General features: G+C 52.5%; 37 protein-coding genes and 1 other RNA gene. 12 read left to right on the top strand and 26 right to left on the bottom strand.

The window, feature by feature from the left end:
* Positions 1-236: 236 nt before the first annotated feature.
* Positions 237-1,136, bottom strand: coding sequence for a LysR family transcriptional regulator (locus Q8W32_RS15800; protein WP_305415610.1), 900 nt, complete (start codon positions 1,134-1,136; stop codon positions 237-239).
* An 86-nt stretch (positions 1,137-1,222) separates the two neighbouring features.
* Here Q8W32_RS15800 and Q8W32_RS15795 point away from each other — a divergent pair, with 86 nt between their 5' ends.
* On the top strand, positions 1,223-2,119 hold the full coding sequence (locus Q8W32_RS15795) for a DMT family transporter (RefSeq protein WP_305415609.1): 897 nt from the start codon (positions 1,223-1,225) through the stop codon (positions 2,117-2,119).
* 449 nt (positions 2,120-2,568) lie between these two features.
* On the opposite strand, the gene Q8W32_RS15790 is transcribed toward Q8W32_RS15795, so the two are convergent.
* The 5 genes from Q8W32_RS15790 to norR form a co-directional block, all read right to left on the bottom strand.
* Entirely contained in the window at positions 2,569-3,489 is a 921-nt protein-coding gene (locus Q8W32_RS15790; RefSeq protein ID WP_305415608.1) for a DUF4435 domain-containing protein, read from the bottom strand.
* A complete protein-coding gene (locus Q8W32_RS15785) occupies positions 3,489-4,748 on the bottom strand; it encodes an AAA family ATPase (protein WP_305415607.1) in 1,260 nt (419 codons plus the stop codon). The genes Q8W32_RS15790 and Q8W32_RS15785 overlap by 1 nt, the downstream gene beginning before the upstream one ends.
* 111 nt (positions 4,749-4,859) lie before the next feature.
* Positions 4,860-5,933 (bottom strand): ComEC/Rec2 family competence protein, encoded by a 1,074-nt coding sequence (locus Q8W32_RS15780; protein ID WP_305415606.1) that lies wholly within the window; start codon positions 5,931-5,933, stop codon positions 4,860-4,862.
* 3 nt (positions 5,934-5,936) lie between these two features.
* Positions 5,937-6,431 (bottom strand): hypothetical protein, encoded by a 495-nt coding sequence (locus tag Q8W32_RS15775; protein WP_305415605.1) that lies wholly within the window; start codon positions 6,429-6,431, stop codon positions 5,937-5,939.
* Positions 6,432-6,936: 505 nt separating this feature from the next.
* Positions 6,937-8,490 (bottom strand): nitric oxide reductase transcriptional regulator NorR, encoded by a 1,554-nt coding sequence (gene norR, locus Q8W32_RS15770; protein WP_303432053.1) that lies wholly within the window; start codon positions 8,488-8,490, stop codon positions 6,937-6,939.
* 183 nt (positions 8,491-8,673) lie between these two features.
* Between norR and hmpA the strand changes: the two genes are divergently transcribed.
* Together hmpA and Q8W32_RS15760 are read left to right on the top strand one after the other, a co-directional pair.
* A complete protein-coding gene (hmpA, locus tag Q8W32_RS15765; protein WP_305415604.1) occupies positions 8,674-9,864 on the top strand; it encodes an NO-inducible flavohemoprotein in 1,191 nt (396 codons plus the stop codon).
* A 32-nt stretch (positions 9,865-9,896) separates the two neighbouring features.
* Positions 9,897-11,096 carry an NnrS family protein gene (locus Q8W32_RS15760; protein ID WP_305415603.1) on the top strand — a complete coding sequence of 400 codons (1,200 nt, stop codon included), beginning with the start codon at positions 9,897-9,899 and terminating at the stop codon, positions 11,094-11,096.
* A 46-nt stretch (positions 11,097-11,142) separates the two neighbouring features.
* On the opposite strand, the gene Q8W32_RS15755 is transcribed toward Q8W32_RS15760, so the two are convergent.
* Together Q8W32_RS15755 and Q8W32_RS15750 are read right to left on the bottom strand one after the other, a co-directional pair.
* The gene (locus tag Q8W32_RS15755; protein ID WP_368501368.1) at positions 11,143-11,973 is read right to left on the bottom strand and encodes a transglutaminase family protein; all 831 of its coding nucleotides are present in this window, start codon (positions 11,971-11,973) and stop codon (positions 11,143-11,145) included.
* Between the two features lie 108 nt (positions 11,974-12,081).
* Positions 12,082-13,506 (bottom strand): DEAD/DEAH box helicase, encoded by a 1,425-nt coding sequence (locus Q8W32_RS15750; RefSeq protein WP_305415602.1) that lies wholly within the window; start codon positions 13,504-13,506, stop codon positions 12,082-12,084.
* 290 nt (positions 13,507-13,796) lie between these two features.
* Here Q8W32_RS15750 and Q8W32_RS15745 point away from each other — a divergent pair, with 290 nt between their 5' ends.
* Entirely contained in the window at positions 13,797-15,392 is a 1,596-nt protein-coding gene (locus Q8W32_RS15745; protein WP_303432048.1) for an ABC-F family ATPase, read from the top strand.
* Between the two features lie 134 nt (positions 15,393-15,526).
* On the opposite strand, the gene Q8W32_RS15740 is transcribed toward Q8W32_RS15745, so the two are convergent.
* On the bottom strand, positions 15,527-17,716 hold the full coding sequence (locus Q8W32_RS15740) for a TonB-dependent siderophore receptor (protein ID WP_305415601.1): 2,190 nt from the start codon (positions 17,714-17,716) through the stop codon (positions 15,527-15,529).
* Positions 17,717-18,423: 707 nt separating this feature from the next.
* Here Q8W32_RS15740 and Q8W32_RS15735 point away from each other — a divergent pair.
* The 5 genes from Q8W32_RS15735 (at position 18,424) to yeiP (ending at position 22,892) form a co-directional block, all read left to right on the top strand.
* On the top strand, positions 18,424-18,864 hold the full coding sequence (locus tag Q8W32_RS15735) for a TerB family tellurite resistance protein (protein ID WP_303432046.1): 441 nt from the start codon (positions 18,424-18,426) through the stop codon (positions 18,862-18,864).
* Entirely contained in the window at positions 18,861-19,712 is an 852-nt protein-coding gene (locus Q8W32_RS15730; protein WP_305415600.1) for a DNA replication terminus site-binding protein, read from the top strand. The genes Q8W32_RS15735 and Q8W32_RS15730 overlap by 4 nt, the downstream gene beginning before the upstream one ends.
* Positions 19,713-19,860: 148 nt before the next feature.
* Positions 19,861-20,679 carry an exodeoxyribonuclease III gene (xthA, locus tag Q8W32_RS15725; protein ID WP_305415599.1) on the top strand — a complete coding sequence of 273 codons (819 nt, stop codon included), beginning with the start codon at positions 19,861-19,863 and terminating at the stop codon, positions 20,677-20,679.
* 167 nt (positions 20,680-20,846) lie between these two features.
* Positions 20,847-22,214, top strand: coding sequence for a TIGR03862 family flavoprotein (locus Q8W32_RS15720; RefSeq protein WP_305415598.1), 1,368 nt, complete (start codon positions 20,847-20,849; stop codon positions 22,212-22,214).
* 105 nt (positions 22,215-22,319) lie between these two features.
* Positions 22,320-22,892: an elongation factor P-like protein YeiP gene (gene yeiP / locus Q8W32_RS15715; protein ID WP_305415597.1), complete on the top strand. Its 573-nt coding sequence runs from the start codon at positions 22,320-22,322 to the stop codon at positions 22,890-22,892.
* 241 nt (positions 22,893-23,133) lie between these two features.
* On the opposite strand, the gene Q8W32_RS15710 is transcribed toward yeiP, so the two are convergent.
* The 9 genes from Q8W32_RS15710 to ybfE all read right to left on the bottom strand — a co-directional run bounded on the left by Q8W32_RS15710 (position 23,134) and on the right by ybfE (position 29,087).
* Complete coding sequence (locus Q8W32_RS15710) at positions 23,134-23,541, bottom strand: hypothetical protein (protein WP_305415596.1); 408 nt, start codon at positions 23,539-23,541, stop codon at positions 23,134-23,136.
* Positions 23,542-23,544: 3 nt separating this feature from the next.
* The gene (locus Q8W32_RS15705) at positions 23,545-23,985 is read right to left on the bottom strand and encodes a YcgN family cysteine cluster protein (protein ID WP_303432040.1); all 441 of its coding nucleotides are present in this window, start codon (positions 23,983-23,985) and stop codon (positions 23,545-23,547) included.
* On the bottom strand, positions 23,982-24,266 hold the full coding sequence (locus Q8W32_RS15700; protein ID WP_303432039.1) for a YcgL domain-containing protein: 285 nt from the start codon (positions 24,264-24,266) through the stop codon (positions 23,982-23,984). The genes Q8W32_RS15705 and Q8W32_RS15700 overlap by 4 nt, the downstream gene beginning before the upstream one ends.
* Before the next feature lie 34 nt (positions 24,267-24,300).
* Positions 24,301-25,449: a ribonuclease D gene (gene rnd, locus Q8W32_RS15695; protein WP_305415595.1), complete on the bottom strand. Its 1,149-nt coding sequence runs from the start codon at positions 25,447-25,449 to the stop codon at positions 24,301-24,303.
* Between the two features lie 45 nt (positions 25,450-25,494).
* Complete coding sequence (locus Q8W32_RS15690; RefSeq protein WP_303432037.1) at positions 25,495-26,043, bottom strand: toprim domain-containing protein; 549 nt, start codon at positions 26,041-26,043, stop codon at positions 25,495-25,497.
* Positions 26,043-26,369, bottom strand: a complete 327-nt coding sequence (locus tag Q8W32_RS15685; protein WP_305415594.1) for a YbaB/EbfC family nucleoid-associated protein — start codon at positions 26,367-26,369, stop codon at positions 26,043-26,045. Before Q8W32_RS15685 ends, Q8W32_RS15690 begins: the two co-directional genes overlap by 1 nt.
* A gap of 46 nt (positions 26,370-26,415) precedes the next feature.
* Entirely contained in the window at positions 26,416-28,503 is a 2,088-nt protein-coding gene (gene dnaX / locus Q8W32_RS15680; protein WP_305415593.1) for a DNA polymerase III subunit gamma/tau, read from the bottom strand.
* A gap of 78 nt (positions 28,504-28,581) precedes the next feature.
* An RNA gene (gene ffs, locus Q8W32_RS15675) (signal recognition particle sRNA small type) lies at positions 28,582-28,678 on the bottom strand.
* Between the two features lie 139 nt (positions 28,679-28,817).
* Positions 28,818-29,087, bottom strand: a complete 270-nt coding sequence (gene ybfE / locus Q8W32_RS15670; RefSeq protein WP_303432034.1) for a LexA regulated protein — start codon at positions 29,085-29,087, stop codon at positions 28,818-28,820.
* 164 nt (positions 29,088-29,251) lie between these two features.
* On the opposite strand from ybfE, the gene Q8W32_RS15665 reads away from it, so the two are divergent.
* Complete coding sequence (locus Q8W32_RS15665; protein ID WP_305415592.1) at positions 29,252-31,648, top strand: Lon protease family protein; 2,397 nt, start codon at positions 29,252-29,254, stop codon at positions 31,646-31,648.
* Positions 31,649-31,922: 274 nt separating this feature from the next.
* On the opposite strand, the gene Q8W32_RS15660 is transcribed toward Q8W32_RS15665, so the two are convergent.
* Both Q8W32_RS15660 and Q8W32_RS15655 read right to left on the bottom strand, forming a co-directional pair.
* Entirely contained in the window at positions 31,923-32,387 is a 465-nt protein-coding gene (locus tag Q8W32_RS15660) for a DMP19 family protein (protein ID WP_303432032.1), read from the bottom strand.
* 217 nt (positions 32,388-32,604) lie between these two features.
* The gene (locus tag Q8W32_RS15655; RefSeq protein ID WP_303432031.1) at positions 32,605-33,552 is read right to left on the bottom strand and encodes an alpha/beta fold hydrolase; all 948 of its coding nucleotides are present in this window, start codon (positions 33,550-33,552) and stop codon (positions 32,605-32,607) included.
* 266 nt (positions 33,553-33,818) lie between these two features.
* Here Q8W32_RS15655 and Q8W32_RS15650 point away from each other — a divergent pair, with 266 nt between their 5' ends.
* Complete coding sequence (locus tag Q8W32_RS15650; protein ID WP_303432030.1) at positions 33,819-33,998, top strand: hypothetical protein; 180 nt, start codon at positions 33,819-33,821, stop codon at positions 33,996-33,998.
* Positions 33,999-34,016: 18 nt separating this feature from the next.
* Here the strand turns inward: Q8W32_RS15650 and Q8W32_RS15645 are convergent, their stop codons facing one another.
* The 4 genes from Q8W32_RS15645 to Q8W32_RS15630 form a co-directional block, all read right to left on the bottom strand.
* Positions 34,017-34,634: a tRNA-(ms[2]io[6]A)-hydroxylase gene (locus tag Q8W32_RS15645; protein WP_305415591.1), complete on the bottom strand. Its 618-nt coding sequence runs from the start codon at positions 34,632-34,634 to the stop codon at positions 34,017-34,019.
* Positions 34,631-35,047: a thioesterase family protein gene (locus Q8W32_RS15640; RefSeq protein WP_303432028.1), complete on the bottom strand. Its 417-nt coding sequence runs from the start codon at positions 35,045-35,047 to the stop codon at positions 34,631-34,633. The genes Q8W32_RS15645 and Q8W32_RS15640 overlap by 4 nt, the downstream gene beginning before the upstream one ends.
* Before the next feature lie 251 nt (positions 35,048-35,298).
* Entirely contained in the window at positions 35,299-36,096 is a 798-nt protein-coding gene (locus Q8W32_RS15635; protein ID WP_305415590.1) for a 5'-3' exonuclease H3TH domain-containing protein, read from the bottom strand.
* Positions 36,097-36,151: 55 nt separating this feature from the next.
* Positions 36,152-38,050: an ABC transporter ATP-binding protein/permease gene (locus Q8W32_RS15630; protein ID WP_305415589.1), complete on the bottom strand. Its 1,899-nt coding sequence runs from the start codon at positions 38,048-38,050 to the stop codon at positions 36,152-36,154.
* Between the two features lie 243 nt (positions 38,051-38,293).
* On the opposite strand from Q8W32_RS15630, the gene Q8W32_RS15625 reads away from it, so the two are divergent.
* Positions 38,294-39,007: a TorF family putative porin gene (locus tag Q8W32_RS15625; protein ID WP_303432025.1), complete on the top strand. Its 714-nt coding sequence runs from the start codon at positions 38,294-38,296 to the stop codon at positions 39,005-39,007.
* A gap of 91 nt (positions 39,008-39,098) precedes the next feature.
* Here Q8W32_RS15625 and Q8W32_RS15620 read toward each other — a convergent pair whose 3' ends face one another.
* On the bottom strand, positions 39,099-39,575 hold the full coding sequence (locus Q8W32_RS15620; protein WP_305415588.1) for a nuclear transport factor 2 family protein: 477 nt from the start codon (positions 39,573-39,575) through the stop codon (positions 39,099-39,101).
* Positions 39,576-39,686: 111 nt separating this feature from the next.
* A complete protein-coding gene (locus Q8W32_RS15615) occupies positions 39,687-41,666 on the bottom strand; it encodes a transglycosylase SLT domain-containing protein (RefSeq protein ID WP_305415587.1) in 1,980 nt (659 codons plus the stop codon).
* Between the last annotated feature and the right edge of the window lie 279 nt (positions 41,667-41,945).

The raw sequence follows: 41,945 nt of genomic DNA, 5'->3' as shown, positions 1-41,945 counted from the left end.
ACCGAAGGTTTGCGTTTGGCTTGAATCTTTGAACAGCAGCTGATTCTTTATAAATAACAGCCGATTAGCCATTTTGGCGGCGTGTGAGTCGCCGTAATACGCAAAATCTGTGCTTTCTCGTCGATAATGTCCCAATGATGGCTGTCGGGATAATTACGATGGCTGTCTGGATAATTATTAATGGCTGTCTGGATAATTATTAGTCTGGATAATTAGGATAATTACTAAATCCGTACTTACTGCGACAGCGTTTCCTTCACCGCCATCACCTTATCGACCAGCCACTTCAGGCCCGGGTCCATGGCGAAACGCGGATGCCAGGCCAGCACCATTTTAATGGTCAGGCCATCATCCAGTGGATAGCTTCGGAGGCTGAACTGTTCAGCATACAGGCTGGCAATGGGTGCCGGCATTGTCGCCACCAGGTCGGTATGCACCAGCACCTGCGGCAGCGACTGGAAATCTGGCAGCTGCAGACGGATATCACGGCTGATGCCATGGCTGGCAAACCATTTATCAGTCAGCAGCTGGCTGTGGCCCCACTCCGACGGATAAACATACGCCAGCTGCGCCAGAAACTGCGGCGTCAGCGGCTGATCGACCTGCTGACGGCATAACAGGCTGAGCGGATATTCGATAAAAGGCCGCGTCTGCAGCCGTGGGGATAACTGGCTGGGTGCAACAAACCCGATCACCATATCCAGCTCGCCTTCTTCCAGTTCACGTTCATAATCAGAGCCGATCAGACCTCTAACCCCGAGACTGACTCTCGGCGCGCACTGCATCAGTTCAGCCATAAAATGCGGCAGCATCAGGGTGTCGAAATACGCACCGGCGGCCACAGTAAAACGCCGTTCGCTGCTGGCAGGATCGAAGCCCGCTTCGTCATTAACCGCCTGCTCCACGGTTTCCAGCGCCTGCCGGAAAGCCGGGGCTATGGCCAGCGCCCGCGGCGTCGGCTGCATACCATGGCGGCTGGCGACAAACAGCGGATCGTTCAGCTGTTCACGGCAACGCGCCAGCGCGTGCGACACCGTTGATTGCGACAGGTGCAGGCGGCGCGCAGTTTCCGACACAGAGCGGCACGCCATCAGGGTATCCAGCACACGCAGCAGATTGAGATCAAAACGCGACATATCGATTTAAGCCATAGGGTTATGCTGATAATTCATTTTAGCCATATCCATACGCAGCATACACTCCTGCTATTAAGGAGAAACTCATGTTGCGCAATTATCTGACTCTGGGGGCCATCGGCCTGATCTGGGGTTCACAGTTTGTTTTTCAGGAACGGGCACTGGACGACCTGCCACCCGCTATCGTCAGTACCGGCCGTGCACTGATAGGCGCGCTGTTTATTATTCTGCTGTGCCGCCTGCTGGGTCTGAAAGGCCGGCCGCTGCACTCCTGGAAGACCTATCATCTGGTCGGCTTCCTCGAAGCCACCCTGCCGTTTTTCGCCCTCGCCTGGGGACAGCAGTTTCTGACCACCGCCGAGACCTCCATTCTGATGGGGGCCGCGCCCTTCTTCGCCATTATGCTCAGCCCGCTGATTGTGGCTGGCGCCCGGATTCACGTCACCGGCCTGCTATCGGTACTGCTCGGCTTTGCCGGCCTGCTGGTGCTGTTCGCGCCGGATATTATGCGCGGGCTGGATATCGGTCTGGCTGGCGGGCTGGCAGTGCTGGTATCTGCCGCCAGTTTCGCCATCGCCGTGCTGATGCTGAAACGCCTGAGCCATGAACACCCGCTGCTGCTGGCACGTAATATTATCTCCGCCGCCTGCCTGCAGCTGCTGTTGCTGAGCGCCGTGGTACTGCCATTCAGCGACCAGCCAGTGCACTGGAGCGCGGCCGCGGCCGGTTCCGTGATTTATATCGGTGCCACCGCCTCCGGCCTGGCCTACTTCCTCTACGCCGCCCTCACCCGCGCTGCCGGCCCCGTGTTTGCCTCGCTGTCGAATTATCTGGTGCCGCTGGTCGGAGTGGTGATGGCCACCGCCTTTAACCATGAAAATATCACCTTCACCACCTGGGTGGCGCTGTTCACCATTATGGCTGCCATCGGTATCAACCAGATCGGCAACCGGCCGCAGACTGAAGCGGGTAAAGCTGAATAACACGCGCCATTCATCACCCTGCTGGCGGACGGCGCAGAAGGCTGCGGCATTCCGCCAGAAGATACCATCGGCAGGTATTCTTATGGATGCCCGGATACCGGACTTTCCGGTAGTTAAATTGACCTTTTATTGTGGCAAAGCGGTGGTCCACTGTGGCTCAGATTCCGGACATAACATATTCCATTCTGGGCTACCGGAGACCTCCGCGGGTTTACCAAAGCCGCACCATGACCGGCTGATTTTATTCCCCCTCCACCCTATCAGACACATTCGGACATACCGAAGATTTGCGTTTGGCTTGAATCTTTGAACAGCAGCTGATTCTTTATAAATAACGGCCAATTAGCCATTTTGGCGGCGTATGAGTCGCCGTAATACGCAGAAGAAGATCTGTGCTTTCTCGTCGGCTATGCCCCAATGATGGCTGTCTGGGTAATTTACTGTTATATTTATGCTATTCTTCGGGCTATAGTAGCAACCCTCTCTCTAATGTAAGATATCTCATTCGTATCATACTGCTGCTTAGCTATTTCTCTCATGGTTTTATGACTAAAACCTTCAGAAATACGATATAGACAACTATTTTCTACTTCACTAACACACATTTGGCATTTTTTAATAGGATCTACTCCGCATTGTTCCGGAAGATTCTTGATTACACGCTCTAACTCTTCGCAGAATATACTTAGTAACCATTTCCCTTTAGCTATCTTCTTTAACGAATCTAAGTCATCGGAAAGTGATAGGGTAGAAGCAAAGGAATACAATTCATTTTTCTTGTCTCTTAATCTTGATGCAAGCCCAATATCTTTTAATCGACCATATTTTTGGCAATAGCTAAAATCTGCAAAATAGTTTGAATCCAATGCTCCTTTTAATGCCTCCAAAGAAGCCAAAAAGAGTAACTCCATGCTACTTACACACTCGCTTAACAATTTATCTTTAAGACTGTCGGTAAAAAGCTCTGAAGTGCCTTTAGTGCATGTTTTTAAGAGTTGAACTACAACTTCAGAGTTGACAAAATGATTCTCTATCGAATACACATCAAGGATAAGAAGAAGGTTGTTTTCAGGAACTTCCCCTCTAAAATCTCTAACATCTTTATCGATTATCCCTAAAATATAATCAGAAGGTTCGTATCTTGAGACCGGAATATCTTTTAGGAAATTGACGGCATCAATGACCGAATTACACCCTTTGGAAAAACCTTCTATAGTCTCTATTGCAATCACTTCTGCTTGCTTTCCATTAGCGTTGACAATCCTGTCATACACTGCGATATCATCAACACCTTCAACCAATATAGACGGTCTTTTTGTCATTATCGATTGACTGTAGATTTCATCTAAATCAAATTGCATTCCTTGCATCAGACTCTCTCCACTACCAATTCAGTTAAATAGTTTTGATTCCCTTTTGCGAGAGCAGGACTGTGCGAGGCAACAATAATTTGAGTATTTGGCACGAGCTTACAGAATAAGCCAAGCAGTTCTCTCTGCCACGAAATGTTCAAGGAAATTTCAGGCTCATCAATTATAAGAAAGTTACGAGACTCACCTTCGAAAAGAACCAAAGAAAGAAAGGTCAAAACATGGCGTTCACCACTGGATAAATCATTTACGCTATGAGTTTCACCATTAATATCAATAAACACCTCCCTTCCATTTACAACTAATTTCTTATCTTCAATCAGATAATTATTAAAGGTATCAACTAAGAGATTGATTGAACTTAAAATTAGCTTTTCCATTTCAAGTTCTTCAATAATATTTAGAAATAGCTGGCTAAGTATTGGATGATTCTTAATCCTTTCAGTGCCATCGCCCTTAGCAATAGCGTTTAATATTTCTATCACAGTATTTTTGAACTGATTTTCCGAACCATCATCTAAAGCCTCCCTTATTCGAGCGTTATTTTCCCGTAGGCGGATTTCAAAATCAGGTGGGAGATCCTGCTTTGTCTGAGGCTTTTCATCTAAACTAATAGCAATTGATAGAGTGTCGAATAATGCGCTTTGGATTTTTCTACTCGCCATCATCCGAGCGACACGATATCTTTCTATCAGTAGCTCTTCAATGTTGTCGATCTTGATGTTTTGAAGATATAAGTGGCGCTTGTCAAAATGGATTGAATTACTTCTATTTCTATATCTTTTTTGAGATTGCCGCAAATAAAGAGATAGCTCTTCGCCTATTTGAGAGAGAGGAAAGTCTCGTGACAAAAATGCTCTGCGGCGTGGGTGGCGAAAGAAATCCATTATAAATACCGGATCAGCTTTTATTGCCTGACTAGTAATTCCGCGATCTACACCAAGCGACAATGATGAAGTGTTTGATAATGGAGATTCTAGAACCTCATCCCAAATATAATCACCATCATCATTTTTAAATACAGATAGTTTAGACTTTTCGCCATTAAAATTAATACTAACAGAAACCTTATTTACTGAATTCTGTATTAAAGCAGATTCTTCTTGTGCTAAAACCCCATGTAGTATTTTCAAAAAACTAGTCTTACCACAACCGTTAGGTCCGTATATAACTGAAACGTTTTCATCAGAGAGAATTGCTTTTGCGACTCTAGAGGATGACTTAAACCCATGTATTTCTATTGATTCAATTTTAATCAACTCGCTTCTCCTTACGCGACCTTAATAAATATAACGCCGCGCTCTGCGGCAAATTTGGCGCGAAGCGGAAAATTTGTCCGGCAGCAGCGCTTTGTTAGGCATGTATGTAAATCAATTCTCTTGATCTTCAGGATAAGGTAAAGGAGTTACAGCCACCCATCCTTCACGATCGGGAGCATTATAACCAGTTTGTTTGTGGCCACCTTCTGTTGATATTACTCTTGCCCCCCTATGAATGAAGGCCCGAACAACAGACTTGCGCGGGTGATCTTTATCTTCTTTTGCGGCGCTAACGATTGCCGTAAAACTCCCCGATTCAAGTTGCGCATCATGTTTGCTTCCAAGCCACCGATCTAATACTTCTGTTGATACATTGTGCCGTGATCCATGATGGGGAACCTGTATTCGATCTATTCCGGGAAGATCTAGTCCGACACTCGGAGCAAAATCTGCGGCCTCATCAAGTGCTGCTCTCCCCGCGTCACCTGTGAGTAGTATTTTCTTATCGCATAGGCAAGCATATTGAATCACGCTCATGTTGTTTTCAGGGCTTGTGTCGTCATCTGGAAAGCACTCATCGCCCCATGCCGCCCTAATGAAATTTATCGACTTTTTAATAAATTGGCCGGCCGCTTCGGCCAAAGTTTGCTCCCTTTCCTTTGCAGCTTCAGGAGTTTTTTCTGACTCAACAACTAGATCTAAGTATCTGGCTTTTGAGGGAGCTAATACATTAAACTCTCCTATCTTTGCACCTTGAAATGGCTCTGATATTTTTACCTTATGTTTAATTGCAAGTTCTTCTAAAGCTGCCAAGTTTGGATATATCTCTTTTAATCTCTTCGCCAGGTTATCTGAAGATGTAAAGCGGCTAAATCGACCAATTAGCTCGTCTGCATATGACCAGGGTCGCAGCATCCATAATTCACCAATTTCATACTCATCAAATAACTTTCTAAGTCCTCCGGCGTGGTCACCGTCGGGGTGAGTTACGATTACAGCGTCAATATATTTCGGTGACCTGTAATATTTATTAATATGCTCTACTAACAAATCTCCTGTTGCTTGAAATCCACCGTCAGTCACATGAATTCTGGTGACGTCCCCGATTGAATACCGCAAAGGTATTGCATCTCCACTTTTTTTGCATTCTACATTTAAAAAATCTATTTCGAAAAAGCCAGTCATAACTTAGTCCTTGTCTTTTGCGCTAGCTACGCGCTTAGTTATATAAGCTGTTTGCTTCCTGTATGAGAAGGCAAAAAGAGCTAGCAGCCCTACTATTGCTATCTCTGATGAAAGGCTGTTCAAGTATTGAAAGCGTTCAGACAAAGCTTCATATATCTTTAAAAATGAGAGAGATAGAAACAACGAAAGAAAAGTTCGATACATGTTGTTTGCTTCTGAAAGAACTTCTATAAGCTTATCCTTGTGGGATGCGCCTATATAATCTCTGTATTCCGAAAATTTAACAAATCCGGTCCACTTAAGAATTGGCTCAACAACAACAGAACCTATCCTGCTAATAACCAATCCAATGAAATAATATAAGAAAACGCCAATAACAACATCCGCTTGAACAAAGTTATATTTTGTAAATGAGTTGGCTATCGCTACAAAAACCACCCCAGGCAAGAGATAGTTGAAAATATTGTATGAAGAAAGCTTATCAATTAAATCTTTCATCTCTTTTACTCTTTCAATTCAGGACTCACACGGATGCCTAACAGTTTATTAGTGCGCATGCGCGGTTGCTGGGCAAGCAGGCTCCTGGGAAATCACCGTAACTACTTGAATAATAGGAAGTAAAATCCATTTCCAGATCAGTCCATTCTGTGAAAGCGAGCATGCGCATTAACTCCTTTGTGCCTTGCGCATTAATCTGTAAATCTGCGCAACAACTTTCCGTATATCAATGCCTTAACGATAACAACGTCCGGGAAAGCGCGCAATGCTTCTGAAAAAGCGCGCATTGATTTGGGCAAACTTTCAATAGGCCCTACAACAGACACCCACTGATCACTGTGAATTGGTTTGCCGAGGGGACTGGCTGTCGACTCGATGCGTCATCCAGTCGATGTAGCCGGGTAATCCGTTTATTATTTAACGGGAAGCTGACCTGGCACCGGTGAGTGATCGGCTGCGGTATAACAGAGTAGAACCCTATCGAAACAACGCCAACTCAGCAGCCCTATCCAACATGGATGCCAAGCCGTTTTACCAGCCGGAGCAAATTACTCCGGTCGACCTGAAGTACACGGGCAGCCGCCGACACGTTACCGCCCTGCTCTGTCAGTACCCGACCAATCAGCCGGGTTTGGTATTGTCGGGTCAGCTCAGTCAAGGAGCCGGATAATGCCTCTGCCCCATGATCAGGGTGATCTTCCTCTGGGCCTGGTGGTTGAACCTCGATATCTCCCAGCGCCAAGGCCCGGCTATCGATATACACCAGTGCTCGACCAGGTGCTTGTGCCCGGGATTGTTGTTGTGCCCGAAGCGCAGCACGCCCCAGAACGTGTTCCAACTCCCGGACATTGCCCGGCCACTGATAACGTAACAAGGTCTCGCGTGCATCCGCTGTCAACAGCAGCTTTTGAACATTCAGGCGGTGTTGCAGACGCTCCAGGAAGAACTCTGCCAACTCCAGCACATCCCGGTGACGCTCTCGCAGAGCGGGCACCCTAAGAGGAAAAACACTTAAGCGGTGATACAGGTCTTCCCGAAAACGGCCGGCAGCCACTTCGTGCTTCAGGTTGCGGTTGGTCGCAGCAACCATCCGCACATCGACCTTGTGTGTCTCATCACTGCCGACCCGCTGGATTTCACCTTCTTGCAGCACCCGGAGCAGCGTCGCTTGCAAGGTCATGGGCAATTCACCGATTTCATCAAGAAACAGTGTCCCGCCATCCGCCAATTCAAAGCGACCGGCCCGAGCCTGACTGGCCCCGGTGAATGCGCCGCGGGTGTGGCCGAACAGCTCGGCCTCCGCCAGGGTCTCTGGCAAGGCGGCACAATTCAGGTAAATCAGAGGTTTGTCCGCTCGCGCCGATTGCATATGCAAGCGGCGGGCAATCAACTCTTTGCCAACCCCGGTCTCGCCTTCAATCAATACCGTCATGGAAGTAGGTGCCACAACATCCACGTCACTGATCAGCCGCATGATCTCGGTACTGGTACCCACAACGCCGGTTGAAAGACGTTCCCGATTAAGTGCTTCGGTTACCTGTTGCCCACGGTTGATCTGCTGTCGCAGTGTTGCAATGCGTTCTGCTGCGGTAATCACCGCACGGGTCAGGGTAATTGCCAGCTCCTCGGCATGAGGAATCGTTTCATCAAACTGTCCCGGGCGAGAAGCATCCAGGGTAATGACGCCCCAGTTGCGCCCATCAACCTGAATCGACATTCCCATGCAGTCGTGCACGCGAGGATCAATGCCGGGCAAGCGCATCAGGCCGTCATATGGGTCTGGGAGCAGCGAATCCGCAGGAAACCGGATCAGCCGTTGGTGCTCAAGGATTTGTTTCAGTCTGGGGTGATGATCCGGATGAAAATGTCTTCCCCGGGTTTCTTCGCGCAGCCCCAAAAAGGCAATGGGCCGCAACACTTCGCCCGAGAGCCGCAAGAGTGCGATGGCATCACAGGGAATGGTGTGCCGGATAGCTTCCAATAAACGACGGTACCGAACATCAACTGGCAACTCACGGCTAAGGTCTTCGATGACTGAGATGTAATGTTTAAATGGCATGTTGTCAATATTACCTCGATGAGGTCATTTCAACCACACCCGCTTGATGTAAAAAAGACCCAATAGAAATTACTCATTACATATCAATAAGTTATAAATGGCACAGTTATTGGAAAGAACCGGAGGAACATTAACTTTTACAGACAGCGCCCACCTGCCGGTGCGCCAAGAGGACAACATCCGATGCTATCCCCCAGCCAAATCGACATCATCAAAGCAACCGCCCCGGTTGTCGGTGCTCATTCCCGAGAGATTACCGAATGCTTTTATCCTCTGATGTTCCGCCGTTACCCTGCGGTGGCAGATCTGTTTAACCAGACACACCAGCAAAAAGGCACCCAGCGTCAGGCACTCGCCAACGCCCTGGTAGCTTATGCCACCCATATCGACAAACTGGATGCCCTTGGTAGCGCTGTTGGACTGATCGCTCATAAACACTGCGCCTTGAATATTCGTCCGGAACATTACCCGATCGTTGGGGAGTGCCTGATGGAGGCTATTGGTGAAGTACTGGGCGACGCGGTAACACCGGATATTGCCGATGCCTGGGGAGCGGCTTATCAGCAACTGGCCGACTTGCTGATTCAGGTAGAAGAAGGGCTTTATTCCGACCATGCCCAGCGTCGGGGTGGCTGGCGCGGAGAGCGCCGTTTTGTGATTGAGCGTATCGAAAAAGAAAGCGCGGTTATTTCATCGTTTTACCTGATCCCGACAGAGGGTGAAGCGAATATCGATTTCACTCCTGGCCAGTACATAGCACTGATACTCGATATTGATGGCCAATCGCTGCGCCGCAACTACAGCCTCTCCGATGCCCCTGGTAAACGTGGCCTGCGGATTTCAGTAAAAAAAGAAGCCAATGGCACGGTATCCGGATACCTGCATAACAGAGCCAGACCGGGTGACGAAGTCATGCTGACAGCACCAGCCGGTAATTTTGTCTTACCGCCAAAATCCGAACAGCCACTGGTATTGATAACAGGAGGGGTCGGGATAACACCCGCAATCAGCATGCTCAACAGCTGCGTGTCGGACGGTCGCCCGATCGTGTTTGTTCACGCGGCAATCGACAGCCAACACCACGCCTTTAAAGAGCACGTCGAGGCATTGGCCAGCCAGTATGCCAACCTGAAAAGCTTCATTATTTACGAAAAACCGCTGCCAGGAGATACACCAGATGCCACCGGCTTCCTGAATCAGGATATGCTGGCACCTGTGCTGCCTGAAAGCCGAGACGCCCAGATCTACTTCCTTGGCCCTAAACCTTTTATGGTATGCATTAATCAACTCTGTGATGCGTTGGCGATACCTGAAGACCAACGTCATCATGAATTCTTTGGCCCGGCAGAGGAACTTGCCATAGCGGCAGTCTGACGCCTGACACGGATGCAGGAGCAACCATTACCATGACCAGACCAGCGCTAACCTCATCATCACAGCAGCCGGAATGGGCATGGTTTGCTCTGGCATTTCGTCCTTTTTTTGGACTGGGGGCCATTTTTGGCGTTATCTGTGTTGGCCTCTGGGTGGCCAGCCTCAGCGGGGCACAATTAATTGCTCCTGCTGGCGGTCTGTATTTCTGGCACATGCATGAAATGCTGTTTGGGTTTGTTGCCGCCATTGTGGTCGGCTTTTTGTTGACCGCAGTCAAAAGCTGGACCAATCAACCAGGGCTAAGCGGCCCACCACTGGGTTTGTTGGTTGGTGTCTGGTTCGTTGGCAGAGTGGCGATTCTGTTGCCAACCTTCTTGCCAGCCAACCTCATTGGTTTGATTGATTTTCTTTTTCTCCCCCTTGCCGCAGTGGTACTGGCCCGGCCAGTCATACGGGTGAACATGTGGCGCAACCTGATGTTTGCCCCCATTTTGCTGCTGATGAGCGGGCTGAACGCCATGATGCACGCCGACCCATCCGGTAGCGCTATCATCAACCAGCACGTGGCTGCCCATGGCATGATTCTGCTGGTTGTCCTGCTGATGTGTGTGATTGGTGGGAGAGTCTTCCCCATGTTCACGGCCAATGGCACGCAGACACCACGGGTGACACCCTTGCCGTGGCTAGAAAAAGCAACGATCCTGACAACGGCACTCTGTATTCCGGCTGGTATGGCGTTACTGCCAGCAACCGAAGCGATGACCGGCATTATTCTTATGGCAGCCGGAGCATTAAACATCTGGCGTGCCTCCCGCTGGCGTTTTATGGTCGCATTACAAACACCGATGCTGTGGTCGCTGCATCTCAGCTATTGGTTGATGTCCATTGGCCTGATTTTGATCGGCCTGCACCAGACCACCGGGATTCTCACCGCATCCATCAGCTACCATGTGATTACGCTTGGAGGCATCAGCCTGATGATACTGGCAATGGTGACACGGGTATCGCTTGGCCACACCGGCCGGAAGATTCAGGCTACGCCGGTCATAACCAGCGCTTTTCTGTTGATGGTTGCCGCCACTTTTGTACGTATTCTGCCTGCGCTATTACCCGGCCAGGCACTCTGGTTACTTATTCTTGCGGGGCTGCTCTGGATGGCGGCGTTCAGCCTGTTTGTTATTGTCTTTTTCCCTATATTGTCACGCGCACGCCCCGACGGCACACCGGGTTAACAGGCTTGCCCCGCTACCCAGCAGGCCGCAATCGGGTTCGCTCTTTTCAGGCCGTGGATACCGGCCCACCATTTCTATAGGTGAGTTCCCAGTCCACCGCAGAGGCTTCAACCTTGATCGACTGCATCGTCGCCAGACCAACGATATTGGCAAAGGACGCATCCGCCGCATCACGACCAATACCGATTCTCACCAGACCACTGACGGGTGCCATCCGGGTGGCATCAAACAGAAACCAGCGGTCTTCCAGGTACGCTTCAAAAAAACCATGAAAATCCGGTGGCTCCAGTCCAACCGCATAACCCGATACATAACGGGCCGGAATCCCCAGGGCGCGGCACAAGGCGATACTGACATGGGCAAAGTCCCGGCATACCCCCGCACGCTGGATCAGCACATCACAGGCACTGGAAGAACCATCGGTGCTGTCGGCCACGTAATCCAGATGGTCGTTAACCCAGTTACAAATCGCATCTACCCGCAAATACCCGGGCTGTAACTGGCCAAATTCTTTCCAGGCCAAACGCCCGAGCCGGTCTGATTCACAATATCGGCTGGGGCTCAGGAACGACAGTACCGAGGTAGGCAGCTTGTTGTGCTCCACTTCGTTCAGATAGCGGTTCTGTTCGATATCGGGAGACAACTCAACGGTGGCATTGTAGTTGATGGTTAATTCACATGGTTCAGCCTCAATGCGTATACCTCGGGAGCCAAAGTTATTCAGCTGAAACCATTCACTGTTCATGGTCGGAGAAATATAAAGATTTTCCTCCACGGTTTTTTGATGATCGGTAATCGCCGCCGCGATATTAAACACAAAGCTCGACGGTGAACTCACCGTGTAAACAAGTTCGGACGCAATTCTTACACAATGCATAATCAAATCCCCTGTAATGCTTGTAATGTTGGCTGGCTGGTCGTGCCTGATCCCAAAAGACCTTTACCTCTGGAGCTGACTCAACAGTCAACCACCAGCAATCCATCTCTAGCGTTTACCGCGCCCACGACGGCGATCTTGTCCACCACTTTTACTGCGGCCACTCCCCTCTGACACATCAAAAACCCGGCCTTGCGCTGTCTGGCCAGTGCCAGGAATTTTTTTCTGCTTGGGCTTTTTCGGTTTTTTCACAACCAGTCCGCCCAGCCGGGTTTCCGGCACGTTATGAGACGGCTCAAACCCCGGCAACAACCGCCGTTCGATCAACTGTCCGGTCAGGTGTTCAATGGCTGCCAGTGCCTGAACTTCGTCGGCGCTTACCAGCGAAATCGCCTGTCCCAGACTGCCCGCCCGCCCGGTACGACCAACACGATGCACATAGTCTTCGGCATTGATCGGCAGATCGACATTGATCACTCCGGGCAACTGCGGAATATCCAGCCCCCGGGCAGCAACATCCGTCGCCACCAAGACCCGCACCGCACCGTCACGAAAGCGCTGCAAGGCCGCTTGCCGACCGGCTTGGGTTTTATCGCCATGAATGGCATCCGCTGCAATCGAATGCTTGTTTAATGCCTGCGCCAGTTCATCGACCCCTTGCCGGGTTTTGGCAAAGACCAGTACCGACGACCAGTCCACCTGGCACTGTCCTTGGCATTGTCCCTGGTACAGTCCCTGCTCCTCTCCTTCACCACTCCCCTGCAACAACCCTAACAACAACTCGGTTTTGCGTTTTTTGTCGACCGGGATCAACCAGTGCTGCACCGTCGCCGCCGCCTGATTACTCGCCCCGGCGTCGATCGACAGAGGATCCCGGGCCACATGACCAATCATGGTACGGATACGGTCAGAAAACGTCGCCGAAAACAACAACGTCTGACGCTTGCGCGGCAAGGCGCACAACAAGTCGTCCAATTCATCAGCAAAGCCCAGATCAAGCATCCGGTCGGCTTCATCCAACACCAGCGCGGATAGCTGATCAAACACTACGGCATTCTGGCGGTACAAATCCAGCAACCGCCCCGGCGTAGCAATCAGGATATCCATCCCTTTGCGTAACGCCATCATTTGCGGGTTGATACTGACGCCGCCATACACTGCGTAAGAACGTAACGGCAACCCTTCACGGTAATGCAATACACTGGTTGCCACCTGTTCGGCCAGCTCACGGGTCGGCACCACAATCAACACCCGCACCCGATTGCTGCCTACCGTTACACCCTGTCGAGATGCCACCATCAACTGTTGCAGCAAGGGCAATACAAACGCCGCGGTTTTACCGCTGCCGGTTGAAGCCGCCACGGTCAAGTCCCGCCCCGCCAGTGCTGCCGGAATCGCCTGTTGCTGCACCGCCGTTGGCTGCGAATAGCCCCGTTGCTGTAATATGTCACACAGCGCGTTATCCAGCCCCAACGAAGCAAAATCCGCTACCAACGATCCGGCAGTCTGGCCCGGTCGGGAAGAATCCATCATCAAACACAACTCCCAGCACCCGGTGCCGTTAATCATCCAAAGAAAACGCACAGTATAAAGGCCGCACTATCCTGTCGTGCAGGTTTTTTAACGTCTGCTGGCGCTTGCTAAACCCATGCCTATCCGCGTGACGCCTGCATTATGACGGCTCTGTAAAACCCACAACGGAAGAACCTGCCCCGGTCAGGGGAATTTCGCCATTTCGTCATCACCAACAGGATCAAAAACGCCCTAAAAACCGGTATAGTACCGCCCTTTACCAAAACCCTCCTTTCTTTCAGGACATCAACGTGATTTCCACCGCCAACATCACCATGCAGTTCGGTGCAAAACCGCTGTTTGAAAATATTTCCGTCAAATTTGGTGACGGCAACCGCTACGGCCTGATCGGCGCTAACGGTTGCGGCAAGTCGACCTTTATGAAGATTCTCGACGGTTCACTGGAACCCAGTGCAGGTAACGTCTCCGTCACGCCCAACGAGCGTCTGGGCAAACTGAACCAGGATCAGTTCGCCTACGAAGAATTCACCGTGCTCGACACCGTGATGATGGGCAACAAGGAAATGTGGGCTATCAAGGACGAGCGTGACAGCATTTACGACAACCTTGAAGCCACTGAAGACGACTATATGCGCGCCGCCGAGCTGGAAGGCGAATTCGCGGAACTGGACGGCTACATGGCCGAAGCCCGAGCCGGTGAACTGCTGCTGGGTGCCGGTATCGATACCAGCCTGCACGCAGGCCCCATGAGCGAAGTAGCTCCCGGTCTCAAACTGCGAGTCTTGCTGGCACAGGCGCTGTTCTCCAACCCCGACATCCTGCTGCTCGACGAACCGACCAACAACCTCGACATCCACACCATTCGTTGGCTCGAAGGTATTCTGAACGACATGAAGTGCACGATGATCATCATCTCGCACGATCGTCACTTCCTGAATTCCGTTTGTACCCACATGGCCGATATCGACTACGGTCGCATCCAGATTTACCCAGGCACCTACGACGACTTCATGATCGCATCCACCGCTGCCCGTGAGCGTATGCAATCTGAAAACGCCAAGAAAAAAGCCCAGATCGCCGAACTGCAGCAGTTTGTATCGCGTTTTTCTGCCAACGCCTCCAAGGCCAAGCAAGCGACCTCTCGTGCCAAGCAGATCGACAAGATCAAGCTCGACGACATCAAGCCATCCAGTCGTCAAAGCCCGTTTATCCGTTTCACCCAGGAAAAGAAACTGCACCGTCTGGCGCTGGAAATCGAGAACCTCGGCCATGCCTATGACGGCGAACAGCCACTGTTCAGCAAGACCGACTTCATGATTGAAGCGGGTGAAAAAATCGCGGTGATTGGTGCCAACGGCGTCGGTAAAACCACCTTCCTCAAGTGCCTGGTCAACGACATCACCCCAACACAAGGTGAAGTACGCTGGTCAGAAAATGCCAACGTCGGTTACTACGCCCAGGATCACGAATACGAGTTTGAAGGCAACGAAAACCTGTTCGACTGGATGGAACACTGGAAGTCCGCCGAACACGACGACCAGGCCGTTCGCGGCACTCTGGGCCGCTTGCTGTTTAACCAGGATGACATCAAAAAGTCTGTCAAAGTCTGTTCCGGTGGTGAAAAAGGCCGCCTGCTGCTTGGCAAGCTGATGCTGCATAACCACAACGTGCTGGTAATGGACGAACCCACCAACCACATGGATATGGAATCCATCGAAGCGCTGAACATGGCACTGGAAATGTTTGAAGGCACCCTGATCTTCGTTTCCCACGACCGTGAGTTTGTTTCATCGCTGGCGACCCGGATTCTGGAAGTCCGTGACAACAAGATTGTCGACTTCCACGGCAACTACGATGAATACCTCAAGTCCCAGGGTATGCAATAGCTGCCACTGAACAGCTGTCAGGTAAATACCTGACAGCTGTTGTCTTTGTTGGCACTCCGTCGTTCTGAACTGGATTCAGAATCCCGCCCGTCATCCCGGGCTTGCCCCGGAATCCATAACACCGCCAGGTCAGTTCAAAAATCGTAGGATGCTTTCAGGTAAATACGACGGCGCTCTCCAATAATCGCTCCAGACACCGTATTAAACCCGGCAATGGCATACTCCTCATCCAGCAAGTTTTTAATATTCGCCTGGAATTTCCAATCCTGCCACCGTGTTTGCCAGGACATATCGTATATCGTGTGAGGCTTGATCGTATTGTCGTCCCGGTCTGTTTGCTGACTGACATAGTCCATACCAAAGGCAATCGAAGAACCGATATCGGGGAATTCATAACGAGTCCAGCCACCCAGCTGGTGAGAAGGTGTATTGGAAAGGTTCCGGGCGTCGGCGTCGGTATCCGTCACTTCCAAATCCGTATAGGTATAACTGACATTAGCAACCCAGCGGGAAGTTAGATCCGCAAGCAAGTCTGCTTCAAAACCCTGACTGCGAATTTCACCAATAGCAATGCTGTAATCATCGTCATCCGGGTCTTCTGTCAGTACATTGTTTTTCACAATATGAAAAAGCGCCACATTCAGATTCGATCGATTATCAAGCAAATACGTACGAGCCCCCACTTCTACCTGCTGGTTTTCTTCCGGGTCAAACAAACTGCCATCGGCAGAAGTCAGTTGATCCGCCGCAGCCTGAGGTGTCAAACCGGTAGAAAATGACGCGTACGGTTTGAATTGCTTGCTTAATTCGTAAGTAGCACCAATCCGGGTTGAATAGCCAACATCGTCGTAAGAGGCATCATCACTGCCATCGTCATTGTCTGTGACATCTTCTTTTATATGGTCCAAGCGAGCACCGGCGACCAAATTCAGCTTGTTTGTGACACGCCATTGGTCTTGCACATAAACCCCAACCTGTTTCAGATCCGTCGTTCTATCTCGATTCAGACTCATTTCATAAGCGCTGATATCATCGTCATAGTCAGGATTGGTAAAACTTAATGTCGATGGTGTCGCATCAGTGTCATCACTATTACCGGAGTAATAAAACAGCTCCTCTTCACGAGCAAAATGGTAGTCTGTACCAGTCACCAACGTATGGTCGCCCAGATAGGCAACAAGATAATACGCCAGATCAACGCCGTTATAATCTCGAACCTGATCCTGATAGCGGCGGGTCACGCCATCGTATGCCCCGTCACTATCGCTATCCACCAGAGCTCTTGCCTGATGGAATTTCATGGTTTCGTTTGTTTCGTAATAACGTAAGGTCAGATTGCTGTCTAACCAGTCATTAATTGAGTATTGCAGATGGGCTTGAAAAATATCTGATTTGAATTCCTGATTGTCAGAAGGCTCATTACTGTTCCAGGAAGTATCTGTCAAGAAGTTGCCATCTTCATCAATAGGCACCCCCCGCACACGCTCGCCCAATTGGTAAAAATGAGTATATTGCAGTGTTAATGTAGCATCTTCATTAATATCCCAGGCATAACCGAGATCAACGATGTCGTTATCTTCTTCCACATTATTACGATAAGAATCTTCACTACTCGAATACACCCCTATTCGGTAACGCTGGGACGCATCTTCATTAAGTCCGCCAGACGATTCGAGACTGCCACTTAAAAAGCCTTTATTACCTGTAGCGAATTCGATGGTGTTTTGTTGGTCATAGGTCGGCTTCTTGGTCACATAATTAATGACGCCACCGGCCTCGCCCGCACCATAAAGAGCACCAGAAGGTCCCTTGAGTACCTGGACTTCCTCAATATTGAACAGCTGAGGAATCGTAAAAGTCCTGAATGGATCACCTTTGACACCATCATAAAGCACCTGGCTTTCTTGCTCAAAGCCACGCATTTTGATAATGCCGTAATTAAAATAGGATACGCCGGACATTGAGCGAAAAAGGTCCGTTACTTCATTGGCAGCCTGGTCATCAATTAATTCCTGGGTAAGTACCTGAATAGACTGCGGCGTTTCATCAATCGGTGTATGGGTTCGAGTCCCCAAAACCGCTTCATCCTCCTTGTAGAGAGACAGTGCACGACCCTCTACCTGAATGGGCGATAGTTCTATGATGGATTGATCCTCAATCTTTTGATCCCATTCCTTGGGGCCTTCTGCGTGAGAAATACCGTCTGATGCCGTTTCTGCAAAAACCGTCGGAGAGAAAACAAGCGCTCCACAAGCCTTCATCATGATTAAGGATTTTTTTAAATGCACAATGATCAGTCCAATGTAACCTAAATTGATGCGCATGGTAAAACACCTGATAATCATTTTCAATTACAAAAGCAAGGCAATTACTACTCCAAACGACATACCTCACTAAATATTTTGTATACAAGCCATCTGCAAGAAAATAACTGACAAAAACCAACGGTCGCTGATTTTTAATGACACTAATTCACAATCAGCTGTTCATAAAAACACCAACCCTTTCTTTAAAAATATAATATTTTTTTGACAATATTTAAATCAAGAGCAACACCATTATATTTCGTTTGGAATTCATGGTATAAAATCAATATTCAATTCCAACCGACCCCCTTTTAATCAAAACAGGGCCATAAATACAATCCTGTCCATATAAAATAATTGTTCAATAATCATGATTATTTCAAACATTAACAAGAAGACAATCATTAATACCATTGCCATGACCATTTCCAATAACATCACTCATTGCCCACTGAGGTCGATCATCAGAATAACCAGCAGAAATAAAGAGAAAATCATGAATACATGCACAACCTGACGCCTGATTCCCTCTCTATCATCCGCTTGTCCTCCCGGTCGCTTTGACACACCGCCGTGAGCTTGCTAAAAACAGCCATCATTAACCGGAATAACTCACGATACTCGTGACGAGGGAACCTGAACCGGGTGATCCGCCTCCAAGAGGCAGAGCATGGTTCCACGACCTGCCGATACAGAGCACCCCGCATACCCCCAAGAAGGCTCAGATGCTAAACAAACTGCTCCAGCTATTCACTGAACATGCCCCGTCAGGCACCGACAAACACACACTGGATCTCTCCGCCGCCGCCTTACTGGTGGAAGTCATGAAAGCGGATCACCGCATCGATGCCAGCGAGCGCAACGAGCTGGGCCGGGTACTCAAAGAACTGTTCCAGCTCAGCGATGAGCATATCCGCGCGCTACAGCAACAGGCCGAGCAGGCCAGCGCCCAGGCTTCCGACCTGTTTCAATTTACCGATGTGGTCCACAAACATTTTTCGGTAGAGCAGAAATTTGATTTGCTGACCGGCCTCTGGCGTATTGCCTACGCCAGCAATGGTCTCGACAAGTATGAAGAACACATCATTCGGCGTATTGCCGAACTGCTGTATATCCCCCATGGTGAGTTTATTCGCGCCAAACTGCTGGCCAGACCAACACTGTGATTACTGAACTCGTCTCCCGTTTTGAAGATCTCCAACAGGTGTTAGCTCAGCTGTCGGAACATCTAACCCAAACACAACCGGCACATTGGTTGCCCCTGCAAGACAGCGAAATCGCCCTGGGCCTGAAACCCTTGTCGCTGGCCACCGACTTGCTGACCGACCTCTGGTATCGCGATCAGCAAGATGGCCGTGAAACCCGCTCCCGCCATGGTTTGATCCTTGCCGATACGCGCTGTCGGACATTGATTACCGACATCAATCAGGCCAAGGATGATTTCCGCGCTGCAGTGCAGCTGGAAAAGCAGGATCTGCCACGCTGGAAAGAAAGCTATCGTCTGTTAGGTGAGCACCCCTCATCCTTGCGTAACAAGCTGGCAATTGCCGGTATGACACGCGTTCATCTGAAGCAGTGCTTTCGCCATATTCCACTGCTGGCACAGGCGCCACGCAAGGTTGGCTTCAGCTGGTACGTCAACGGTCGCAGTATCAAAAAGCTCACCCTGAGTCAGGCCGAAGCCCTGCTGCTTGAGCTGGGAGAACACAAACCGCATATCCAGATTCAGCTGCAGCGACTGGGGCAATTACCTCCCGCCACACGGTTGGCCCAAATCCAGACCCTGGCCCCCGTGGTTCGAGCCAATCTGGTGTATAACAACGGCGATGAGGTCATACGCAAGGCCATGAGTGTTTCCTTGCCGCTGTTTATCCCCGATACCCAGCCTATCCTGCCCGAACACAACCGCATCAGCTCCGAGCCACCTCCCGGCCGTACCCGCCAGGCACGGGGTGATCAGCGCATCAGTGACGAACCGTTTTTACCCAGTATTCGGGCTTACCTTTATCATTAACCGGTACACCTATCTGCACGTGTATCTGCACTCAGGCGTTAACCGTTCCCCCGCCAGATTACCGTTACAACGCAGATAGATGCCCAACAACCTGCTAGACTGCCGGCCTCTGCACCGGCACCGTTTTTGACAGCTTATGGATACTCCAATGACCACTATCGTCAGCTTTAACATCAATGGCATTCGCGCCCGTCAACATCAACTTGAGGCTATTCGGGAACAACTGGACCCGGATATTCTGGGCTTACAGGAAATCAAGGTACACGACGATATGTTTCCTCTGGCAGATATCGAAAGCCTGGGGTATCACGTTGAGCATTTTGGCCAGAAAAGCCACTACGGTGTCGCCCTGCTCAGCAAGCAAGCTCCCGTCTTTGTGCAAAAAGGCTGGCCATCGGACGACGAAGACGCTCAAAAACGACTGATTCACGCCCGCTATAACATCGGAGGCAGCACCATTGACGTACTGAATGGCTACTTCCCCCAAGGTGAAAGCCGTGCCCATGAAACCAAGTTTCCGGCCAAAGAAAAATTCTACGCCGACCTGATGCAGTATCTGAACGACAATTTCACCCCCGCCGACCGGGTGGTGGTGATGGGTGATATGAATATTTCACCGGAAGATACCGACATCGGTATTGGTGAACCCAATCGTAAACGCTGGTTAAAAACCGGTAAATGTTCCTTTTTGCCAGAAGAGCGCGAATGGTATCAAACCTTGTTGAACTGGGGACTGACCGACAGCTATCGTCATTTTCACCCCACCAGCAACGAGCAATTCAGCTGGTTTGATTACCGCTCCAAAGGGTTTGCCGATACCCCCAAACGCGGCTTGAGAATCGACCATATTCTGGTTACTGAGCCATTGCTGGCCAGCTGTGATGAGGTCGGTATCAGCTACGCTATTCGGGGTATGGAAAAACCTTCCGACCACGCACCAATCTGGCTCAAGTTAACATCCAGCTGATCACTCACTATTTGCGCTCTTGAGCTCTTTCGCGCTACACCAAGCCACCCTGCGCCGTCGCCCGAATAACGGCACGGGATGGCTGAACCCCTTGATCATCGCCGCCACTATCCCCGCGTTTTGTATCCACTATTCCCTGTTCCCTGCCTGCTACCGGAGCCTTATTTGTGACCACCCCGACCACTGCTGATATTCCTTTGCCACAGACCGCAGCCATTATTGGTGCCGGGCCGGCCGGATTGATGGCAGCAGAACAAATCGCCAGTCGTGGCTACCAGGTCGAAGTCTTTGATGCCATGCCCAGTGTGGCGCGCAAGTTTTTGCTCGCCGGCATCGGTGGCATGAATATTACCCACGCGGAAGACTACCACCACTTTGTCAATCGTTATGGCAGCGCCAGCCGCTGGCTCCAGCCCATCCTGGACGACCTCACGCCAACACAACTGCGCGAATGGATCCATGGCCTTGGCATCGATACCTTTGTTGGCACCTCGGGGCGGGTTTTCCCGTGTGATATGAAAGCAGCGCCCTTGTTACGTGCCTGGCTCCATCGCCTCAAAGCCCAGGGAGTGGTATTTCATCCACGCCACCGCTGGACTGGCTGGGAGAACAGCCAGGCACAACTCCCTGTGGGCGCATCACAAGCATGGTGTTTCGACACCCCGGACGGCACGATACAACGGTCGTTCGATGCGGTGGTGCTGGCTCTCGGCGGAGGCAGTTGGGCCAGACTCGGCTCCGATGGCCGCTGGGCACCCTGGTTACAACAGCAACAGGTCGATATCGCGCCCTTGCAACCCAGCAACTGCGGTTTTGATGTGGCCTGGAGCGATTTTCTCAAAGAAAGATTTGCCGGTACGCCAATCAAGCATATCCAGCTATCGCTGACCGATACCCAAGGCAAGCACTGGTCACGCACCGGTGAGTTTGTGGTCAGTGAATACGGCATTGAAGGCAGCCTGATTTATGCTCTCAGCGCCCCTCTGCGAGAGCGTTTGAAGCAGGCCAGCGCCAACCCCGATACAGCAGGTACAACAGGTACAACAGGCCAGTCACTGCTGACACTGGACTGGCTGCCTCATTCATCACTAGCAGACATCGAACAGAAATTACGCCAGGGTAAAAAAGGCCTGTCCTTTGCCAACCTGCTGCGCAAAAAACTCAATCTGCCTGCCATCACCAGCACGCTATTACGAGAATGCTGCCCGCAACTGGATAACCGCGACATCCCTGCCGTTGCCAGGGCACTCAAAGCCATGCCATTAACGCCCCAGCAACCACGCCCCATCAACGAAGCCATTAGCAGCGCCGGAGGGGTGCAGGCCAGTGCCGTCAATCCTCAACTGATGCTGAACGCCATGCCAGGCGTCTTTGTTGCCGGGGAAATGCTCGACTGGGAAGCTCCCACCGGAGGCTATCTGCTCACCGCCTGTTTTGCTACCGGCAAGCGCGCCGGATGCGGTTTGGCAGACTGGCTGGCAACCTCTGCCAGCCCAAACAACCCGCCCCGGCATTTGCTTCCAGAACAGCCATAAACGTTTGCAGCCTCGTTTTTCCGCGGCTAACAGCGTATAGTCGCGCCTCTCAGATTGGGCCCCTGCGCCCCAGCATGCGGACATCATCAAGAGGATTCAGCAGTCATGCCAAAAGCGAGTGAGATCAAGAAAAACGCCGCCGTCGAATACAACGGCCGAGTGTATTTTATCAAGGATATTGAGCGCTCTGTGCCACAGGGACGCGCCGGCGGTAGCCTGTATCGTATGCGAATGTACGATGTGGTGAGTGGTCAGAAGATAGATGAAACCTTCAAGGATTCAGACATGCTGTCGTTTGCCGACCTGACCCGTCGTCCAGCCATGTTTTCCTACGTCGATGGTGACGCCTGGGTCTTTATGGATAACGAGGATTACACCCCTTATTATCTGGACAAGACGGCCATTGAAGATGAGATCCTTTTCGTTAACGACCAGACCCAGGATGTACAGGTGATGGTGGTTGATGGCCAGCCGGTAGGACTGATTCTGCCAGCCATTGTTGAGTTGGAAATCGAAGACACCGAACCATCCATCAAAGGGAATTCGGCCACCGCCCGTACCAAGCCTGCGCGCCTGACAACCGGCCTGACGGTGCAGGTACCGGAGCATATTTCCACGGGCGATGTCATTCGTATCAACGTCGAAGAACGCCGCTTCCTGGGCCGTGCTGGTAAATAATACAGCAGGACCAGGTTAGCCGGTCAGCACTGCTGTCGCCACCGCTCATGGTGTAATGATCATGAGGTAACGACAGCCGTCACATACCTTTCTGCATTCCGTTCCGTTGCCGTTGACGGCCAACAAATGCCAGCCTGACAAACACTCAACCAGCCTTCAACCAGCCTTCAACCAGCCTTCAACCAGCCTTCAACCAGCCTTCAACCAGCCTTCAACCAGCCTTCAACCAGTCTTCAACCAACTAAACTACCGGCTCTCGGCGGGCATTTTTCGAAGTAGCCGATGTAGCCCCGGATTTTACTCCGGGCTTGGCCGCTGGATGCCGCAAACGGATAATCCAGCGCACCAGCACATACAGAATGCCGACCAATAACCCGACCAGCCACCAGATCAGGGCATTGTCAGTAATCTCGGTTTCATTGCTGAAGGCCGAAAACCCAGCCACCATAAACGCCGGCGCAAAATAGTCAGAGTCCGGGCTGATTTTGGCGGGCGACAACACCAGCACCGGCCCCAGTACCACCAACAGGTCGCGCAGGACACTGGCGGATGACATCCAGTAGAACATCATCCGCCAGCACCAACAGCCCAACAAGGCAAAACCAAGGTACAGCGCCCAACCGGTCATCGGGTCATAAAGGTTATCCATGCGTCATGCTTTCCAGATTATGTGGTCTTCCCAATCCTCTTCTGGCACCTGATCATCAGATACCCCCTTCCCTGCCAGAGAAATCCCTGCCGTATGCACTGAAGCTGGATCACCACTGATCAGCGGATGCCAGTCAAACAGTGGTTTACCTTCCGCTAACAGGCGATAGGCGCAGGTTTCCGGCAGCCAGAAAAACTGACTTGCCTGTTCTGGCGTCAGCCAGACACAGGTGGGTACTTTTTCTTGCCGTTGCTGATAAACACTGCAACGGCAATCGCTGGTGTCCATATAGCGACAATGGATATCGGTATAATAAACATCACCGCTATCTTCATCTTCCAGTTTGTGCAGGCAACAGCGCGCGCAACCATCACAGAGTGATTCCCACTCTGGCTTGCTCATTTCATCCAGGCGCTTGTGCTGCCAGAAAGCCGTCTGACTCATTCGTTATCCAATTTGCAAAACAGGTCAAGCTTGGCGCTTTCTTTCGGCGGTGGCATTTGCAGAAAAAACCCCTGGCTGTCAATTTGTTCCAGGATACGTTCACCGGAGAAGCGCGCCAGTTTTTTGTCTGGCGTGATGATCATGGTCATCGCCAGTTCTGGCTTGCCGAACTGTTCCAGCAAAGCCTCTGGTACTTTTTTTAATCCATCCTTGCGTGAGACGTATAGATAGGTCTCATCTTTTTTACGGCTTTTAAAGACATCGCAAAGTACTTTACTCATGTTCTCTTCCTGCAGTAGGTCGAGCCAGGTTGGCTCAGTGGCGGTTGTCCGCCCGGGTCATCATATCCAGCAAGGTGTCACCAATCTCGGCTTTACGCCAGCCCTGCAGTACATCAGGTAATACGTACTGGCCATTGCCCCAGCCCGAACGGATCAAGGCATCCAGCGCTTTTTTCCGGGTCAGTATTTCCGGTGGTATCTCCAGTTCGGCGGCGCGTTTGGCAACCACCTCTCTGGTGTTTTTCAGCCACTGCCCGGCTTCCGGAGTCAGTGGTCGGTCCAGCGCCACCGGCCAGAGCGCGGCATCATCTTCCAGCGCCTGACTGACAATGGCCAGCAGTGTTTGGCTGTCGTTGCGGATCATTTCAGGGCGCAAACCGGCACGCGCCAGCTGGTCGCGATTGTTTGGCTTGAAACGGGCAATATTCCAAAGGCTGTTATCATCAACCACCTTGTTACGGGGTACGTCACGCTCCCGCGCCTGCAACTCACGCCAGCCAACCAGTTCCTGCAAGATATGCTGCTCTTGCGGGCGCAGTTTCCAGGCCAGCTTGACCCGTCGATAATAGTCTTTCGGGATATCTTGCTGGCTCTGGTCATCAATGATGCGCTGACAGTCTTCTTCCAGCCAGCCCATACGACCCAGCCTGGTCAACTTTTCCACCAGCAGCGGATAGATTTGCCGCAAAAAGTAGACATCGGCAACGGCATAGCGAATCTGGTCCGGGCTGAGCGGACGCGCCAACCAGTTTGAACGGGTTTCTTCTTTATCGATATCAATATCCAGCAAGGCCGAAATCAAGCGCTGAAACCCCATCGAACCACCCAATCCAGCCATTGAAGCAGCCAGTTGACTGTCAGCCAGCGGACTGGGCAAGACTCCGGTCAGCTGGCGACACACTTCGAGGTCTTCGGCACAGGCATGAAAAACCTTGGTCACGGTGTCAGCCTGAAATACCTCGGCCAGTGGCTGCCATTCGGTCACACTGAGCGGATCAATCAGATAGCACTGCTGGCTGTCGGCTACCTGCAACAACCCGGCTTTAGGGTAAAATGTCGAGGTGCGGATAAATTCGGTATCGAGTGCCAGGAAGCCTTCATTCATCCAATCCTGACAGGCTTGTGCCAGTTGCAGGTTGGTAGTGAGCCAGACAGGTTCAGGCACTTGAGGGCTAGTCAACACATCTCTCCTTGGTTCAGCGCTGGCGCAGGGCGGCAAGGCTGAACACTAATCGGTGGCAGTGCTGTCGGAATCCGTCTCCGACCACTGCAAAAAGGGCACACCGGCCCGCTGGGCCAGTGTTTGCACGTAGAATCCGGTGGTACGTCCTTCGACTGACTCATCCAGACAGATGATCAGTCGTGACGGTTGTTGCTGCGGGTCACACAAACGCTGATACAGTGATCCCAACCCCAGTTGCTCCGGGCCAATACCCTCAACCGGTGACAGCAGGCCATGCAACACAAACCCTTGTGCCGCGGTATCGATGTCGGCCAACTGTTCGGGTTGAGCCAGCACCCATAAATCAGTACCGGCTTCGACCACCCCATCACATTGGCGGCATACGCTATTCACACTATAACAGCGGCACACCGGACAGAGTGCCACTTGTTGTTGTACCGTCGCCAGCGCCGCTTCAAGATCGGCAGCCAGCGCTGGCTGCAATACCAGCTTGCGTGCCATACGCGCGGCCGCCTTCGGCCCGATACCCGGCAATTGATCGAGACACTGCGCCAGCGCCAGCAGAGGTGCCGGGGTCGCACCGCGAGTGGCCATCAGAACGGCATTTTCATACCAGGTGGCAACCCCATACCAGCCGTCATTTTCGACATCTGCTCCTGGCTGTTGGTCTCGATTTTACGGACTGCGTCGTTCACTGCGGCAGCCAGCAAATCTTCCAGCATGTCTTTGTCTTCTGTCATCAGAGAGTCGTCGATTATGACGCGCTTGACGTCGTGACGGCCGTTCATGATCACGCTGACCAGGCCAGCGCCGGATTCACCGGTCACTTCGGCTTCTGCCAGCTTGGCCTGCATTTTTTGCATGTCTTCCTGCATTTTCTGGGCTTGTTTCATCAAGTTGCCCATGCCACCTTTCATCATATCGGTCTCCTTAAATAACGGGCCATTCCTGCCCGTCAGGGTTGTATTAGTCATCCAGTGGTCGGATGGTGCCGTCGACCACTGTGGCATTAAAGGTTGTCAGTATATGGCGGACCTGTTCATCCGTCTCGATGGACTGCAAGGCAATAAAGCCTGCTTCTGCAGCCAGCCGTTGGCGCCGTTGCTCTGGCGTCTCTCCTGCCGGGCTGCGCAAGACCATTTCGATACGGGCATCGGGAACCAGCGTTTGCAGCGCCTGTTCGATCCGTTGTTGTTGACCCGGATTAAACAGTGCCCCCTGCTGCGGATCAACATCAAAGCAATAATGGCCGTCGCGGATTTCGACCAGTGCACTGTTACGGGCAATCGACAAGGGTAACCCGGCCAGAGGCAAGTGCTCCAGCCACATCCACCAGCTAGCGGGGGTCAGCGGCGGTAAATCGGCCGGATTGGCGATCTCGCGCGGCACGGTTTTGGTCACAGCGGCTTTGGTAGCGGTTGGTGCCGCAGGAGCAGGTTCAAACGTCATACTGTGATCAGCAGGCGCATCCATCAAACGACTGAGATTACCTCCGGCAGCCGACGTGTGCGGCTTGGCAGCGGATATTGCTTCCGTCGGTGCAGGCTGGGCTGGTGCGGGTTTTACCGGCTCTGGCACCAGGGTTGCGGAAGGCGGTACGGCAGGCGGTGCGGCGGGCGGCAACGGTTCCGTGGCTTCCTCTTCTGACCAGGGAGGGGATTCCTGCTCAGGCTCAGCCGGACTGACGACGGGCGGAGCCACGGTTACGGGCACCGGCTCAGCGCCTGGTTCAGCCAGAGGCTCATCGGCCGCAAACGGCGTAGCTTGCGTATCGTCAACCACAGACGCCGCGTGTGTCGGCTCTGATTGTACTGGTTTTGGTTCTGACTGCCCGAGGTCAGACGGCTCCGTCAGTGGCTTTTTTTTTTGCGCCTCAATCAGGGCTGGTTGTGCAGGGCTGACCAGCGCCGAAGGACTGGACAGCGCCGAACCCAGATCCAGATTGGCCAATGCCTCCGGTAACTGCTCCGGCAGCGGACGAAACGCCAGCATGCGCAGCAACAGCATCTCAAATCCCTGACGCGGGTCTGGAGCCAGAGCCAGATCCTTGCGGCCACTGAGCGCAACCTGATAATAAAGCTGTAAATCTTCGCCGTTCATGGCCAGTGCCAGCGCCAGAATGGCATCGCGATCCCCTTGGGAATTTTCGATGGCATCCGGAACCACCTGAGCCAGTGCCGCTCTGTGCCAGATGGTCAGCAAGCCTTGCACGACCTCATCATAATCCGGGCCGTGCTCCGCCATTTCTGCCACTTCGGCCAATACGTCACGAGCGTTGGCCTTGGCCATGACTTCCGCCATTTTGAACAGCCGGCCACGATCCATGGTGCCCAGCATGCTGGTCACCTGGGTTTCCAGTACCGTGCCTTCACCAAAGGCAATGGCCTGATCGGTCAGACTGAGAGCATCACGCATGCTGCCCTGGGCGGCTCGCCCCAATTGCCAGAGTGCCGGTGGTTCATAACGGATGTTTTCTGCCTGCAACACGGTTTCGAGATAACCAACGATGCTTTCTGGCGTCATGTTTTTCAGGCTGAACTGCAAGCAACGGGACAGCACGGTGACGGGCAGTTTTTGGGGATCGGTGGTGGCAAGCAGGAATTTGACGTGAGCCGGAGGTTCTTCCAGCGTTTTTAACAGTGCGTTAAAACTGTGGGTCGACAGCATGTGCACTTCGTCGATCAGGTAGACCTTGAAGCGTCCACGGGTCGGTGCATATTGCACGTTATCGAGCAGTTCGCGGGTGTCCTCAACCTTGGTACGGGAGGCCGCATCCACTTCGATCAGATCAACAAAGCGACCTTCTGCAATTTCACGACAAGAGGAACACACGCCACAAGGTCGGGCGCTGATGCCCTCTTCACAGTTAAGGCATTTGGCCAGAATACGGGCGATGGTGGTTTTGCCCACACCCCGGGTACCGGTAAACAGATAGGCGTGGTGTAGTCGCTGCTCATTCAAGGCGTTGATCAGCGCTTTGAGTACGTGCTCCTGGCCGACCATTTCGTCAAAAAATCGCGGTCGCCACTTACGTGCAAGTACCTGATAACTCATGAAAAGCGGACTCTGCTAAAACAAGGAAGTCGCATGATAACGATTGGCGGGCAGGATGTCAGTGTTATTGGAGATGACTCCTGCCAGCCACACCCCGGCACACGAGTCGACTACTACCGTTGCTCCCTTCCGGGCCTGGCGGGGTTCGTAGCTTATCGTTGCGAGGGGACCAACAGGAGCCACCATAACGACCTGACTTTCGACAGGAGGACAAATCGTACAGATAACTTTTCGATATTTCAAGGAGTTAAAGCAAATTCATGCTAACCCGGATAACAGCCGGCGGTGTTCGAACATCTGACACACTCTGTTATTCAGAGATGCAACCACTGTTTTAATGCCAGATTGATAATATCCGCCCGGCTTAGGCCCAAATCATCGCAGGCCAAATCCAGACAATCAATCACATCCGCATCCACCTTCACTTCCAACCGCTGCAACCCACGTTCTTTATCACGCTGACGCTGAAAGCGCTTGTTAAAGCGACTCTGTGCCGTGCGATCATACGGGTTACTTTTCGGCCGCCCACGACGGGGAGTCGAAAACATATCAATCGTTGTGCGATCTTCGGGTTGAATGGACATAACAGATCCGACAGAAAAACGGCGGCATTATGCCGTCTTGGCCGCGAATTGCAACGTCATAGCGAACGATTACCCCTTTCCCGTCTATCATTGTAATGACAGACCTTGCCAAGGGCGACGCATCTCAATACTGTTGACTGCTTTCTTTGCTGAACACGTTACCGATGTCCGATACCCAAATTACCCGCTTATCCCCCGACCAACTGACCCAGGCAGTGAACACTGATCTGCTGGATTTTATCTCCACGGAAGAGCTTGACGCTTTCCATGGCGTCCTGGGCCAGGAACGCGCCGTCAACGCCATTCAGTTTGGCGTCGCCATGCAACGCCCCGGCTACAATATTTTTGTGATGGGAGATACCGGCACCGGCCGCTCATCCTATGTCCGGGACTACCTCAAAAGCGAAGCCAAACGCCAGATCACCCCTTCCGTCTGGTGTTACGTCAATAATTTCAGCAACCCCAGAGAACCCGGGGTTATTGAGCTGCAACCTGCAGAAGCCAATCAACTGCGCGATGATGTACGCCAACTGATTGACCAGTTGCTGGCGACCTTTCCGGCGGTGTTGGAACACCCGTCCTACCAGCAGAAAAAAGCTGCCATCGACTACCAGTTCAATCGCAAATACGACAAGGCCATTGAGCTGGTCGAAAAAGACGCCCACAAACAAGGGGTCGCTGTGTATCGCGATGCCAATGCCATCAGCTTTACTCCTATTCGTGATGGCAAGGCGCTGGATGAATCCGAGTTCGCCCAGCTGAACGAAGAAGAACGCGAACAGTTTCACGAAACCATCGCCACCCTTGAACAAATGCTTGGCGACCAGCTGTCCGAGCTGCCGCAATGGAAACGCGAAACCAGCGATCTGCTGCGCGCCCTGAACCAGCAAACCATCAGCGACGCCATCAAGCCTTTGCTGGTGCCGATCCGTGAACGCTTTGGCCATCACGACCGGGTTTCGGCTCACCTGAACGAACTGGAAGAGCACCTGCCACGGCTGGTACTGGAAGAACTGGTCGATGAGCGTCTGCTGGAGCTGCGCGAGGAATACGTCAAACGTAACCGGCTGGAAGAATCCCTGCTGCCCAATGTGGTGACGCACCACTCCGCCGATAGCGGCGCACCGGTGGTATACGAACCCCATCCCAGCTACGGCAACCTGTTCGGCCGGATTGAATACACCAGCGACCAGGGCGCCCTGGTTACCAACTATCAACGGATTTGCCAGGGTGCCCTGCACAAGGCCAATGGCGGTTATCTGATTCTGGATGCCGACAAGGTTCTGACCGAACCACTGGTATGGGATGCCCTGAAACGGGCGATACAATCCAAACAGCTGAAAATGGAATCGCCATATTCAGACATGGGGCTGTTCAACACCACCAGCCTGCTGCCCGCCACCATTCCACTATCGATCAAGCTGGTGCTGATTGGCTCACGTCAGGTGTACTACCTGCTGCAGCAATACGATGAAGACTTTAATCGCCTGTTTCGCGCCGTGGTCGATTTTGACAACGACCTGCCGCTCAACGACGACACCCTGTACGCCTACTCTCGCCTGTTAAAAAGCCGGGTCGAGGAACAAGGCTATGCCCATATGAGCCGCGATGCTGTCACCCGCATGGTGCGCTTCAGCGCCCGTCTGGCGGAACAGCAAGACTCCCTCAGCGCCCATATTGGCGAACAGTTCGACTTACTGGCCGAAGCAGACTTTATTCGCAAACTGGCACAAGACCCGGAAATCACCCCGATTCATATCGACCGTGCCTTACAAGCCAAGCAACAGCGCACCGGCCGGGTCTACGACAAACTGTTTGAACAGATGCTAGATGGAACCGTACTACTGGAAACCAGTGGTCGCGCTGTCGGCAAAATCAATGGCCTGACCGTAATGTCTTTGGGAGATACCAGCTTTGGTTCCCCCGCCCGTATCACTGCCACGGTTTACCCTGGTTCCAAGGGCGTGGTGGATATCGAGCGGGAAGTCAGTCTCGGCCAGGCGATTCACTCCAAAGGGGTGATGATCCTCAGCGGCTTCCTCGGCAATCGTTATGCCCAGAAATTCCCACTGGCGATCTCTGCCCACCTTGCCATGGAGCAATCCTATGGCTATATCGATGGCGATAGCGCCTCTCTGGCTGAACTGGTGTGCCTGATTTCAGCGCTGATCAATAGCCCGATTGAACACAGCTTTGCCATGACCGGCTCGATCAACCAGCATGGCGAAGTGCAGGCCATTGGTGGCGTGAATGAAAAAATCGAAGGTTTCTTCCGCTTGTGCTGCGCACGAGGACTCACCGGCGAGCAAGGGGTGATTATTCCGGCCTCCAACCGCCGCAACCTGATTCTGAATGATGACGTGGTACAGGCCGCTGCCGCTGGCAAATTCCATATCCACTGTGTCACCCATGTTGATCAGGCGGTGGAAATCCTGCTCTGCCGGGAAGCTGGTCAAGCCAACGACGATGGCGAATTTCCGGCTGGCACAGTGAATGGCGACATCATTGAACGGCTGAAAGCCATCTCCAGCATGGCCGACCAGACTAGCAGCAAAAAATAACCTCTCCTCTGGGTGCAGGGTGCAGGCAGGACACTTGTCAACGTGTTCCCTGTGCCCTGTGCCCTGTGCCCAGGCACTAAACAGCATCAAGCCCCAGGAACTACCGGGCATGAGACGCAGAAAAACAAAAACCCGCCGGGATACAGGCAAAAAGAAGGGAGCGAAAGAAACAAGAAAAACGAAAGAAGAAAAACAGACAGGATCAAAAAATCCGTAGCGTCAACCACACCACAAGAAAACTCAAAGCCGGAGCCTTGCCCCGGCCTGAGCGATACTAGCGAAAACTTTTTACATTGCGAGCAACAAAACTCAGGGTCAGGCCAACCAGGCTGTCACTGACCTCATAAAAGCGCTCATCCAGCTCTTCCAACTCATTCCGGTAATCGTCTTCCAGCTGACTGACCAGAGCACTGCGAGCGTCTTCATCTGCAGGCACCGCCCGATCGGGGAAAAGATCCAGCAACTCGTCGAATATCGCGTGGATGTCGCGGGATTTGACCCGCTCCAATGCAGCTAAAGTGTCTTCCGCCTGAGCGCCAACCTCATGGTGAAAAAACTGCACAAAACCGCCGTTTTCCATTTCTCTGAGCAGACTGTCGATACAAAAAACGGTTTTTTCTGCATCACTCAGGGACTCATAGCCCAAATCTGCTTCTTTATCGTAGATCACATCCGTGATCTGAAGAAATGAATCAGTCTCATCAGCAACGTCCAGCGCCGCCTGAATCTCCATGTTCATACGTCTAAACTCAGCACTCTCACAATTGAATTTCAGTCTGGCCAAGATAGCCCAAGCAATAGTATTTGCAAAGCCTTTACTGACTGTTTTTCCACCATATCCATTTGCTTTGCCAAACTGGGCGATTCTATCCGATCGATCAGTTTTTATTCAGCGATATGAACGCCTGATACAACACCATCAGCCTGTGCAGCAGACCTCCGCCACAAAGCAAAAATCAGAGCGTATCAATAGTGGAACACAACGCCACCATACGTCGCGCAGTTGGCTCGGGATGCTCCATCGGAAAACAATGATTACCCGCCACTGTCTCGACACTCATCAATGGATTAAGCCTGGCAGCCCGGCGCGCACCCGGTGCAATAAAGCTGAACCCCGTAGTGGCCACCAGCAAATGCACCGGCACCGTCATATTACGCACGGCACGCCATAAACCCAGGGGAGCAGAAGCAAAAATCAGCGCTTCCCACTGCGGCGCACACGCCAACTCCACGGCCCCGGTTCCTGCTCCTGCTGGCCGCAAACCGGTTGTTAAAAACCCGTTAAACGCCAGAGCGTGCCAGTCTTTGTACAACGATTTGCTACCCAGATACTCAGCCGCCGCCGCCGGCGATTCCCAACGGGCACGACGCGCTGCTGCGCGCCGCACCAAAGGATTGTGCCGCCACAAATGAGTCACTTGCAGCAGTTTCTGGGAACCAATCAAAGCGGGAGGAAAAAGTACAGGGTCCAGCAGAATCAGGCGTTGAAACAGATCCGGGCACTGTTCCGCCATCATCAACGTCAATATGCCACCCATGGAATGACCAACCCCCACAACTTCCGGCCGTGGCAGATGCCCGGAGTCGGGCAACAGCGTCCATTCCGTGGCAACCACCTGCTGGACAAAGTGGGTCAGATCCGCCGCCAGCAACCGCCAGTCCGGGAAACCCCGGTGAGCAGTCGGGGCCGATCCACCATGCCCTGGTATATCACTCAGCAGCAACGACCAATCCTCTGGCAGTGCATTCCCCAACGCCAACAACGACAAGCCACTGAAGCCATTTCCATGTAACAGGTGTAAGACAGGTTGGCCGACACTGCCCTGTCGCCAATAGCCACAAATCGAGCCGACCGTGACCTTTTTCCAACCTGTGACACCACACACTGTCATATTTTTCGGCATACTAATTATCATCCTGTTGAGACGAACCATGTCGCTCTGACACCACTGTCAAAAACACACGGGTCAGAATCTACTGCTACAAACTGGGCATTGATCAAACCAGCGCTGGACAAAACGCAGTAGACTGTTTGGCGAAGGATCAACGGGTAACAAGAGTTAGCGGGGCACAGTCTGCACACTATTTTCTCTACCACGATGCAGTACGGCCGGAGCACGCTATACATCAGATAGTTATTTCTGAAACGACCACATCAAAGGGAATCACAATGACCGCACCAGCTGTAACACGCGCACTTGAAGCTAACCGACGATTCACCGACCTGAAAGATGCTCAGGCCCGGTTATCCCAGGCTCAACGGGATTTTGACGCCAAGGTAATCAGTGAGGAGCAGTACCTCACGGTTACGGATGTCTGTCAGAAAATCATTCGCGCCTGTCGCGACTGAGCCACACCGACAGCACCATCAAGCAGCAGCCGGAATACCACTATGGAAGCGAAATTCGCTATCCGGCTGTTCTATCAATTCACCTTCCAGAGCGCGAAAAAATGCCACGCGCTCATCAATTGGCTCTTTGGCATATTGCTGTGCCAGGCCAAGATAATCCTGATAATGCCGCCCTTCAGAACGCAATAACGAGCGATAGAATTTTTCCAGCTGACTGTCGAGTAACGGCGCCAGCTTGGCAAACCGTTCACAGGATCGGGCCTCGATAAACGCCCCGATAATCAGCACATCGATCAGTTCGTGTTCGCCACCCTTGCGTACCGCCTCACGTAAACCGGCGGCATAACGCGACGACGATACATGGCGATAAGCAATACCACGCTCTCGCATAATGGCTATCACCTGTTCGAAGTGCAGTAATTCCTCACGCGCCAACTGGCTCATTTTTTTGAGCAAATCTTCCCGGTCCACATGCTTGTAGAGCAGGTTCATGGCCGTGGTGGCGGCTTTCTTTTCGCAGTTGGCATGGTCAATCAGCAGCGTATCCTGCTGCTTCAGGGCTTCCTCCACCCAGGCATCTGGCGTTGCACACGCCAGGAAGGTGTTAATCTCAGACAATACGTCGTCGAGTGTCATAGTCCATCCTCGATCATCTTTTCCAGAACGGCGCGCACCTTACCGGAAATGGCGATCGCTCGCTGGGTTTTTGCATCCATCAGACAGAAGGTGATCGTCGCGTCAGCCACCAGCTCTGTTGGCTCGCCGTTTTCCAGCAACATCACCTGCTGTTGCATCTGGGCGCTCTTGTTACCAATGCTGCCCATGCGCGTCACAATACGAATGACCTCGCCATCAAAGGCCGGACGACGGTAGGAAATATTGATATTGGCCACCACAAACGCCAGCTGGTCATCATCAATAACATCAAGAAAACGGTGACGATCAAAATAATCCCAGCGCCCTTCCTCCAGAAACTCCAGATAGCGGCTGTTATTCACATGGTGATAAATATCCAGATGGTAACCACGAACCTTGATATCCACTGACATACATATTTCCTCGATCGTCTCATCCAGTTTGGGCAACCAGACACCAAGCCTCGTTCATTGACAACTTGATACCCAGCGCCTTCAAGACATCGATTCTATGTAAACTGGCGCACACATTCAAACGATCGTTTGATTATTCGAGATAATTCCCTCGCGCCATCCTGTGTTCAGGTTTATTTTTCAAGATGTGTTCAATATGCGAACCAGAAAACCGTAACGGCCAACAGATGAAAACCCAATCAGGGCAACAGCTAGAACGCCTCGGCATCCTGTACCTGAAAACGCAGATCATGCAGATTGATACCCAGTGGCATATCGTCACTCAACCGTGCCAGCTCCCGCGTCAACAAAGCTTGCTGCCAATGCGTCTGCAAGCTGTCGACGATACGAGGCGTCACCCCGGCCAGCTCAGACAACTGCCCCAAAGCAATCAATATCCGGTCCAGACGCTGACAATGATCCAGTAATTGTGCCGCCGTTTTGGGGCCAATACCGGGGACGCCAGGCAGATGATTGGTGGTATCTCCGGTCAAGGCCCAAAAGTCCACCAGCTGGCCCGGCCGCAAGCCATAACGGGCATAAACCGCCGCTTCGTCCAGTAACTGCCGGTCAAAATGATTGGCGACCCGGATACGGCTGTTCACCAACTGGCAGAAGCCTTTGTCCGTTGACAGAATCACACTGGAGACACCCGCCAGTGCCGCTTTGCTGGCCAATGCTGCACAGACATCATCGGCCTCCCAGCCATCCTGGCGAAAGCAGTAGACCCCCGCCAGTTCCAGCTGATGACGCAGCATTTCCAGTCCAGCGTGCAGGGCCTCCGGCATTGGTGGCCGACCTTTTTTATAGTCTGGCCACAGCTGATGACGCCAGGTCTCACCATGATCTTCGAATACCATGGCAACATGGCTGCACTCCAGCCGGGCGGCATTACTGTTGATAATGGTAATGGCGCGACTGGCAGTCGCTTCCAGGGCGGCAGAGCTGTTTTCAACCGCGGCATAGACCCGGCGAATCAGATTCATGGCGTCGATAATCAGTAACTGCATGGATAGCTCTCCTTGCGTGCCATTGTCCATCCTGTTTGCTCAGGAGCGATTGTCATTATTTATCAGTACGCTTGTGCTTGGTGATCCCCACAGCCCGGGTATCGGCTTCAAGGTCGGTATGACTGTCGAAATGACTGTCGGGATTCAATGGCTGATGTTGCTGGGCCTGCCAGAGTGCGGCATACCGCCCGGACTGAGACAGCAGCTGAGTATGGCTACCCCGTTCAACCACGCGCCCGCCTTCCATCACCGCAATCTCATCGGCATCGACCACGGTCGACAATCGGTGGGCAATAATCAACGTGGTATGACCTTTCGAGACTTGCCGGATGGCATCCATAATGCCGCGCTCGGTATGGGAATCGAGCGACGAGGTGGCTTCATCAAACAGCATGATCGCCGGGCGTTTGAGCAACATACGGGCAATGGCGATACGCTGCTTTTCGCCACCGGACAGCTTTAGGCCGCGCTCCCCCACCACGATATGCCAGCCATCGTTATGCCGTTGCACCAGACTGTCGAGATGCGCCATGGTCAGTACCTGTTGCAGCTCCTCATCGGTGGCGTCCGGGCGCGCATAAAGCAGATTGTTTTTCAGGGTATCGTTAAACAGCACGGTATCTTGCGGCACCATGCCAAGCGTGGCCCGCAACACCGACTGCGGTAACTGATCAATCGGCTGGCCATCAATAAGAATCACCCCTGCGGAAGGGTCGTAAAAACGAAACAACAAGCGGGTCAGGGTCGACTTGCCAGCACCACTACCGCCAACAATGGCCAGGGTTTTACCCGCCGGAATGGTCAGATCCAGCTGATCCAGCACCTGGTGATCGTCCCGATAACCAAAACTCACCTGCCGGAAAGTCACTTCGCCACCCTTGAGATCCAGGACGGCAGTGCCGTTATCTTTCACCGCCGACTCTTCATCCAGCAGCTCGAACATACGTTCGATATTGGCCATGGATGCTTTTAGTTCACGATAGACAAAGCCAAGAAAATTCAACGGTAAAAACAACTGGAACATAAAAGCATTGATCAGGGTGAAATCACCAATCGTCATGGTGCCTTGCACCACATACCAGGCCGCAAACATCAGCATCGACATCATCGCGGTACTGATAATCAGCGCCTGCCCGGCATTCAGGCCAAACAAGGTGTAACGGTTTTTCTGCCGCGCCTGCTCCCACTCGGCCAGCGACTCGTCGTAGTGCTGTGCTTCCCGCGACTCGGCATTAAAGTATTTGACTGTTTCATAGTTCAGCAGGCTGTCGAGGGCACGGGCATGAGTGGTGGAATCCATACGGTTGGCCTCGCGTACATACTGCGTCCGCCACTCCGTCATGCGGAAGGAATAACCGACATAAACCACCACAGCCACCGCGGTAATCAGGGCAAATACCGGCGGATAATTAAACAGCAACAACCCGGTTACCATCAGCAATTCCAGCAGGGTCGGCAGAATATTGAAGACAATAAACCGTAACAAAAAGCTGATGCCCTGCAAGCCCCGTTCAATATCGCGTTGCAAGGCTCCGGTTTGACGATCCAGATGAAACGCCAGGCTCAACTGGTGCAAATGCCGGAACACCCGCAGCGCCATCCGCCGCATGGCCCGTTCACTGACCCGGCCAAACACCAGATCTCGCAACTCGCCGAACAACACACTCATCAGCCGCGCCAGACCGTAAGCCAGCAATAATCCCAGCGGAAACCACAGCCACCATTGCTCCTGCGGCACGCCACCAGACGGCAACTGATTCAGGGTATCGACCTGATGCTTGAGCAAAAACGGCATACCCACACTGGCCAGCTTGGCTCCCACCAGACACAGCAAGGCCACAACCACACGCCAACGAAACTCAAACAGATACGGCAACAGCGTTGTCAGCCAGTCCCAGCCCTTGCGGGAAGGGGGAACCGGGTCATAACCACGCGCCGATGAAAAGGATTTCATCCAGAAGGTGCTCTATAATTACGGTCGGAACGGCCACTGCCGAACCAACAGACAAAAGAATTGATCAGGCGGGAATTTACCACATCGTCGCCCACTTGCCGGAATTGCTTGCCGTATAGCCAGGTTCAAGCGAACGTCATCCGAAAACCGCAGTCAGAACACAACACCAGGGCGACAGACTGCGATTGATTCGCGTATGATAGCCGCCTTTGATTAGACCCAACCCAGAGAAAATACGCCACCATGCTGTCTGTACGCCGTATTGCCCCCCTGCTTGCTTGCACCGCTGCTGCTGCCATGACATCGACCAGCCACGCCGAACTCAGTGCCAATCTGGGACTGGTAACGGAATACCTGCGCGATGGAATCAGTGAAACCCGTGGTGAATACGCAGCCCAGCTGGGAGCAACCTATATACACAACTCCGGCCTGTATGGCGGAATCTGGGCCAGTGAACTGAAGCGTAATGACGATCACACGCACTCGGAATGGGACCTGTTTGCCGGTTATTCCCGCCCCATTAGCCACCACTGGGGCATCGACCTCGGCGTGATGCGCAACACCTTTCATGGCGATTGGGAAAGCAGCGAACAAAGCTACGGCGAAGGTTTTCTGCGCGCAACCTATAAGCAGGCATGGGTTCTGGGTGTACGCCAGACCAATAATTTTATGGGCAGCGAATTTGCCCGCCGGGTACTGGAAGCCTCATACACCCTCCACACCAGCAACTTCGATTTTGAATTTTACACTGCCCGCCATCGTTATCTCGGCTTTGATGACGACTATAACTTCGGCAGTGATTACCGCGATGACTACTGGCATTTCCGGGTCGGTGTCGAGCGTACTTACAAGCAATACGATTACCGCCTGACTCTGGAACGTACCAACCTGACCAGCGACTATGACGCCGGCACGACCTTCCAGTTTGGCATTCACCGCTATTTTGATCTCTGGTAAGCGCTGCTCCATCACTGCGATCACTACCGCAGTCGCTGATGATTCAAACAGCCAGCAAGCATCAGCGCCCTGACTGTTTGAACCACCGGCTTCAGGCCCCTTCGGGCATGCTGTGCCACCAGATCCTCGCCTCACGACAGGCATCAGACGAGAACGATGCTTCCAGCACGCCATCCAATACCATTCTGGGCAGCGGGTCTCCGGGCTTTCTGTCGGGCAAGCCGGTCCCTGTTGAACTGGCCCAGATTTGAAAAAGCTCTTCCGATGCTACTTGATAAGTAACGTGCCAATGCGCCATGCCCGTACCTTCCTGGCTGGCCAGAATCTCGAACGTGAGCTGAACATCCTCCTGTAATTGCACCCGCGTCCAGTACTCTGCCAGTTGCGCCCTGCCCACCTGCACCTGAAACGGCGTATTGTGGTATTTGCCGTCTTCGTGAAACAGCATGACAAACTTGTCCGGGCTGCGGGATTCCCAGGCTTCTTTGTAGCCCGCCATAAAACGCTGGATATTCATATTCCACTCCGCCAGATCGATGGATTCATAAAAGACTGGCAGTGTATTCACAGGCCGCAACCTGAAGCCAGTCAGTCGGTCAGACTGCCATCAACTTGGCTTCAATCAGCCCATACTTCCAACCACACAGGCCCTTGAAGACCAGCGATCCAACCCCAAGCCTTAATTCGGCGTATCGATATCAACGGCCTCGGCTTGCGGCTGATACGCCAACATCACCTGTTCATCCGGAGAAAACATCGCCACTTCCTGCCCTGCCCTCTGGGCATAAATCACCCGAAAGGCCAACACATTCTGCACATACTGGCGGGTTTCGGCATACGGAATGGTTTCTATCCAGACATCCAGAGGCAAGTGGCCACGCTCTTCCAGCCAGCGTTCAACTCGGTGTGGCCCGGCATTATAAGCGGCGCTGGCGTAAGCCCGATTACCATCAAAGCGCTGGAACATTTCTGCCAGATAAGCCGTGCCCAGCGCGATATTGGTTTCTGGCTGGAACAGCTGCTCTGCAGCCGCCAGTGGCACGCCATGTTTTTTGGCGGTCGTCCTGGCCGTAGCGGGCATCAGCTGCATCAGGCCACGAGCTCCTACCGGAGACTGCGCCGCTGGCTTGAAGGCACTTTCCTGACGGGCAATGGCTGTCGCCCAGGTCACATCGATCTCGTTTTTTCTGGCCTGAATCTCAAACAGGTCGGTGAACAACACCGGGAAACGGGCTTCCAGATAATTCCACTGGCGCTGGCGAATCGCATCCATAATGGCCCGGTGATGCCAGCCCCAGTCCAGGGAGAGCGCGACCATGTGTTGTCGTTTGACCGGTGCCAGACTGGCACGGGCAGCAAGCCACTCCCGTTCGGCATCCTTGTTCCGTTTCAACGCCAGCCACTCTTTGGCCCGCTGAATCGCCGGGACATTCTGTATCTCTGCGAGTACATCCGTATTGACGCTAAACGGCTGATTATTCAGATTAAAAGGCAGTTGTTGATGGGTCGCGGCCAGAAAACCATAAAACGAGCGCGATTGTGCCAGCTGGTTCCAGGTTTGCTCGACGGTTTGCATCTCTGCTGCCGCGCTATCGCCCGGTTGATTCTGCACCGCATTGGCATACCAGTATTGCCAGCGATCCGAGGCTTGCAGGTCAGCAGGCAAGGTATCAATTAACGTCAGTACACCGGTCCAGTCGATAATCTCTGCACCCAGAGCCCGACGCAGCCGGTATTCCGTCAACTCCGGATACTGATAGTCATAATCAAGACCAGCCAGCAACGCCGTCGCGGTATCGGTTTGGGAATAGGTCAACCATTTGCCGATATACACATCCAGCGGTGCAATCAGGGAGGAAGCTTCTGGCAATGTTGCCCGGTATTTCAGCCACTGCTGTGCCGCAGTCTCGGCCGACCGACGAGCCAGCGGCTGGAAATACTGTTCCAGCAAACGGCGCTGGGCCGGTTCCGGAAAGACCGACAAGTCCGCCGTCAGCGCCTGGTTCGGATGACTTGACAGGGTTTCATAGCGGCTCGCCAGAGCATTGGCATCGGCATCCATAAAACGGTGCAGATAGCGCGCCAGTCGCATATTGCCCGCCTGCGCGGCCAGCCAGTAACGTTTCGCGGCCATGCCTGCGGTTGGATTACCGTATTGACTCCACTGCGCAAACAGAGGATCACAGGCTGCCGGTTGGGATTTGGCAACCATCCACAACGAATCCGTCAGGGCCAACCCTTGCTCTTGCTGATCGGTTTGCAGATACGCCATGGCCAGATCACATTGATAGGCCGCTCCTTTTCTTGGCAAACGCTGATAGGCCGTAAGCCATTCTTGCCACCGCTCCTCCTTGGCCAGTTGCTTCAGCCAGGTATTTTGCAGATAAATACGGCGGGGAAACTGTGGGTAGCTGTCCAGAAAACGATTCACCTCAGCCTGGGTCAGGTGCTCCGGGAAACGCTGATAAACCTGATATTGCAAATACGGGTACAGTGCATAACCCTGTAATGGCTCAATCAGATCGGCCACTGCCTCATAGGGCACGGTGTCCAGTTGCTGTTCCACTTCAACGAATTGCGCACGCGCAGCAGCTTCCGCTTCCGGTGTTGGAATAGTGTCGGTGCCTTGCTCGGCGACCGCGCCAATGCTGTACAACATGATCAGCAAGCTTACAGAAAGGTGTCGTAGGGTCATTGAGCTTACTAATGTTAGTGAGTGGTATGGAAATCCTCATCCAATGATAGGTCAGGGTCAACCGTTTGTGAGACCCGCGGACATATTTATGCAAAAAAAAGAGAATGGCTCGAATCAGCCAGCCATGTGACGGCCTTATTTATCATTCTTGTATATTTTATGCACAAGGGGACATCCATTTAATCCTGCACGGCTCTGCGCGAGTGTTGCCGTTGTTCAGGGCAAGGCGACGAATGCAGCGAA

Origin of the sequence: Oceanobacter sp. 3_MG-2023 (assembly GCF_030688925.1) — a bacterium.
Taxonomy (GTDB): Bacteria; Pseudomonadota; Gammaproteobacteria; order Pseudomonadales; family Oceanobacteraceae; genus Oceanobacter.
The sequence above is the reverse complement of the archived record's forward strand: the minus strand, read 5'-3'. Positions and strand labels throughout refer to the sequence as shown.

What these genes read in the sequence shown, in the direction of transcription:
- Q8W32_RS15800 (WP_305415610.1), bottom strand. Translation starts at nt 1,136, where the DNA reads ATGTCGCGTTTTGATCTCAATCTGCTGCGTGTGCTGGATACCCTGATG.
- Q8W32_RS15795 (WP_305415609.1), top strand. Translation starts at nt 1,223, where the DNA reads ATGTTGCGCAATTATCTGACTCTGGGGGCCATCGGCCTGATCTGGGGT.
- Q8W32_RS15790 (WP_305415608.1), bottom strand. Translation starts at nt 3,489, where the DNA reads ATGCAAGGAATGCAATTTGATTTAGATGAAATCTACAGTCAATCGATA.
- Q8W32_RS15780 (WP_305415606.1), bottom strand. Translation starts at nt 5,933, where the DNA reads ATGACTGGCTTTTTCGAAATAGATTTTTTAAATGTAGAATGCAAAAAA.
- Q8W32_RS15775 (WP_305415605.1), bottom strand. Translation starts at nt 6,431, where the DNA reads ATGAAAGATTTAATTGATAAGCTTTCTTCATACAATATTTTCAACTAT.
- norR (WP_303432053.1), bottom strand. Translation starts at nt 8,490, where the DNA reads ATGCCATTTAAACATTACATCTCAGTCATCGAAGACCTTAGCCGTGAG.
- hmpA (WP_305415604.1), top strand. Translation starts at nt 8,674, where the DNA reads ATGCTATCCCCCAGCCAAATCGACATCATCAAAGCAACCGCCCCGGTT.
- Q8W32_RS15760 (WP_305415603.1), top strand. Translation starts at nt 9,897, where the DNA reads ATGACCAGACCAGCGCTAACCTCATCATCACAGCAGCCGGAATGGGCA.
- Q8W32_RS15755 (WP_368501368.1), bottom strand. Translation starts at nt 11,973, where the DNA reads ATGCATTGTGTAAGAATTGCGTCCGAACTTGTTTACACGGTGAGTTCA.
- Q8W32_RS15750 (WP_305415602.1), bottom strand. Translation starts at nt 13,506, where the DNA reads ATGATGGATTCTTCCCGACCGGGCCAGACTGCCGGATCGTTGGTAGCG.
- Q8W32_RS15740 (WP_305415601.1), bottom strand. Translation starts at nt 17,716, where the DNA reads ATGCGCATCAATTTAGGTTACATTGGACTGATCATTGTGCATTTAAAA.
- Q8W32_RS15735 (WP_303432046.1), top strand. Translation starts at nt 18,424, where the DNA reads ATGCTAAACAAACTGCTCCAGCTATTCACTGAACATGCCCCGTCAGGC.
- xthA (WP_305415599.1), top strand. Translation starts at nt 19,861, where the DNA reads ATGACCACTATCGTCAGCTTTAACATCAATGGCATTCGCGCCCGTCAA.
- yeiP (WP_305415597.1), top strand. Translation starts at nt 22,320, where the DNA reads ATGCCAAAAGCGAGTGAGATCAAGAAAAACGCCGCCGTCGAATACAAC.
- Q8W32_RS15710 (WP_305415596.1), bottom strand. Translation starts at nt 23,541, where the DNA reads ATGGATAACCTTTATGACCCGATGACCGGTTGGGCGCTGTACCTTGGT.
- Q8W32_RS15705 (WP_303432040.1), bottom strand. Translation starts at nt 23,985, where the DNA reads ATGAGTCAGACGGCTTTCTGGCAGCACAAGCGCCTGGATGAAATGAGC.
- Q8W32_RS15700 (WP_303432039.1), bottom strand. Translation starts at nt 24,266, where the DNA reads ATGAGTAAAGTACTTTGCGATGTCTTTAAAAGCCGTAAAAAAGATGAG.
- Q8W32_RS15690 (WP_303432037.1), bottom strand. Translation starts at nt 26,043, where the DNA reads ATGGCCACTCGCGGTGCGACCCCGGCACCTCTGCTGGCGCTGGCGCAG.
- Q8W32_RS15685 (WP_305415594.1), bottom strand. Translation starts at nt 26,369, where the DNA reads ATGATGAAAGGTGGCATGGGCAACTTGATGAAACAAGCCCAGAAAATG.
- dnaX (WP_305415593.1), bottom strand. Translation starts at nt 28,503, where the DNA reads ATGAGTTATCAGGTACTTGCACGTAAGTGGCGACCGCGATTTTTTGAC.
- ybfE (WP_303432034.1), bottom strand. Translation starts at nt 29,087, where the DNA reads ATGTCCATTCAACCCGAAGATCGCACAACGATTGATATGTTTTCGACT.
- Q8W32_RS15665 (WP_305415592.1), top strand. Translation starts at nt 29,252, where the DNA reads ATGTCCGATACCCAAATTACCCGCTTATCCCCCGACCAACTGACCCAG.
- Q8W32_RS15660 (WP_303432032.1), bottom strand. Translation starts at nt 32,387, where the DNA reads ATGAACATGGAGATTCAGGCGGCGCTGGACGTTGCTGATGAGACTGAT.
- Q8W32_RS15655 (WP_303432031.1), bottom strand. Translation starts at nt 33,552, where the DNA reads ATGCCGAAAAATATGACAGTGTGTGGTGTCACAGGTTGGAAAAAGGTC.
- Q8W32_RS15650 (WP_303432030.1), top strand. Translation starts at nt 33,819, where the DNA reads ATGACCGCACCAGCTGTAACACGCGCACTTGAAGCTAACCGACGATTC.
- Q8W32_RS15645 (WP_305415591.1), bottom strand. Translation starts at nt 34,634, where the DNA reads ATGACACTCGACGACGTATTGTCTGAGATTAACACCTTCCTGGCGTGT.
- Q8W32_RS15640 (WP_303432028.1), bottom strand. Translation starts at nt 35,047, where the DNA reads ATGTCAGTGGATATCAAGGTTCGTGGTTACCATCTGGATATTTATCAC.
- Q8W32_RS15635 (WP_305415590.1), bottom strand. Translation starts at nt 36,096, where the DNA reads ATGCAGTTACTGATTATCGACGCCATGAATCTGATTCGCCGGGTCTAT.
- Q8W32_RS15630 (WP_305415589.1), bottom strand. Translation starts at nt 38,050, where the DNA reads ATGAAATCCTTTTCATCGGCGCGTGGTTATGACCCGGTTCCCCCTTCC.
- Q8W32_RS15625 (WP_303432025.1), top strand. Translation starts at nt 38,294, where the DNA reads ATGCTGTCTGTACGCCGTATTGCCCCCCTGCTTGCTTGCACCGCTGCT.
- Q8W32_RS15615 (WP_305415587.1), bottom strand. Translation starts at nt 41,666, where the DNA reads ATGTTGTACAGCATTGGCGCGGTCGCCGAGCAAGGCACCGACACTATT.